This window comes from Bacteroides sp. An279 (genome assembly GCF_002159615.1).
Taxonomy (GTDB): Bacteria; Bacteroidota; Bacteroidia; order Bacteroidales; family Bacteroidaceae; genus Phocaeicola; species Phocaeicola intestinalis.
Genome location: NZ_NFJA01000025.1, coordinates 1 through 42,383, shown reverse-complemented (window position 1 = coordinate 42,383; position 42,383 = coordinate 1). Strand labels below are relative to the sequence as shown.

Genomic DNA, 42,383 nt, shown 5'->3' with positions numbered 1-42,383 from the left:
CGCTCCTGTTCTTCGTCAGATAGCCCGCTATCTTCCTCATCACAGAAGCGAAAATGCCTCAAAAACTCATCCCAAATCATCGCACGATAAATTCAAAACAGCTTCTAACAAATATTTCGGTTCCCTAAAGCATTTGAAGCCTTTTTCATCACGACTTTAACCACATTATGTTAAAGGATTTAGCAGTTAACAAAAGGAGGGACTATCAAATTAACACAAAAACATTTCCTCCAGTCCAAGTGGGAAAGCCCCAGAAGGCTCACAACTACATCTGCCACCAAATTTTCAACACCGGACTTTCAATTTAACACATGAAATAAAAATGTAATGCATGCCAATCAGGAATTAAAAGCTGTTATGTTTCACAGGAGTTACCACTTCGTTCAGGAGGTAAAGGTCAATAGTCCTGCTTCTGAAACCGATACCCAAAGCCCGGCGGACAATAACTTCTTCTAACTCCCCTTTAACTCCTGATTGGCATGATTAATTTACGCACATTGATTATCAACTGTCTGCTATCATCTGACTGACTATCAACTATCTGCGTCCGTCACCGCATGTACTTGCGCGCACCGATGCATATAGATGAAAAAGCTTTGCCAAGTACTGTGACATGCCAAAAACTATATTCCCACATAACAGCGTTACTGATTATCAACACACCCGGCTCAACAACGTAACAAACCGCTTCCTGAGCCTGACGCACAAAACCGTATGAAAATGCAGCTTTACTGTGCTAATGAATAATATGAGAGCACATTAACACATTAGCAAATTGCCACATTAACAAATTGCCACATTGCCATTATACCGTTCAACGTTTCTCTATCAGTTCTATATAACCAGCATCCGGATGATGAAAATAACAAATCCGAATGCCCTGCAATGCCCCTACCTGTACCGGGGCAAACAACCGTTCATAGCCTTGGGCAAGCAACTCCTCACAAGCTTTATCAAAGCCCAAAGCTTCGTAAGCCAGATGATACGGCATAACACCATTGGCATGAAGCAGACTGGCTTCAAGCGAACCAGACTGCAACTGATGTACAAGCTCAACAAGAGGTGCCCCCTCCTTAGTCAGGTAACAAAGTTCAACCTGCAAGCCTTCATCGTAAAGTATCTCTCCAGCTACATACCCCAATTGGGCAAACTGAGCAGCAGAAAGACGGATATCGGCTACCACATAACCGACATGATGGAATAAGATTTCGTTCAACATACAAGTGTTCAGAATTTATCGTAATGTATTTTTGTTTTGTTCCATTTATTCTTCGGTTGAGGAATGTTGACCGGATGCCCCACCAATATCAAGTTCAAAGGTACAATATGGACAGGCACAGACAGCAAATCACGCAATTTATCCACACGGCTTTCCAGTGGATAAATTCCCGTCCATACAGCTCCCAGCCCGATAGAATGGGCTGCCAGCAACAGATTCTCGGATGCAGCCGAACAATCTTGCACCCAATAAAGTGTGTTGTCTTCCTTATCCATCTTATTGATGGATTCGTAAAGAGACACATCGCCACAAACCACAATCCCCGTACATCCCTTATTTATCATCTTTGCATAAGGCAAACAATCCTTGAGTTTTTGCATGACTGCCTCATCACGCACCACGATGAAATGCCAAGGCTGAAAATTCATCGAACTGGGTGCGGCCATGGCTGCCTGTAGCAAGATGTGCAACGCCTCATCGCTTACCGGCTCGTCTGTAAACCTCCTGACCGTAACTCGTGTCAGGATATTGGTTATTGTTTCGTTCTGTATCATATCAATCCCACTCCTTATAAATTCTTTAATATATCCCAATGGATAGCATTACGCCATTCAATAGAACTTTGAGGATAAAGCCTTTTCCATTCAACAGGATTTTCCTCAAACTGACGACGGGCAGCGACAAGTGCCTCATCATTCAGTTGCATACGCTCTGTTGTAAAACGATTTGCCAATATTATACATATATCACCTTCATAAGAGGAGAGTTTTTGCGTCTGTAAAAGCCTATTTGTTTCCTCCTGTCGCCGTGCATTTACAATTTCTGACGTTCCGGGATAATCCATTGCTATAGGCAAACCTTTATCCCGATTAACAAAACTATCAATCAACAGCAAATCAGGCCGTATGCTTTGTTTCTCAAGAAGAGAAGCCATACCGAGTGCCATTTCTCCTCCTAAACAAAAACCGGATAAAAGCTGAGGTGCCCGACCATCCAACGCTTTTTGCATAATAGAGAGATATGCCTCCAACACTTGTTCCCAATCTGTTGTTGCATTACCTAATAGATATTCATGATATGATTCAAGCACCAAAACCGAATATTTATCCGACAATTTATCAGCTAATTGAATGTAATCAGGGGCGAAATAAGTATCTCCACATACAATAACGGCTATAGGCTTATCGTTGTCTTCGTGATGCCAAAAACAGATAGAAGCATCCTTATGTTTGGCAATTTCACGTATTGTGCGATAACGGTAAAAAGCCGAAGCCGACAATTCCAGACCTAACGAAGAAGCACCAGAAACAATCATCATTACTTGAATGGAAGTAAGTCCTAAATCAAACAAATCTGTAGTAACACTTATTTGTTTCATCCGAAGAACTTCACTGGCAATCGACTCAAGAAGACGTTCTTCAACCGATGTAGCCTTTACAACGTCCACCTCTACAAATTCCTCATTCAAAGAAGGAGCAGGCAAAGATTTCAAATCAATTTTTCCATTAACAGTCATAGGAAAACCTGTAACAAACACCCACTTTGTTGGTATCATATAAGAAGGCAGATAATCCAACAAATACGCCTTCAATTCTAATTCGGATAAATTTGCACTCTCTTCTTTTGGTAAAATATATGCAACCAAAACTTTATCATTTGATATAGTCTGTACTTGTACCACACATTGAAGGATCATAGGATGTTGATTCAAAATACTTTCTATCTCACCTGATTCAATGCGAAAGCCATGAATTTTTACTTGAAAATCAGTTCTCCCATGGAATAATAAATGACCATTAGGAAGCCGTGAAACGATGTCTCCTGAACGATACAGGAAAAGATTTCTTTTCAAACGATAATCTTTTTCTGTAGCAAAAGGATTGGGAATAAATTTAACAGAATTCTGCTCAGGCCGATTTATATAACCAGAAGCAACTTGCGGACCGCCTATATAAAGTTCTCCACAAACGAAATCCGGCACCATATTTTGATTTTCATCCAACACATAACAAGTTACGGCAGGTAAAGGCAAACCAATGTCATTAGAAGGAGTTTCCAAATCAAACTGACATGCAGATGCGCATACAGTAGTTTCAGTTGGCCCATAACCATTAAAAACAGAGCATTGAGTCTGCCAATAATCGATTTCCTTTCTCGAAGCAGTTTCACCCGCCACCCATATTTTCTTCAAAGATGGAATTGCAATATGAGGAAAATTCGGCAAAATAGCAGGAGGAAATAGAGCAATGGTAACTTGCTGTTCTATCAATAAATCTTGAAGTTTATTCATGTCAAGCCTTTGTTCCTCTGTTGCAATAACCAATGTTGAGCCATGTAAAAGTGTGAAAAAAATCTCCCATACAGAAGCATCAAAACAAAGACTAGCAAACTGTAAAACACATTGATCTGCATCTGAAACAAAAACGCCTGATTGAACCAACTCCAATACTTGTTCATGACGAATTGGAACCCCTTTAGGGTGTCCTGTAGTTCCCGAAGTCGAAATTATATAAGCCAATGAAGATGGATGTATTCTAGGACAATTATTCTCTGCTTTTTCTGTATTATAAATATCTATATAAAAAAGATCCTTAGGCAATTTTTCCCCAATCGCACATTTATCATCGGTTAAAACACAATGTATTCCATAATCTTGTACCAAGAAAGCGATTCTTTCCAATGGATAAGAACTATCTAAAATAACATAAGCACCTCCCGCTTTTAAAATACTTAGCATCCAGATTATAGCCAGACATTTATTATTTGTATAAATACCTATCGGTTCGCCCAAGGGCAATTCATAATGGAAATGAGATTGGTACACCAAACGTAAACAATTAGCGTTTCGATTTACTTGAATAGATAACGTCAGATAGGTCATTTTACTTCCATCATAGACAATAGCTATCTTATTAGGATTTAATGCTGCTAGCCGCTCAAATCTGTCATTAATAGACTCTTTAACGGAAGGCAAAGAATCTAATTTATTTTCATACGATTGCATTATTTGCTTCTGTTTTTCTTCAGGCATCATTGAAATAGAAGATAAAGGTCTTTCGATATCCGAAACAAACACTTCTAAAACAGTACGCAATGACTCTATTAGCATTTGAATTTGTTCAATGGAAAAGATAGGATGATAATTAATCCGAGAGAAGCCAGTTTTTGTTGGTTCAACATCCAAAAAAAGATCTAAAGAAGAACTATGATCCAGACGACGAAAAAAACGACAATCAACATTAGATAAAGAAAGATTAAAGGAATTACTCCAACCTGCAAAATTAATGCCAACATTTACTCGACCTAAATCATTTAACGGATTTTCCCTTTTTAAAAAAGATAGTAATTCAGGCCACGTATAATGTCGCAACGTCCTCAAAGTTTTCCACTGCTGTGCCAATACAGAAAATACATCTTTCACCATAACCAAATTAGAAAAATCAACAGACAGAGGAATATTATTCACAAAAAAACCAACAAGATTTTTTGATTTTGTAGTACGCATATTAATGGAATTTTCAACAAAAATCCCTTTACGACCTGTAAATCTACTCAAAACAATCATCCAAGCTGCCAAGATGACAATAAAAGCAGTTACACCATTTTGACGAGCTATATGATTAATTCGAGACATTAATGATTCCCCTAATTCAAACATCTCAAAATTGACTGTATAAGATGTTGAATTATTTACATCTGGGAAAAATAACTCTAATGGTTCATTACTCAATGTCTTTCGCCAATTATTTAAATCTATAAGACTTAAAGCACGTTGTCCATTTTCCATTCGATGAATCGAATCTTCCCATGAAGGTATTTCCAAATTCGGATAATTTCCATCTGCATCCAATTGATTATAAACAGACTCCAACATTGAAAAAAAATCTAAACCTGTCACTCCATCAATACAGATATGATGAAAAACAATCAAAAGAATAAAAGAATCATCCGAAAGATGATACAAACGCGCACGAATTGGCCATTCATGAGACAAATCAAACGGTCGTTTTGTAAAACGTTCCATATCTTGCTGACACTCGTCAAAGGAACAAGAAATCACCTCAAATACAGATTGATTTTCATCTGTTTCTTCAAAATAAAAACCAGACTTTGCATCACCCAATAAAACACTATGCATAAGTTCTACTGTATGAACTACATAATTAAAAGCTTTAGCAAATAAATCAATCCTCAAATTTGCCGATAAACGAGCACTCCAACCTAAATTATAATAATCTTCAGGAAATAAATTTGCATATCTCCATAAATTATCCTGATAACGATTCAACTGCAATTTCATAAACACCTCCACTTATTTTTTTTTCTTTAAAATATATCGTACCGTTCCTAATATACTAAATCCTTGTTGAATGTAAGGAACCAAAGTGCTTCCTCCTTGATAATATGTTTTGTCAAACAGATTATAAGTAGTTAATTCTAATTCAACATTATGAAAATAATAACGTGCGCCCAAATTCATTGTAAAAACAATAGGTAATTGATAATTCATATCTACAACAGTATTACCTCCTATTTGAATATTATCAATAGGAGATAACTGTTTACCGATTAATCTTCCATTAGCATAAAGCCAAAACTTATGATCGGTTTTATGAACTAAATTTCCACTTAACGTTGCATTCATAAACCAATTTGGAACATTATAAATTTGATGCCCTGATAAATTATAATTTTCCCCACTCAACGCTGATTGATAGGTCATATTAAAATTAGCTCTAAAACGAGGACGCTGATATTCTAATACATTCTCAATACCAAAAACTTTCAATTTACCTCCATTTATATAATGAGGTTCATCACTTTTTGCCGCATTATCTCGATAAATTAAGCCTTCTAAATTATTATAAAAAAGTACCCCATTATAACTTAATCCAGGAATTGGCTGATAATTAAAACTTACCTGAATTGCTTCCATATATTCAGGTTCCATATCTTCAGGACCTTGATATGAAGGAGATTGATTATATCTATAGAAATAAGGAGCATCCACAAACGAACGTCCATAATTCAATTTCAAATTAATTTTCTTATTCGGTAAATAAATAAAAGAGACGCGAGGAGATATAGAACTTTTCATTTTCTTATTTACTCTACGCTTAATATCATAACGAACACCTGAATTCAAAATCAACTTTTCATTAAAATAATGTTTTAACTGTATAAAAGGAGAATAAGTAGATTCTCCCCCTAAACGAAACGCATCCGTTGGCCAATACGTCGTAATATTAGTATAATCTGAACCTAATAAGCCCTCCGTTCCATATAAACGCATATATTCCATTTGTAAACCAGCTAAAATATTACCTTTCCCTAAATGCCCTATCTGCGGATAACTATAATTAAGTGTGGCAGTGCCACCTATAGAGAACTCTGACCATTTCATAATTTGCAAAGCTGAATAATATACAGAACCATCTGTTGCATTACCTTCAACTTCATCTCCAATAATAGAATAAAGATTGCTTTTATTTAAATCAAAATAAGCCTCAATATTAAATGAACAATTATTAAATTTGTCTGAATATAAAAGCCCTGCATGAGTAAAAGACATACCATGTCCTGGTCCCTCTCCATCTATTACACGATATTTATTATAATCATAAAGTGAGCCCATTGAAGTATACACATCAGCATAAACAGGAACTTTTTTCCCATAACGCTGATTAAAACTCAATGAAAGTTTCCACCATTTAAAATTAAAGCCAAAATCATAAGATGGCAAACGATTATAAGCCTCCGTCCACGCATATCCGTCATGTGGATTAGGCCCCACGGATTTCTCTGCTGCCACAAAACGTTTTTGTCCATCTGAAGCATAAATAGTTCCCCATGCCATAAAATCCATATTTATAAAACGTGTTCCAAACAATATACTTCCCTTTTTCTGTTTAAAATTACCGAATCCTACAGAAGCCTCAACTCCATTTATTTCCGATCCATCTTTTGTAATCAAATTCACAACAGCCATAAGTGCCACATTTCCATAAAGAGAAGAAGCAGGTCCTCTTAAGACCTCTATTTGTTTCACTTTTTCCAAACTTATACTATAATCAGGAGCAGCTTTATTCGTTACACGCGCATTCATACGTTGCCCATTCAACATAATCAATATTTTTTCCTGACCTCCAGAATATACGCCATGCATTGCTACATTTACTTCATTGGAACTTTCAACAGAAGTTATACCTGGGACATACGCTAAAAGTACATCCTTTAACGTACGTGCACCTATCGCTTTAATCATCTCTTCCGTTATCAATGTAACCGGTACCGGAGCTTCTTCTATGGATTCGGCCTGTTGTGAAGCTGTGGTAATAGTAGCTTCTTCACCTCGTTTCAGACGTTCTATCATATCTGCAAAGCGCAAGGGGTCATGGATGGATGTGCTATAATACGGGTCTTCTTTCAAAAGGAGAGAAGCATACTTTTCAGCATCCTGTACATGGTCTTTTCCTAAATAGCACAACGAAAGCAAGCGGTAGGCACTGGTCTTCAATGCCCCGTCAAACCCTGCGATATTCTCATTCAACAAACGAATGGAAGCATCAAAATGTCCTATGGTATATTCTTCTTCTGCCTGCATATAAATCTGGCGCAGCTCACTATCGTCTTGCGCCCATGCCATGGATGCCGCCAGCAAAAAGAAAGTAACAATCCATTTTCTCATGCTTTAATCGGTATTATTAATGAAAATGTAGTAAACCGGCCTTCTTCTGAATCAAACTCAATGCGTCCGTGATGTTTCTCCTCAATGATACTACGGGTGATAAACATTCCCAGCCCCGTACCTTGCCCTGTAGGCTTGGTCGTAAAGAAAGTCTCGAACAGCCGTTGTTTCACTTCAGGGCTCATCCCTACCCCATTGTCGGTGATTGAAATGACCAACTCTTCCGCCTGCCGTGCCACCTTGACCGAGACCGTCGGCTTATAGTCGGCATCCCCGTTCTGCGCCTTATCCCACACAGCATAACAAGCATTGTTCATCACATTCAATACGGCACGGCTTAAATCCTGAGGCACTACAGACATCATCGGAATATCCTTTCCATAATCTTCCAAGATAGAGATATTAAAATTCTTCAGATTTGCCCGCATCGCATGATACGAAAGCCATACATATTCCTTTACCAGCTTGCATACATCCGTCGGAATAAACTCATCTTCTTTCCCACGCGAATACAATAATATATTCTGAATGATGCTGATAGCCCGGTCGCCATGTTCCTTTATCTTTTGCAGGTTCTCTTTCAGGCTTTCCATTATATCCCGGATATCCTCTACGTCATCCCCGTCAATATCTGCCGTATTGGCTTCGATATCTTCTTCCAAATCTTTTATCAAGTCTCCAGAAAGCTTGCTGAAATTGATGACAAAGTTCAACGGATTACGTATCTCGTGTACGATTCCTGCCGTAAGCAAACCCAATGTAGCCATTTTTTCCTGCTGCCTTAACTGGTCTTGCAAACTTTCTACCTGCCTCTTCAATTGTTCTATCGTTTCCATATCTTGAGATTTTTGAGTTAATCTTTTTGTTTTCTTAATTATTCTCTTCCCCTTTCTCATCCGCATCATTCTTTTTCCCATTTTCCGGATGGTGGACAGGTACAGAAATAACAAATTCGGTATATTCATTCTTAACCGATTGTATAGTTATGTCCCCGCCATGATTGAGTATGATTTCCCGGCTAAGATACATACCTACTCCCACCGCTTCTGCCGTAGTTTTCGTGGTAAAGAACGGATCAAATACCTTGTTTATAATAGAGGACTCAATGCCAACACCATTATCATAAATACTTACTTTCGCCTGGCTTGAATCGGCATCAATGAAAACCCGCAACCGTATCAAGGGTTCGAAAGCCTTACCTTGCTGACGTTTTTTCCGAAGCGCATACATGCTATTTGCCAGCATACTCATCACGACCTTGCTGAACTGTTCTGCATCCACTTCCGCTACAACCATCGCTTCCTTATCCGGTGATTCTATCCGGATATGACACTCAGCTATATCTTCAGCATAATACGCATGAAGCATCTCTATATTCTTACGGCAAATCGATGCCAGATTAATCAGCGTCGGATTCACACTCCGGTCTTTCAGCATTTCCTCCATTGCTTTCAATATACGCGTCGTGTTCAATCCATGCTCTTCAATCTTCTTCAGGTTCGTATTCAGCATATCAAGTGCGTCAACGGAATCTTCGTAAATGTCCGAAGTCATATTCTTCTGGTCATCGTCCAGGTTATCCTTAATGTCTTTTACCAACCCGATACTCATGTGCGAGAAATTGTTCACATAATTCATCGGGTTCAAGATACGGTCTACAAGCCCTTTGGTCAACGTACCCACCGTAGCCATCTTCTCTTGACGGATAAGCTGGTATTGAGCTTTGCTTAAATCATCGAGGGCAATCTCCAGCTTTTTGGATTTTTCTTCAATCTCGTCCTTCTGATTACGTATTTGCGAGGTCCGTTCTTCCACGATATGCTCCAGACGCATCTTCTCCGCCAAAAGCCGGCGCATACGCCACCTTATCAAAAACAGGATGAGCAATGAAAGCGCAACGATATACAATACGATGCTATACCAACGTACATAAACAGGATAACGCACGGTTAAAGGCAATGTCAATGATTCCGTTGTACGCCCGTACCGGTCGCGTGCCATAACCTGAAATGTATAACGTCCCGAACGTGGATTGGCAAAACGTGCCGAAGTCTCCGTACTCCAATCCGACCATTCGTCACCGGCATCCAACCGGTAACGGTATTCCGTTGCCCCCAGAACCGAGAACAAGTCCGAAGAGAAATACACCTTGATATCACGGATGCCACTATTAAATGTAAGCTCTTTAAAAGGAAGCGTAACCCCCAGGCGGTCTCCCTCATCAAATCCGCCCCATACCACCGAATCATTATCAATCACAATGCGCCGGATGTATACATGAGATTTCTTTGCATAATCCGGTTCTTTCACCGCCATATTCCAATGAATCAGTCCGAAATTTCCTCCCAACCATACATCATCACCGTCGGTCTCCATTGTTCCTATTGTCAAATCATGTATGGGACGCAAAAGGGCATTTATCTCCTCCATCCCTTGTTTTTTGGTGTATATATGCAGGTTTTTCCCGTCATTATTTGTTCCCCAGACACGCCGGCCCGGCTCGGGATAAACAAACTGGGGATATTGGATATCCGAAGACCACAAAGAGCGGTCCGCCACTTCTACCAGCTTTTTCCCTGCCTTATCCCACTTAAACAACCCTACATGGCTCAACACAAATATGATTCCATTCTGGACGAAAAGCGTATTGTTAAAACTGTCTTTCTCCCCTTTGGCATTTTCGGGAGCCAGAATAACATACCCGGAATAGTCTCCTTCGCAACGGAACACCTGTCCATAAATATTCCTTACCCACAACGTCTTATCGTCATCTACATAAAAATAGGTAGCCTTCTCGATAATGTTCAGCTGTTTCCTTTCACCCTGCCGGACCTGATAAACACCGTCCACTTCACCCGTATAATACGTTCCATCTCCGCAAACATAGGCAGAAAGCGTATGGCTGTCCGTTATTTGCCGTGCTTGCCTGCCATATACGGCATACAAGCCGCCAGCCGTAGAAGCATAGACATTCCCTGCCGCATCTTGCTGGAGCTGCCAACAGGCATGCTGGATTGCCCGAATCGGTTCAAAAACATCACCTTCCTTGTAGAACAAGCCCTGCAAAGTGCCTACGTAAAGCCCGTCGGCGGTATGGCAAATGGACTGCACTTCACCCGATAAGCCCTCGTTAGAGCGGAAATAAGTATATGCTGTATGTATATTTACTAAAAAAAGACCATTATCGGTAGCTCCCCACACATAACCAGACGAGTCTGCATAAATGCCATTCACATTGTTATTGCACAACCCGTTTTGCTCTGTCAGCGCATACACTTCATTCCCCTCTTTATCCAACATCACAAAACCGTTTCCAGCCGTAGCCAACAAGACCGAGCCATCCTCCAGCGTCAACCGCTTGTTTACCAATGCCTCTTTATAATACCGGATATCATCGGATTTGTCCTGATTAACAATGAAACCGTCCATGGAATCATCCTGAATATCCGCATCACCCAGCGAAGTCGTAACATAAATCTTCCCATCCTTCTCCCCGATATCCGTCACTTCGCCCAAAAAACCTTTATTGTTTTTAGAGAATACCATCTGCAATTCCAGTTCTCCATTCCCGCCTGAGGTCAGATATCCGAACAGATTGTATCCGCCTACCCAGATTCGTCCCCGGTTATCCTTAAATAATTTCGTAATCCGGAATACCCCCGGAGCATGAATCGTATGCCACTCCGTCTGGTCGTAATACAATACCCCTTCGAAATTGGCAACATACACCCGGCCGCTATCATCACTCACAATATCAAAATTACGGTTGTGCGCATGATAAACCGCAGGAGAATAATTGACAAAGAAAGGAATCCCGTCCTTTGCCTCTATTTGCCCTATACCGGCAAGCAGCAAAAACACCAGACACAGAAGATATCGTTTCATCGTCTTCAATCTTTAATTTTATTTACTAATTTAAGCCGTATGCGGGGAACATTACGCCCTACATAATACGACCATTCATCATCGGTAAAATCCCGCTTCAGTTTGCTTTGGATAAGAGCAGCCATCTCGTCGGGAGAAATCATGATACGCGACACTGCTCCACTCTCATCTCCTGTCCATATCGTATTATCTTCCGCCATGCAAATGCAATGCACCCATCCGGATAAAATCTTCAACGATACCGCCTCCTGCTTGCTGGCACTGATGTCCCACAAGCTTACGGTGCAATCATAACTGGAAGAGAACAAGTATTGCCCTTTAAATTCAAGTTGAGTTATACGGGAACGATGCCCCACAAGCGATTTTACCACATTCCCCGTCTCATCTATCAGATAAATATTTCCATTCTCTACTCCGACCGCTCCCATTTTCAAGTCAGACGACCAGGAAAAAGCCGTAACTTGCTCTTTAATAAAATGTTCCTGAGGAACCAGTTCCCCTTCACGCCCTATCCTCCATAAGCCGTTTTCCTTACCGAATGCCAACCATTGGTTTTCTTTACATCCCAAAGCGGCAAGAGGTTCTGATAGAGAAATGGTTTTCTTTATCCGGTCCTCCTTCTTATCATATATATAAAGGTGCATAGCCGAAGCCAAAAGCAGCTGTCCGTTGCCGAAAGGAACAATCCTCATCCACCCGTTATCTTCCGGCAAGAGAAAGGTCTCTGCCGATTTCCCGTTTATGACAAGCATCCTCCCATCGTATGACAAGGCATACACCACATTATTTTCATCCCAATAAACATCTCTGAAACTATACTCCGGATTGCTGAACAACACTTCATTCCCAACAAATCCCTCATCATAACGCCATCGGTTCACCTCTCCATAGTTACTCACCGAGACATAACTGTTTTTACCGTCCGAAGACTGAACTATCTTCGTGACACCTCCCTTATGGAGATTCCTGGACACAAAACTTTCACTGGTCTGTCCCAAGGCATTAAAAATAACAGGCTGATACACATTCCCTTTATATTCGGATGTATATTTCCACGAAGCATACGCAAGCAAAGCCGCCACATCTTTATTGCCAGCCCTATATTGCACATTGGAAAGCAAAGCCAAAGCACGTCCCAATGCCACATTGCTCAACGTATCAGCCACATTCCTTGCATATTCGGCACGAAGTTGCTGTTGTACGGCAAGCTCACGCTGGTTCTCCGCCATATTTCTAGCTTCAACCGCATTGCGGGAAAAAGCTTCCGCCTTTTTCTGCTCTTCTTCGGCACGTATGCGCATCTGCTCGGCCACTCCCATCTGGAATACCGCTTCTTCGCGTTGCTTCTCGGAAATATCTTTTTGCTGATAAGCTATGTCTTCCATCTGTTTGCTGATACGTTCCACCACATACGACTTACCTTCTTTTTCCTTATACTCATCCAGCTGAGCCCGTAAAGCATCCACCCGCCGGGATAAGCCGATATTGAAATATCCCAATATCACCACCACAACGAGAAGAAAAACACTCAAGATATGCCAACCATGCTTTTTCACTTCGAATTTCAGTATATATCATTTAACAAAGAAAACGAAACTGGCTCCGATGGCTTATGAAGCCAGTTCCGCCGTCCGATGGAACTATCTCCGTCCGCCCATGCAAGTATATGCGTTTTTACCAGCAACAAGCCGGCCTTACGACATACCCACACTTGCGGACAAAAGAAACGTCCCCTTTTAATAGGTTTTATTTGCTTGCCAACGCTTTCAATATCTCGGAAGCCAGCAAATAACAATGCCCTCCGGTGCGCGCCGAAACCAAGTCTCCGTCGATCACAACATCTGCATCAACATACTCTACACCATAGTTCTTGGCATCGCCCAACAGATTATTATGCACGGTCATCTTTCTTCCTTTCACCAGTTCGGCTACAGGAGAGAACAACCACAAGCCGTGGCAAATCACTCCCTTAACGATGTCCTTGCGCGCAAATACTTTTTGCAAGAACACACATGCAGGAGGAAGCTTCGTCACATCTTCGGTATACCGAAGACGGTCTGACACCATACCTGCAGGCACGATAATAGCTGCATAATCATTAAGAGCCTCATCATCAAGCGCCTCAAAGCTCTCATTACAATAAAACGGTGCCCTGAATTCATGCCCGCTAAACGTAATGCCCTCGTTGCCCCAAAGGCGGGACAGAAAATGAACCTCATACCCGGCTTCCTTGAAACGGAACTGATAATAGAAGATTTCATTTTCATAGAAATCGCTTTCTATAAGTATTCCTATCTTATTTTTCATCATCAATCTTTTTCTTGATAGTCAATATATTTTCATTACCTACATGTTCATACGACACTTTATCCATCATCTGAACCGTAAGGAAGATTCCAAGTCCCCCTATCTGGCGTTCTTCCAGCGGAAGAGAAACATCCGGCATATCCCTTTCCAACGGATTGAACGGCACACCTCCATCAATAAACTTCAGCGTGATGCATCCGTCGGCCTTCTCTATCTGAATCTTCAGATAACCTTCCACGCCTTCAGGGTAAGCATAACTTACCACATTGACCACCAGTTCCTCGCAAACCAGATGAATGGCATACAATTCCTTGGTGCATGATGCCACCTCCCCGGTCTGGAGGATGGCATCAATGATTTCTTCCGTTCTGCCTGCAATAGGCTTGAAAACCAATTCTTTCATAGCATTACCTGCTTACTTGCTTACGAAAGAAATGTAGTTCTGCAGACCTGTCATTTCAAACACGCTACGGATATCAGCAGCGCAATTCACAAACTCAATTACAGGGTTTCCGCCCAATTTCTGCTTGGCAAAAATAATGGTACGTATACCGCTACTGGCAATATAAGCCAGCTTGGTGGCATCAAAGACAACTTTTTCTATGCCCTTGCCTTTGTATCCGTTCAATTCTTCCATAAGGGCAGGAGCATTGCCTGTAGTAAGCTGGTCACCTAAAACGATAGTCAAGGTATTACCTTCCTGACTGATTACAAATTGATTATCCATATCTTTTTAATTTATAATTTTACAATTTACTATTTACAGTTTTCTATTTCCCAACCAAAATCATGATAGAACGCGGCCCTACCAGGATTTCCTGCTGGTTTTCAATCATACACTCTTCTCCCGGTTCGCAAATATCGTCCGGAGCAGCCATTTCCGTATTGGCAAATACATGCCATGCCATGCCTTCGGGCAATTGTGGGAGTTCGAACCCATGCATGTCCCAATGCATATTCATGGCTACATAAATAAAATCATCAGGCACCCCGTCTGTCTCCGCATACCGCCCGTTCAGCATAAAGGCTGCGGTCAGATTGTTATATCCGGTATCAGGACGCCATGCTTTTACACCGTGCCATGAGAAATCGGGATATCCCAGATTACGGTAATCACAATGCCCGAAATGATATTCGAAACGCAATGCTTTATGAGCCTGACGGAAGCGGATAATCTTACGGAAGTAATTATAAATGTCCTCATTCTTCTGCAGATTCGTCCAGTCGATCCATCCGATTTCATTATCCTGACAATAAGCATTGTTATTTCCATATTGGGTATTCCCCATTTCGTCACCCGATAATATCATCGGAATACCCTGGCTTACCATCAACAAGGATATTGCATTCTTTATCTGTTTATGACGCAGGTAATTGATTCCCGCATCTTCACATTCGCCTTCCCAGCCGCAATTCCAGCTATTGTTATTGTCTTCTCCATCCCGGTTGTCCTCGCCATTCGCTTCATTGTGCTTGCCATTATACGATACAAGATCCATCAATGTAAATCCGTCATGGGCTGTAATAAAGTTCACACTTGCCTTAATGCCCCGGTTTTGAGAGGCATACAAGTCGGCTGAACCTGCGATACGTTCTTTCACATCGCCCAATACATGCTCGTCACCTTTCAGGAACCTGCGGATGCTATCCCGGTATTTCCCGTTCCATTCCGCCCAGCGCCCCCAAGAAGGAAATGCACCTACCTGATACAAGCCTCCGGCATCCCATGCCTCAGCTATCAATTTGGTTTTACCCAAAATAGGGTCATGAGCCAATGACTCCAGCAAAGGCGGATTAGGCATCGGACATCCATTCTGGTCACGTCCCAAGATAGCCGCCAAATCGAAACGGAATCCATCCACGTGATAATCGGTTACCCAATAACGCAAGCTTTCTACAATCATATCCCGCACATTGGGGTTATTGCAATTCAACGTATTTCCGCACCCGCTGAAATTGAAATAATATCCATCCGGTGTCAGCATATAATAAGTCTTATTATCAATACCCCGATACGAGATATAAGGACCATTCTCATTCCCTTCTGCCGTATGGTTGAAAACCACATCCAGGATAACTTCAATGCCATTCGCATGAAGTTGCTTGATAAGATTTTTCAATTCATCCACCTGCATACCGAAACGCCCGGTAGATGCGTATGCGGCTTTAGGGGCAAAGAAGCCTACATTGCTATATCCCCATACGTTGTAAAGCATATGCCCGTCAACCGGAGAAGGCTTGCTGTTCTCAAATTCGTCAAACTCATGAATCGGCATCAATTCCACGCAATTCACGCCTAACTCCTTCAAATAAGGAATCTTTTCGGCTATGCCGGCAAAGGTTCCGGGATGCTTTACATTCGCATCCGCACCGCATGTAAAATTACGGACGTGCATTTCATAGATGACCAGTTCATTTACCGGAGTTTCCAACGGAAGGTCGTCTTCCCAATCAAAGTCATCACAAACCACACGGGCACGGTATTGATATACATTGTCCCAATCGGGCTGGGCACCCCATACGTCACGTCCTGCAATCAGCTTGGCATACGGGTCCATCAAGATTTTCGTCTTATCAAAACGATGCCCTTCTTCCGGATTCCATGGACCATCCATCCGATAGCCGTATTCAATGTTCTCGAAATCCAAATCAAAAACCATCATCGAGAATACATTTCCCATCTTGAATTCCTTCAGGAAAGGTATTTCGACAAACGGTTCCGGTTCATGATTATGGAAAAGAACCAACGTACAAGCCGTAGCGTAACGGGAATAGACCGAAAAATTGACGGCATTTCCCATTACCGTAGCTCCAAAAGGATAAGGACGCCCTGTACGCAATTTCAATCCTTTATATTCATGCGTCGGAAATAAATCTACTCGCTGCATACTTACCCTATTTGAGTTTGACACTCTTCTACTGTATCGAAGTATTTAAAGAAATGTTCGAAGCCTGTAATAGCCATTACTTCCCTCACCTCTTTAGATACACCTACCAAGTACACATTCAAGCCATTGGATGCAGCTACTTTATAAGCATAAAGCATGACACGCAATCCGGCACTCGATACATACTTACATTCAGACAAGTCCAAAATCACACTTTTGTTTTCATCCAAAATAGACAATATGACTTGCTGTTCTTCTTTGCTGGATGAAGCGTCCAACACAGAACCTACTTTATGAACTTCCGCACTCATCTTTTTTCAATCTTTAGGAACAATAACGACTTTGACTTTCGGACGATATTCTACGGCAGGCAGCTGTATGGTCAACTTATCTGCATCGAAATTCTTCCATTCCCGTCCGTCAATCCATACTTCCTGCAATTTCACGCTTCCTACAGGCAAGATATCGGGTTGTACACGCAATACATTATCCTTGAAACCATTTACCATAGGTTTGAAATATAAGGTCAACGGTTTCTTGGTATTCAGCAAATTGGTATAAGTAGCTGCCAGATAAGCTAATTCTACTGAATGGTAAGCACTCATCGAGTGGCTTCCCTTCTTACGTTCCGTACCCAGCAGGTAAGGCAAGCCATTAGCCAATACATTGAAATAAACGGCTCCGTCTTCATGGTCAAGGAAATAAGTATTATAGAAGGCAGCTGATTCACGTGCATATTTCAAATATTCCTCTTTGCCATAGATACCATACAGAATCTCGTATGCCAAAATCGCCTGCTCCTGTTGCCACCATGCCTTACGGTCGTGCCATGCGAAACGATAATATTCTTGATTGCCATGCAAACGGCGTTCCATCACATCATACCAACCGCCACGCTGTACGTCCAAACCTACTTGAGGCATGACCTCTGCAATATGCTGGGCAAATTCTTCATACGATTTCTTCGGGCAGATGCTATTGATACGCATCAAGTTCCATGCAATCTTCAGATTATGCCCCACTACCGCACGGTCTTGTTGCCATCCCCATGTCAGGTCATGACTCCAATCGTCCATAAAGCGCTCATTTACAAACGGGCTATTCTCATAATCCGGGAAATGTGTAGTGATAGTATCGGCTGTATATTCCAAGAAATCCTTGTATTTCTTTTCCTCAGTAGCCAGATACAAGTTAATCAAATAAGCAGGAGCATGATCACCTACAGAGTTCCAGTTCTTACGCATCCGGTTCGGGCCAAGGCTTGAACTGTCCGGACTCAACAATACCGGGTCTATATGCGAATAATATCCTTCTCCTTTCTTATCCTTGAAGAAACGTTCGAAAAGGTCGATAGTCAATTCAGCATCGCGCAAAATAGAAGGGTCACCGTTCACACGGTAAGTCTGAATCGGACCAGCCAATGCATAAATCTGCTCATACATCGGGATGGCATCGTAATCATCGCCAAACTCAGAAGTAAAGATTTTCTTTTCTTTGTCCCCATCAATGTCAATGCCATGATACCAATAAACCACATTCTCATCTACATCGTAGAAACGCATGTGTTTTTTCAAGTATTCCACACCTTTTTCAGCTGTTTCCAAGAAAATGTCTTCACCTGTCAGCATAAAAGCGGAAGCCATACCGTAAATCATACGTGAAATCGTATCGGTTTCCTGGCGGAAAGAGTTCACTTCCCGTTTGCCGCCCAGGCTTACCGCCGTACGGTATTTTTCATAATCGATTTCACCATCACCGAACTGCGCACGGACAAAAAAGTTACAGATACTCTTTGCCTGATTAGCCCACCAGTTGGATTCTTCAAAACGGAACTTACCTAATTCTCTTTCCGGAAAATCTATCTGTTTTGCTTCAAATGTATACTGCCCGTCATGTTGGGGATAGAAAATACCAAAGACAAAAGCCATACGGCCATTTTGAGACAAAAGCTGATAAAGATTACCAGTAGCATCCTGGTAAGGTTCGTCCAAATTACGCATCAAACGCGCAAATGTAGTATCTGTTAACAATACAGGGAAAGAACGTTTATCTGTTGTTGTCAACGTAAAACATTTCTCACTTTCATTAAAATCGCTTACATATCCGGCAATCAGATCTGTAAATTCAAACTGCATCTTATCGGCAGGTTTGAATACTTTAAAATTGTCTTTCATAAAAAAAGGTCTTTTATTGTACTACATGTGTTATTTCAATCGTTTCAATATCAACATCGTAATGTCATCGCTTTGAGGTTCGTTCCCGACAAAATCCTTCAAGTCTTCCAAAATAGCTTCCGCTATTTCTTCGCTCCCTGCACCCGGTACACTCTTCAAGGTTTTCTCTAATCCGCTTTCCGAAAACATTTCCCGGTTTTCATTAAAGGCTTCTGTCACGCCATCGGTGTAGAGAATCAACGTGTCTCCCGGCTCCAAAGTCAAGCTCGAATTTGTATAGACAAAATCATCAAATACGCCTACGATGAAATTCTTGGAAAGCGGTAATGGTTCTACGGTATTATTCTTACGCAATAAATACGGAGGATTGTGCCCTGCATTCGTATAGTCCACCTCGCCGGTCTTGATATTGTAAATACCATAAAAGACCGTTACAAACATCGAGTCAAGACTTTCGTTACACAACAATTTATTAGCATAATTGATGCATTCATGAGAAGGGACTCCCCTGATGCCTGTAGCACGAATCAATGTCCGGCTTACTGCCATAAACAAGGATGCCGGGACACCTTTCCCCGATACATCGGCTATTACAAAGCCGATTCGTTCTTCGTCTATCTGGAAAAAGTCGTAGAAATCTCCACCCACATCTTTCGCCGGAGTCATTGAGGCATAAATGTCAACAACATCAGCCAACTTAGGGAATGGCGGAAATTTACGAGGCAATATAGCCTGCTGAATCTCACCAGCCACCGCTAAATCATTTTTAATAGACTCCAACTGATCATGTTCATTCTGCGATTCTCTGACAAAATTTATTTGCTCAATCGCCTTTTCTATCGTGCGTGACAAATCATCCAAATCAATCGGTTTAGTAGCGAAATCAAATGCACCGTTGTTCATCGCCGAACGGATGTTGTCCATATCGCCGTATGCCGACACCATAATGCATTTCAATGCCGGATTCCTCATCTCGTTGATGCGGGTCAACAAAGTAAGCCCATCCATTTCGGGCATATTGATATCACTCAAAATAATATCAAAGTCTTTCTTTTCCAACACCAATTGCAAGGCTTCCAAACCATTATGCGCAAAGGTGAACTCGTATTCACCCTTGCGGATTTTCCGACGAAAATACTGGGTCAACAGTATTTCCAAGTCCTGTTCATCGTCTACGCTTAAAATTTTAATTGCCATATCTTATTCATTCTAATAATTTATACCTTTAAATTTTTTCTACCTCACTTCGTAAATATTCAATTTTCTAATGGTTTTTTCGGCAAAGTATGAGCAAATGCCACCACCAAAAAACCGATTATCACAGAAGTAACGGCACACACAATAAAACGCATTCTACCAGAACCATCCATCGAATTATCTACAAACAAGTCCGTATAAAGCGGAGACACAAATTGTCCCACTTGAGCCACCGACATGATAATAGCTACTCCTAAAGTCCGCTGGCGCGGAGTGACAATGCGCGGCAAGAAAAGAGAAATGGGAGGCAAAGCGAAGCCGCCGCCAAGCCCCACGACCAAACATCCTGCCATCAAGACGCCATACGAATGAGAGCAAGCGATAATGACATATCCTGCCGCCATTATCACCGTGGCAAAAGGCATGGTCCAGTCCTTCAGATTCCGCATAATCCAAGCCAACAACACACCGGCAATAATCGCCGGGATACGCATCAGAGAAAGCGCATAGCCACACTCTTTCGCATTGCCGATACCCTCCACGTCCATAAACAACGCCAAGTCGGTATTTATCACAAAGTAACAAGCAAATATCATCATGGCAAAAAACGCTAAAACAAATATCTTCTTATTCATTCCCGTTTTCTTGCCTGCACCACCTGCTGCATTTTTTGGGGAAGCCAACGGTGGAATAGAAGGCATAAACAAAGTGGTCAATACGATTGATATAACCACAAAGGCGTAACACAAGAACGAATAACGCCACGAAATACTTGCCAACACACCCGACAAACTCATAAAAAGCAAACCGCCCAACTGGTTAAAAGAGCCTTGTAAGCCCAAAAGCTTGCTACGTTTATTGGTATCCGGAGCAAAATCAAATATCAGTGAAGTGGATAAAGGAGTCATAATGCCTAGACCTATTCCGAAAAACAAACGCATTAACAACAAAAGCCGGAAATCGTTCACAAAACCTCCAGCCACACCAAATACAAGAAAAAGTATCATCCCGGTAAGCAAAAGCTTTTTCTTGTCTATCTTAGCGGTAAGACGCGCGGAAAACAATCCTATCGGCATCATTATCAACGTAGGCAAGGTTAAAACCAACTTGGCTTGTGTTTCCGAAATATGCGGGAATGCATCCCGTATAGCAGCCAAGGCAGGAGATACCGCCGTAGGTGCCATAATAGTAAGCACAGATACCGATAAAATAGACGGTATCAACATTTTCGAATATTTCTTTGTCTCTTCCATTTTTATATTCAATTATCCTCCCATTTTTTATAAGAACATGCGGACAGGCTTGCCTACAGTCACACTCAAGCGCAGATAATTCACCACGCCTCCTATATACGAAGGCTTATCCGCATTGTAACGACAAAGCATCATTGATAAACAACTTTCTGCCAAACACATGTGCCGATGATGAACCGGCATTATCATTCAGGAAAGATATGGTAGAATAAATATTTGTCCGATCCGGCAAAAGAATTTTCCGTGCCATGAATGTCCGTATTCAACCTGATTAATATGTCCGGAAAATGAATATATACTTCATAAGCAATTCCAGTTAACTGCTACAGCCCACGAAAATAACTGACTTGGCAAAGTCAGTATATATTCATTTTGCACATCATTGCTCCGGTTCATTACGGACATGCATTTTTTATTTATACCCTTCCCAAACTGAAAGGCGGATACACTTCACTATCTACCAACACATCAATAATGCAAGGCTTGTTCAACGCGATGGCATCCTGCAACGCCGGCAAGAATTCTACCAATTTTTCTACCCTATATCCTTTCGCTCCACATGCTTCGGCATACTTCACAAAATCCGGATTCTCAAACTGCATATATGCCTCGTCATTATACATATTCAGCAAGAACTTCTTGATGATATTAAATTCACTGTTATTGAATATAATCCAAATAACAGGAATGTTATATTGCACTGCAGTCATCAATTCGAATCCTGCCATCTGATAGCATCCATCACCCACGCCTGCAATCACCACTTTATCCGGATTAGCGCATTTCACTCCCAAACAGCCGTTCGTATGGCTTGCCATAGGTCCGAAACTTCCCGGATTCTGATAGCGCTGATTCTTATTCAACTGCAAATAACAGCTCAACCACAACATGTGCGAACCGGCATCACCCATCACAATGGCATTGTCTGGCAGATTCTGAGACAAGACACGGACGATATCTCCCGGAAAAATCCGTTGGGCATCTGTATGCACCGGTTCCTCATAATAATGTCCGTTGGGCAATGTACCGATTTGCAAAGAGGGCAAATCACGTTTCTCCAACAAAGGCAATAACTCCTGAAGTGCCAGTTTGATATCGCTTACCACCGCTACATCAGCTTTATACACTTTATTGATTTCAGCCGGATCAATATTCACATGAATCAACTGTTTATTCGCATATAAATCCGGTTGGAATGAGAATGTAGCATTTTGAGCGAACGAATTTCCCATCGCGAGCACGACTTCCGCCTCCTGAAAATACGTATTAGCCGCCTTGTCACCCGATGTTCCATACATGCCTAAACACAATGGATGATTCTCCGGCAATAATCCTTTGGCATCCATTGTCTGGACAAACGGTATTTGATACCTTTCTATTAATTGGAGCAATTCGCCGGATGCCTCACTACGCACGCAACCATAACCAATCATCGCCAGCACTTTCTTATTCTTACTGATTGCATCAGCCAATGCATCCGCCGCTTTTTGCAGAGCTTCTTCCGTTGCCTTAACCGCTTTTACACGGATGTTAATCGGGCGGAAATTGGTTACTTCTGCCGTAGTCACATCTTTCGGTATATGGATATGCACCGGTCCCGGACGCCCGTCGAATGCTGTATTTATAGCGTCTTCCAAAATATCACACGTATCTTCTGCCCGCTCCAATACATACGATTTTTTGGTCGTAGCCGAAAACATCACCTGCGAATCAGGCGTACGGCTCAATCCTGTAGATTCGTTCAACGCACCTTTTCCCCGTTGTCCCATTGAAGTATATCCTGTTATAGCCAATATGGGCAACGAATCGGATAATGCTACCGCCATGCCTGAGAACAAATTAAACGCACCCGGACCTCCCGTCGCAAAGCACACACCCAAATTATTCGGGTTAAACATAGTGTAGCCACATGCCATGAACGACGCCGCCTGCTCATTGCGGATAATAACGGTCTTTATTTTTTTCGAATCGCGCAGAGCCAACAACATAGAGGCGTTTACCTGTCCGCTCCCTCCAAATACATAGCTCACGCCGATATCTTCCAGTGCTTTTACGATGGTTTGGTTTACATCCATAATAAATCCTTTTTAATGTTAGTTTTACTTCTGTTTATCAGCCCACTCATCCTCGTTAAACTTTGCTTTCGCACTTTTAGGAGGATTCTCAGAAAATAATTTTCCGCCTGTAGCTGCCTCGTTCAAACCGTATCCGTTAAAAAAAAGATAAATACGGTCTTTAGGCACTCCGCTTACTTCGGAAAAGGTAGAGATGAACTTATCGGCTACAATCTTCTTTTGCTCGTCGGTCATCTCAATGCTATGAATTATTATTGCCGGCATTTTGCTTTTTGATTAAAAAAGGAATAAGTCATGTGCGGAATTAACCCCACACATGACTCTCCTTATAATTATTATTTAAGAGAATTCAACACTTTCACAATCATATCACCGTATGCGATAGATGATTCTACCGAAGTACCGGTAATAAACGGATGATCGTAATAAACTTGCGGGTCTTCACGACTTGCATTGATACGTGCTATACAAGCGCCGTTAGGACCTACTGCGTCACGAACCAAATCTTCGATAGGCCACAAGAATCCCGGAGTAATCACATTCGTACCGCAGTTATCAGGAGTTGCACCATACAATTCGTATGACATAGCCATACCCGGACCATAGAAATCCCATGCACGAGGATGAGCACAAATCTTCTTGCCATACACAATCGACTTATAATCATTTTCCGGGTCGCGGAGGAATACCAATGTAGAAACGGCATAGCACAATGCAGCCACAATCTTACCGCTCTTATAAGCATCCATAATCAGCTTATGCAATTCCCAGCAATTACACATATCCAACATAGCACCCGGACCGCCAGTCAAAGCAATCGCATCATAATCAGCCATGTTTACTTCTGAGAATTTCAACGGATGTGCCCATTCTTCACCATCTACCAATTCCTTGCAGCGGTCGCAAACTTCTTTCGGATTAGTCTTGATATTCTGTACACCGTCTACAAAATCAGGGTCTACACTGATTTGGAAAGGAAGCGGCTTCTTTCCTTGCGGAGTAGCCAAAGTCACTTCAAAACCTGCTTTCTTACATGCATCCCACGGAGCCTGCAATTCCTCACCCCATGAACCATAATTCGTTGCAATAATTAAAACTTTCTTTGCCATAATCTCAATAGGTATTTAAAATTAAACATACAGGGGAAAAACCTGCTTTTTTAACACTCTTACTTTGTAATAACCAATTTATCCGCATTCAACACCTGGAAGGTATCGCCACGTTGCATCGCCTCGTCACGCTGATAAACCAAACTTTCAGCTTTTACATCCGACACGGCATTATCTCCCGTCAGTGTCAAACGAGTATGCGCGAAATCAAAGATTCCGCTATTGCAGACAAACAAATCTTTCGTTTCTGTAAAATTCCGGGCTTCCGTATGCCATTCGCCTATCTCTACATGATACGGAAAATCTTTTGCCGACTGAGCGTTTACGCCCACTTCCGCTACCAGAAAATCATAGGGACCCGACTTTGACACCGTAATCGAGCCGGTATTTTCCATGCGATGAATATGTTCTTCCTTGCCTACCATCTCGCTATAGATACCGAACGCAACCGCCTTCGGAGTAGAAGCCTCGCTTCCTTCCAAATGAATCTTCACCGTACCCTTATTGACCAAAGGAGGAACAAACTGGGTATTCGGCAATGAATGTTCATAAAAAGCACATGCCAAAGGATAAGATTGGTACAAGAACGACACCTTATTAACAATGAAATGCGCACGCGAAACAATATCAATATCTCCGGCATTAATCAAATGCGTATTGGCAAAACGGGCTATCGTCATGATTCTTCCTGTCGAATTGATTCGGATAGAACCATAATTGGCAATCGTTCCGCCAATACCTGTTGTAGCCAACACACGGACGGTAGAAGCCTTCTCGACATCCACATTGATTTTCCCGTTATTGATGATGGTCACATTATTGACCGGAAGAGCGATGACACGAGTCTGTGTATCGAATGAACCGTTACCCAACAATTCGATAGTCCCATTATTGATAACCGTCGAATTCTCACCCGCCAACAACGTTTCTCCATATACAGCCGTTTCCAAATCCTTCTCCTGATCGAAATAAATCCGGATAATTCCCTCGTTGATAATGGTCGAATCCTTACCGGCAGCCATGGCAAAACATTTCACGAAACGATATGTTCCGTTCGGGTCATCAGGCGTAGCTTTTACTTGCGCCTTATAAGCGTCAACAATGTCATGCATATGTATCTCGATGACGCCTTCATTTATCAAAGTCGCATTCGAAGCCAAACGCTGCTGTCCCGGATTTTCTTCATCATCCATCAATGCCGCCAAAGCATACAGAACAATATTACGCCCCTTAAGCACTTTACCGGCGGCAATCGCCTGCTCAGTAATATCCGCTACATTACCTGCCTCTGGCTTAGTGATAACCAGATGTTCACGGTTGACATAATACCCTGCGCTCCCTACACGAACACTTTTTTCTACTATATTTTCCATATTCTATTTTCTGTTTTATTTGTCAGACAAAGACACTTGATTATTTTCTTTATCCCATGTCAGATTAACATTACTTTCATCAGCTGCTTTTATGTCAAAGTTTTCATATCCGGAATATTCATAACGGAACATCGTTTTTCCTCCATTATAAAGCAATGCTTCCGGAGCTACACTGTAAGAAGTTCCGTCCACATAATCTTCTCCTTTCTTCAGCAGCAATTCTCCTCCGCCAAAATCCATATTGACACCTTGACCGTAAAACAAATCCCGAGTTTGGGAAAAATCGCGTAACGTCGTATTCCAACGTCCCAGCTTAATGCAGCAAGCTGCTTCTCTTACCGCAGGACGAGTAATGAATCCAGCCTCTGCCATTCTGAAATCTACCGGACCGCTTTGCGACACTTCGATGCTTCCATCATTGATGACATTCACCTGCAAATCTTCCCCTCCGGCACCCATCAAGTCACAATACATGCCATAACCTTGACTTACCGAATTAGAGCGTTCACTTCCTTCAATGGCAATGCTGATACAGCCCCGGTTCACCAAAGAAGGCATCTGCGTACGTCCGCCCGACAAAGGGTCGTACATCGCACAAACGACAGGATTCTCTGCGTTGCCCACAGCGGTATATCCTTCAGGAAGGTCAACCATGGTCAAGTCAACCACACCATTGTTTATCAAATTAGAATCCTCGTAACGGGTCATGCAAAGTATATAACCAGGCAACCGCATCTGCATCGTACCATCGTTTATCACATTCGATTTAGTACCGCCCGTAGTAATCATACGCGCGTCTTCGCATATATCCAATTCTGCGGTCATGACACCGTTATTGAATGCGGAAATGCTATTGCCGAATGTTGCCATACCACGCAAACGGGTAGCTACAGAACCGTTTCCATAAAAATGAATTTCGCCGTTATTAATCATCGATGAGTTTCCGCCTCCGTTCATTCCCATGACATAAATCGTAGAAGTCACAGACGGATCATGGTCAAAATACACATTGATGACCCCTTCATTAATAATCGTACTATTCGTTCCGACAAACATGGCGATCAAACGAAGATAAGTATAAGGACGTTCCGGGTCATCCGGAGTCTGAATCTGGTCCTTATACCGTTCCACTAAGTCTTTGGTATGAATGGTAATGGTTCCCCGATTGATAAGCACTACATCCTCTACCGTATTCAACGTATCCATTGCAAGCATCCCGCCATTATCCGTAAAGTTAATGCCAGCCATAGCGCAACAATTAAGCGTTGTCTCCGTCACACGGCCACTTGTCGTCAGAATAGTGGAAGTCATTTCGAATACCACATCGTCCTCGCTCACCCCCAAGACAATATCTTTCGTATTGACCACCGTAGCACCCGACTCGCCCGTTATCAATATTTCTTCCTCTTCTTCCGGAACGAATGCAGGCTCTTCATCCTCCGAGCAAGACGATATGGCAAACAACAATATGCCCCAAAACCATAATCCAATAAATTTTTTCATCGAGAATCAACTGTTTTGGTCCGATACTCATGCTTATTTATCCCACGGAAAAACCGTCTTGACTGGAGCGAACACATCAATGGCTTCTGTCTCACCGATAGCTACAAAACCATGAGGCACATCTGCGGGAACCAAATAAGCATCACCTTCTTTCAGTTCGTATTCCTTATCGCCAATCGTAAGGCGGAAACCACCCTTGATGACATATCCGAATTGTTCCTGCGGATGCGTATGCATACCTACCACACTTTGGTCAGACATATTCCAGTGCAATACATTCAGATTCTTGCCCATGGCGAAATCTTGACGGATTACACCTTTACCCATATCTACTTTTTCTACTTCTTTGTGATTAATCACCATCTTGTTGTCCATAATTTTCTGCATTTTAATTGTATAACATAAATTCTTACTTACTGATTATACATGTGTCACCCCGATGCAAAGCAACAGGAAGCTGATAAACCAATTCAGATACATCAGGCAGTACACCTCCATCCTCCAATATTAAGTTTAGCTCCGATAAGTCAAAACACGCACTTTGGCACACGAACAAGTCGTGTGTCTGCGAGAAGTCACGGCTGTGCGTTTTCCACGTACCGATTTTCAACTTCACCGGATTGTCTTCTTTCAACTGCATGTTCACGCCCAATTCTCCCGTTACATAATTCACAGGCCCTTCTTGAGTTACTTCCACTATCCCTTCATTGGAAACGAAACGAACCGGAGTTTCCCCATTATCTTTATTTTCCATCTGATAATAAAATCCGAAAGCAATCGCATCAGGACCAGAAGCTTTGCTACCTATCAAATGCACCTTAATCACTCCCCTATTGACTATCGGACTCGGCAATAAAGCACCCGGACGGAAATGCTCATACATACCCGTGGCCATTGGCGGGAAATTAAATAAATAAGGAATCTTCCCTTCAATCAAAGTGGCCAATGAAGTAACATAAATTTCACCGTCATTAAGCATTTGTGTACCTGTCACGCTTCCCATCGTCATCACACGTCCGGCCACACGCACTTCAATACGCCCTTTATTCCAAAGCGAACCATACATACCGGCTGTATGTAACACACGGGTTTGGAAAGCACGTTCCACATCTACCGTAATCAGTCCTTCATTCACCACATGCAAATGGTCGGCTACACCTCCTACACCACGCACCAATGCTTGCCAGGAACCATTGCCATAGAAATGAATTTCGCCTTTATTAACCAACATCGAATCAGCTTCCGCCCACATGGCACAACAATACATCGTAGTCTCGGCATCGGCGTCATGATCCATATAGACATTAATGACACCTTCGTTTATCAATACCGAATTTGCACCTGCAGCCATTGCATACCCACGCAAGGCATCTACCTGATAAGCATCCCCACACCGCTGTGCATTCCGAATATGAGCAGCATACAATTCTTTGAAATGAATGTCAATGACACCTTTATTTATAAGAGTAGCATTCGGAGCCAACATCATATCTCCTGGCGAAGAAGGATCTTCCGTCAATGCCACCAATCCACAAATCACATTATTCTGCAGCTTCCGGCTGACATTGAATTGTGCTCCGGCGGCATAACGGTAAATAAACAGATTCTGTTCCGAGGCATCTTCTATGCTTAAATGAAGTTCATTGACAGCATAAGCTCCTTCTCCAACTATCATCGCCTGAGGTGATACGATATTTTGTTTCATATCCGATTCCTGTTTTATTCAATTCATAAAATTATTTTTAGCAATAAGCCCACATTACTCAAATGCATTTCAAAACTAGCACAAATCAAAAACTTAACCAATCTCCGACTTCTATATCTTATATCAAAAAGTCCGGAAAGATGTATCAAAAGCCTATTAGCACAGTATCAAAATATCCTAAATGAATATCAAAAAGTCTATTTACCACTACTTGCCAGTGATTTACAACAGCCGGCAACATGCAATATATAATGCATCACTTTTTCAGATTACATTTTAAACCTATTTTGTCTGAACACAAAATTCACCCATTAAATAAGAAATAAAATGTATCTTATGGGCGTAAATATACTTATTATTTTATCAAAATGCAATCTTTTTAATGTATATTCATCATATTAAGAACAAAGTTAGTCAGTACAAGTTAACATGCCCTACAAAGCAGGCTAGAAAAGTTTCATGAAAATCACCACTATGTCTCACGAAAATCACATCAGGCAAGCAATAAACTGATTATCAAAAGATCTCTCCTTTCAGAAACTGTTTTGAATTAATCAAAGAATCAAAACAGTTAAAGTTGCTGATTGGTCATATTATCAATCCAAACGGTATCTTTTTATAGTTTCCATCTCAAAACCGTACGTTCTCCAATTGAAAACCGTACGTTCTCGATATGAAAACCGTACGGTTTCCATATGGAGAACGTAAAAAGAAGACAGTTTGAAACAGATACTGAACCTTTCAATCATACATTGATTTGTATCTGCCAAACAAACATAGGAACTTATTTTTCCTCGTCCAACGAAAGTTCTCTGCTTCTAAATTCAGAAGGCTTCATGCCATACCGCTTATGGAACTGGATATTAAAAGCCCCTTTAGACATTTGAGCTTCTTTGGCGATTGCATCCAACGTCCACTGTGGTTGCTCACGCATTAAGCGGACAGCATAATCAAGGCGGCAATTTTGTATGTACTGGGAAAAGCTTCAACAGGCAAACACCTTAAACAAAACCGCAAACTTATTGGCTGGGACATGAATCTCTTTCAACAATTCCTTCTTGTTAAATCCCGGACACAGATACAGCCGACGGCTCATGATTTCATAACTCACACGATCGTATAATGCACGGTCTCTTTCCCTTTACTCACTCCGGAATATACGGCACCACTTCCAGACGCGCCTCCGGATATTTCTCCTTCAGCAAATGCCGGATATACTCCTCCGTGTCTTGGCGAATCAGTGCATCATCTTCTTCGGGGAAAAGGTTATAAACCAGCGTATGCAGACGGATACCCCGCCGGTCTGCCGCCTCCAGGCTCAGCAACAAATGGTTGATGCTCCCCAGCCTGCCCGAGGTAACAAACACCAACGGATAATGATGCCGGGCAATGTAATCAATGGTCAGCAAATCGCGGGTCAAGGGCACCATCAGCCCTCCCGCTCCTTCCAGCAACACGGCGTCATAGCGTCCGCTCAGCGTTTGCGTAGCCCGCTCTATCTTATCGAAATCAATCGGGCGGCGGTCTATCTCCGCCGCCAAGTGCGGCGAACAGGGATAACTGAATATCTCGGGCATCGTCAGCCGCTCGTCGTCTTCGCGGAGCCAGCCCGTGCCCATCAGCCGGCGGTGCAGCGCGATGTCTTCCGATACGTCTTCATTACCCGTCTGTACAAGCTTTTGCGTAATGGTGCGGATGCCTGCTTCGTTCCACTTCCGCGCCAGATAACCCGTGGCATAACTCTTGCCGATATTGGTGTCAATGCCACTTACAAAATACACATTGTCTTTCATCTTTCGTTCTTTTAGTTCATTTTACATACTATATAAATGGGATGATACGTCAGCGTAACACCTCCGTCGGGAGCGGCATAACGTCCGGCATAACGCATACTGAAGTCTGCCAGCTTCTTCCGTGTCCAATGGCAGGGACGGATGCCTGTCACACCCGTATCTTTCAGGTGCCTCAGCACGTCCAGCGGAGTCGGGAAAGAAAGCTGCACACATGCTTCTGAAGCATGGACGATGTGATATGCCTCGGATAGTGCCACCTTCAGTTCGTCCAACGGACGGTAAGGAAGCCCGGCATCCGTCAGCGCACGGATTTCTTCGGCATTGTGTGGACCGAAGGTGCTAAAGGCAAGATAACCACGGCCGGACAACAGCTTGCGGCATCCCAACAAGAAACGTTCGGGCGCATCGAACCACTGCAACGCCGAGCACGACACAATCAAATCCTGGCCGGAAGGGAAATCAAGCGCCTCGGCATCCTTTGCCACAAAACTTACCTGCCCGCCCAGCAAGTCGGCGAAATAAGGTTCCACTTCAGGACAAAGGTCGTTCAGCACCAGCCGCTCCGGACACCAACGGTGCAAATAGGCACGGGTGAACAATCCGGTTCCGCACCCGATTTCGAGTACCCGGCGATGCGAGTCCGGCGACACATACCGCCCTATCAGGTCTGCCATACGCAAAGCAATGTCGCGTTGCACAAATGCCTGACGCGGATAACTGCCCGAAGCCTTGGCAAAACGATGACGGATCAGTGCCTTGTCCATACAGCCTCCTCTCCCGAAAGCAGGCGGTCGAACAATGCGCCGCCGTAATGCGCCACGTCTTTTTCAATGACCGCAGTCCCCCTCCACGCCTCGCGCTGGTTGGCAGGAGGAAAGATTTTATCGCCCGTCCCGACGATTGCCTTGTCCCATACGAAAGGAGCGGACGGACGGCGCACGTACTGCTCTAACGCCTGCAGCTCTTCGTGCAGTTCCGGTACCGGACGGTAAGGCGCGTGCGACAGAAATTCTTTCACCTGCTCCGCCGTCCCGCAAATGCGCCGGCGGAAACGTACCAACGCCGCATCCGAAAAATTCTCCAGCGTAGCGCGGAAGATAGCTTCGGGGATTCCCTTCCGGTCATCTATCGGGAAGGGCGTACCGCCTATGGCAAGCCTCATCTGCCACGGATAATCCTTGCCTGTCAAGACTTGTCCGGCAACCCACACGCCCATCGACCAAGCCAGCAGGCGGATTTCGCGATAACCGTCCAGCAGCGAATAGTCGAAATCCAACGTGCGGTAATCGAAACACAACAGATAATCGTACCCGTCTTCCACCGGACGGCTGAACAGGTGTTCGTCACTTCCCCACCCTGCAAAGAAAAGCAGCAGCCGGGGATTGTTTTCTTTCTTTATAAATCGTTGTTCCATATTGTTTTTATAAATATCCGCATTTCACCCAATGAGCTGTAGGGGCGTATCGCATACGCCCTGAAAGCATACGTGTGGATAGGTTGACGCATTCGGGCGTATGCGATACGCCCCTACATGGGATGATTGCGGATATTCATTTTGTTTTTTCACAAACCATTTTGTTACATTCTAATGGGAATCCGTCCTGCATTGTGCAGCAAGCTTTCCGGCGTGACATATATATTTAAGTCCCCCCTTCGGAGGGAATTGAGGGGGCTTCAATGGCTTCTACCAACCGTTCCACCTCTGCTTCGGGCAATGCCGCCGTGAGCGACAGGCGCAGGCGTGAGGTGCCTTCGGGAACCGTGGGCGGACGGACGGGGAGGACATAAAACCCGTTCCGTTGCATCTCCGCCGCCTTGAGGACAGTCTTTTCGCTCTCACCCACCACCAACGGAACAATGTGGCTCTCCGAAAGACAAGGATAACCCGCCCGGCGGACTGCTCCGCGCACCTTCTCCGCCATCGAAGCCAGCCGGATGCGACGGTCTTCCCACCCGTCCAGCCGCGAAAAAACGAATTTGGTCCACGCCACGTTGAGCGGCGGAAGCGCCGTGGTAAAGATAAGCGTCCGCATCCGGTTGACCAAATAATCGTGCATCAAACGGCTGCACACTACGTATGCCCCAACCGAAGCCAGCGCCTTGCCGAACGTGCCGCACAAGAAATCAATGTCCGCCAGACAGCCCTGCTCTTCGGCTATGCCCAGCCCCCGTTTTCCCCGCACGCCGACGGCATGTGCCTCATCGACATAAAGCATCACATTCGGATAAGCCTTCTTCAGTTCCGCCAGTGCGGCAAGCGGAGCCACATCGCCATCCATGCTGAACACGCTTTCGGTCACGATGATAAGCCTATCGAAAGCGGCATGATGTTTCTCCACCAGGCTCTGCAACTGCCTGTAATCCTGATGGCGGTAGCGGATGCACCGCGCCGCCGACAAGCGGATGCCGTCTATCAGGCTGGCGTGCACCAGCTTGTCGGCAAGTATCAGCGTATGCCCATCCGCCACAGCGGGCAGGATGCCCATGTTCAGGTGATAACCGCTGCTGAACGTCAAGGCACTTTCACGCCCGAACCGTCCGGCAAGCAATGCTTCCAATTCGCGGTGCACCGCAAAATTGCCCGTCAGCAGACGGGAAGAGGAAGCCGAAAGCAGGCGGTCTCTCTCCGGCACACTGCGGAGAAACTCCTTCTGCAAGTCTCTGTCGGAAGCCAGCCCCAAATAATCGTTCGACGCAACGTTCAGCATCCGCCGTCCGTCTTGCCCAATCCATACCCCGTCGTGTTCCGCTTCGGGCAAGGTGCGCAGGTTGCCTTCCCGCGCCAATGCGTGTAAAGTCTGTTCTTCTTTCATATTGCTTTGTTTTTTCACCACAGATTACACAGATTAATTAAATAAAAAATTTTTATTAATCTGTGTAATCTGTGGTGAATTATATCTCGCCCACTATCTTCACCAGCCCCGAAGTGAGCTTCGTCAGTTCATCGGGACGGATGACAAACGGCGGCATTATATAAACCAATTTACCGAAAGGACGAACCCAGATGCCTTCCTCCACAAAGCGTCGTTGCATCCATGCCATGTCCACCTCCCGCTTCGTTTCAATCACTCCGATGGCTCCCAAGACCCGCACATCCGCCACTTGCGGAAGCATACGGGCAGGCTCCAGCTCCCTGCGCAGTTGCGCCTCGATGCGCTCCACTTTCTCCTGCCAGCCATACGACAACAACAGGTCAATCGAAGCGCACGCCACCGAGCAAGCCAACGGATTGCCCATAAACGTAGGACCGTGCATAAACACACGAGGCTCGCACGATGAAATGCCTTCCGCCACTTTTGCATTGGCAAGCACCGCCGAGAATGTCATATACCCTCCGGTCAGCGCCTTTCCGATGCACATAATGTCCGGCTCTACACCGGCATGTTCCCAGGCGAACAGCTTTCCGGTACGCCCGAAACCGGTGGCTATCTCGTCGAAAAGCAACAGGACACCGTATTCACGGCACAGCTTCGCCGCCTCGCGCAGGTATTGCGGATGATAGAAACGCATGCCGCCCGCACCCTGTACGATGGGTTCCAGTATCAGTCCTGCCAGTTCTTCGTGATGCTTTTCCATAATCTCCCGCAACGGAAGGATATCGCTTTCGTCCCACTCGCCTCCGAAACGGCTTTCGGGAGCCGGCGCGAACCAGCGTACCGGCAATGCCGGACCAAACAGGCTGTGCATCCCCGTCACCGGGTCGCACACCGACATGGCATTCCACGTATCTCCATGATATCCCGAACGGATGGTCACAAAATTACTCTTTCCGGGATGTCCCATCGCATATTGGTATTGCACCGCCATTTTCAGCGCAACCTCTACAGCCACCGAACCGCTGTCGGCATAAAAGATGTGCCGCATCGAGGGCGGGACTATCTGCAACAGCTTCTTGCCTAAGGCAATGGCTGGCTCATGAGTCAGTCCGCCGAACATTACGTGTGCCATATCTTTCAATTGCCTTTCGATAGCCTCGTTCAGTTCGGGACGGTTGTATCCGTGCACGGCGCACCACCACGAAGACATGCCGTCTATCAGCCGAGTACCGTCCGCCAATGTTATCACGCACCCTTCCGCCCGTTTTACCTTGTACGTAGGCAACGGGTCGACCGCCGATGTGTAAGGATGCCACAAATGGTCGCGGTCGAACTTATCAACAAGTTTATCAACATTCATAACCTGCATTTTTTATCCGTTCTACATCTTCTTGTACCTTCGAACCCAGCGTGGTAAGCAAATCGCCCACAATCGCCGAATTAATCCCGGCATACAACGCACGGCGCACGCATGCCTCACTTAACCTTGAACGCCCTCCGGCAAAGCGCAGATAAGCTTCGGGATTTACCAGCCGGAACATTGCCACCGTGCGCAATACCTCTTCCTTCGATAAAGGAGCGACTTTTTCCAACGGCGTCCCTTTTATCGGCTGCAACAGGTTAAGTGGAATAGACTGTATATCCAACCCGTGCAACGTAAAAGCCAATTCCACCCGATGACGCATCGTCTCGCCCATCCCGATGATGCCTCCGCTGCACACTTCCATCCCTATGCGGCGCGCCGCCCGGATGGTCTCTATTTTCTCTGCCTGCGTATGGGTGGTGCAGAGATTCCCGAAATAAGAAGGCGCCGTCTCCAGGTTGCAATGATAACGGGTAACGCCCGCCTCATGTAAGGCACGCAACTGAGCCTCATCGGCAAGCCCCAACGAAGCGCATAAATGTATCCCACTATGCATACGCAAATAAGCGAAACGCTCGCACAAAACCTTTATCTCCTTATCCGAAGGACGCTTGCCGCTGGTCACCAGCGAGAAACGGTTCACGCCTTGCGCTTCATTCAACCGGGCATGACGAAGGCATTCTTCTTCCGACACCAGACCATATACCTGCACGCCCGTATCATAATACGCAGACTGGGCACACCATTTGCAATTCTCCGGACACCGTCCCGATTTCGCATTGATAATGGAACACATATCAAACTTCTGCGAGGCACACCTCACCGTAATCCGATGTGCCGCCTCACACAACACGCCCAACGGGGTTTCTTCGGCAACCCTCAGCACCTCATCGGGCTGAAGCGGCTTCCCTTCGTAAACAGCTTTCTCAATTCTTTCTATCATTTGAGCTTATAAGTCTTTAGGTTGAAACGCAGATTAGCGCAGATTAGCGCAGATTTTCGCAAATAAAAAATAATTATATCTGCGCTAATCTGCGTTTCAAAAAACATTAAAAGCGGAATGAGAGAAACCCGCTTGCGAGCCTTTCCCATTCCGCTTCCTATATTATATAAAGGTATATAACGCTCCGGACAAACAACAGATTTACCCGAAACCGATACCACTCTCTGCATCAAGAACAGAAGCAATACGGCATTCACTACCTGAGATGCGGACACTAAGATTCCTCCGCCCCCGTCATCTACAGCATCTTCCGCCATTCTCTCGTCAACGGACGTTCTCTGTTCCCGGTTCTCAGAAAAAGATTTGTTCTTGCTCAATGCCGCATCGGCAATGCTCCGGCATACATGCCCGATTGTCACAACAATGCGCAGACTCACGAACACGGCATACCCTTTCCGGCTCCACCGACGGAACCGGATACTGCCTGCCTTATGTGAACAAACCTTCTTCATGTTTTTACGTTCACCACAGATTACACAGATTAATTAAATTATTATTCTTAAATTTCATCTAATTAATCTGTGTAATCTGTGGTGAAAAACAAATATCAATATTCCACTTTAATATTCCGTTTCATTTCGTCTTCCACTACAGCCATCATGCCTTCTACCTGTGCCAAAGCCAACATACGGCCGTGGAACGAATAACCGGCATTGTAGCCTTTGTCTTCATCGCCCAACATCGTGCGCCCATGATCTACACGCATCGGAAGCCCCGGCTTTATTTGTTCGAAAATACGAATCAAGTCGATTACATGACCACGACCTTCCAAGTGCGAACTTTCGATAAAATTGCCGCCCGGCATAGCCGCCGTACTGCGCAGATGTACAAAATGCGTACGCGAAGCAAACTTCTTCGCCAATTCACGCGTATCGTTATGCTCGCCTGCGCTGAGCGAACCGGCACAGAAAGTCAAGCCATTGTGCGGATTGTCTACAGCATTCAAGAACCAAGCAATATCCTCTTCATTGGTCACAATACGTGGCAAGCCCAGAATCTGGAAAGGAGGGTCATCGGGATGCACACACATATTCACTCCGTATTCTTCGCATACCGGCATAATGGCAGCCAGAAAATAACGCATGTTCTCACGCAACGCAGCACGGTCGATTCCGTCATACAAAGCCAACAGGTTGCGGAAAATAGCCACCGGATTCTTGTCGCCTTCCTTGATATTTCCGTTTACGAATCCCTGTGTCTTCACGATAATCGAATCAATCAGTTCGTCTTTCTCGGCTTCGGTAATCACTTTGTCCAGTTCAGCCACCTTGCGCAGTTCTTCTTCCGTATAGTCCGCCTCGGCACCTTTGCGTTTCAGAATCATCGTATCGAAATAAGCGAAACGTACGCGGTCGAAATACAACGAACTGGAACCGTCTGCCCACGGATGCTGCAAGTCGGTACGCACCCAGTCGATGACCGGCATAAAATTATAACATACCGTCTTTACACCGCATTTGCCCAGATTGGCAAGGCTCACCTTATAGTTTTCAATCAGTTGGTCGCGTTCCGGACCGGCATATTTGATAGCCTCGCACACCGGCAAGCTTTCCACTACCGACCATCTCAACCCGTACGATTCGATGTACGACTTCAAGTCATTAATAGCCTCCTCGGTCCATATATCACCGTTGGGCACTTCATGAAGTGCTGTCACAATACCTTCTACGCCGATTTGGCGCAACATGGGAAGCGTAATCTTATCTTTCTTCCCAAACCATCTCCAAGTTTTTTCCATCATATATACGAGTTCTTGAGTTTTTAAGTTCGTAAGTTTTATCAGTTCTTTGAAAAAAAACAGCGAAAGTTATCAAGAATATTCCAAATTGACAAATTTCTGAAGTAATATTTAAAAAGTATCAGCCTGTGCTTCTGTTTATGCATACAGGCATTGTCTGTTTCATACAGGATAAATGAGCTTTACCAATATAATTTGACCACCCTTGTGTTGTGCCGCGAGAATATATATACATTGGCAATTGCAGATACATGAACTGCTATTGAAACCTATCTTCGTTCTGCAATCATACTGGCTAAAAGAAAACCTTCACTGACGAGCCGGGCCAATACCGGGAATGTAGCTTAACAAAAAAAATCAGGATGTCAAACAAGAAACATTCATTATAAATTAAGTTTTCCAATAAATAGCGATACAAGCCACTAAATCGGCATTTTTATTTTCAGAAGTTATTCAATTTAGACAACCTCAGCAAAAGTACATTTTGAAAAATGTGCCAAATCACTACCTTTGCAAATGTTTTTCTTATGGTAACAAAAAAGTTTCAATAGGGAATGCCGCGCACATCGGCAACAGTACCCGCTGCTGTGATTTCCAAAACTCGGGACATGCAAATGCAGCCACTGCCTCGAACAGGTGGGAAGGCGTCTGCAGAGAGGAATCAGTCAGAAGACCTGCCATGGAAAAACAGAATTTATGTTTCACTTAAAAACACAAGACGTATGAATACTGCAGACATTTGCATTATCAAACGGGACGGAAAGCGGGAAGACTTTTCGGCATCCAAAATCTCGAATGCCATCGGGAAAGCATTCCAAGCTACAGGCTTGGAACGCCAAGAAGCATTGATTGATGAAATCACCCAGCGGGTCATTTCCCATTTCGAACATCTAACATTAAATGTAGAGGAAATCCAAGACCTCGTAGAAAACGAACTGATGAAAGTGCAGCCCGAAGTAGCGAAGAAATACATCATCTACCGCCAGTGGCGCAATACCGAACGCGAGCGCAAGACACAGATGAAACACATCATGGACGGCATCGTGGCAATAGACAAGAACGACGTGAACCTGAGCAACGCCAACATGTCGAGCCATACACCTGCCGGACAGATGATGACCTTCGCCTCGGAAGTCACCAAAGACTACACGTATAAATACCTGCTGCCCAAACCATATGCCGAAGCGCACCGCATGGGGGATATCCATATTCATGACCTGGATTATTATCCCACCAAAACCACCACGTGTATCCAATATGACTTGGATGACCTGTTCGAACGGGGATTCCATACCAAGAACGGAAGCATCCGCACGCCCCAGTCTATCCAAAGCTATGCCACACTGGCTACCATTATCTTCCAGACCAACCAGAACGAGCAGCACGGAGGGCAAGCGATTCCGGCATTCGACTTCTTCATGGCAAAAGGCGTATTGAAAAGCTATCAGAAAGCGATTGTAACGGACATTGCTTTCTATGTGGAAATGAAAGGTACGCCGATAGACGAAAAAGCCCTGACGGAACACGTACGCAAACACCTGACTTCGATAGAACCGGACACAAAAGCCCAAAAGGCTTTCCTTACAGCACTGGCAAACGAAGGCTGCTTCCTCACCGAAGAAGAATCGGCGCACATCCTGCACTCCGCCCACAAGCAAGTGCGGAAAGACACGCATCAGGCTATGGAAGGATTTATCCACAACCTGAACACCATGCACTCGCGAGGCGGGAACCAAGTGGTATTCAGTTCCATCAATTACGGGACGGACACTTCTCCCGAAGGACGGATGGTCATCGAAGAACTGCTCCAAGCCACCGTTGAAGGACTGGGCACGCAAGGCGAAGTGCCGGTATTCCCCATCCAGATATTCAAGATAAAAGACGGGGTATCCTACTCGGATGCCGATTATCAGAAAGCAATGACCGACTTTGAAGCAGCACTGAACGGCGGAATGACTTTCGAGGCACCCAACTTTGACTTGTTCCTGAAAGCATGCCGCACTACGGCGAAAGCCCTTTTCCCGAACTTCATGTTCTTAGACACCCCGTTCAACCAAAACGAGAAATGGAATCCGAACGACCCGAAGCGGTACCGCTACGAGCTTGCCACCATGGGATGCCGCACCCGTGTATTCGAAAACCTGAACGGCGAAAAGACCAGTCTGGGACGGGGAAACCTTTCGTTTACCACAATGAACCTGCCCCGCCTTGCCATCGAAGCACGCCGGGAAGCAGAGCGCACATCGGGAAGCCAAAGCCAGGAGGCCATCGAACAACACGCCAAAGAGCTGTTCCTGCAATCGGTGCACCGCATGTCGGAATTTATCGGAGAACAACTGTATGTCCGCTACCAATACCAGCGGACCGCCCTTGCCCGCCAGTTCCCGTTCATGATGAGCAACGATGTATGGAAAGGAGGAGGCAAACTGAATCCGAACGATGAAGTGGGCGACGTATTGAAACAAGGCACGTTGGGCATCGGCTTTATCGGCGGACACAATGCCATGACCGCACTTTACGGCACAGGGCACGGGCATAACCGCAAAGCATGGAACACCTTATACGAGGCAATAGAGGAAATGAACCGGGTAGCAGACGAATTCAAACAGAAATATGGACTGAACTACTCGATACTCGCCACGCCTGCCGAAGGGCTTTCCGGACGTTTCACCCGTATCGACCGCAAGAAATACGGCATTATTCCCGGTGTGACAGACCGTGATTATTACGTCAACTCGTTCCACGTAGACGTGAAAGAACCCATCAGCATCGTTGAGAAAATCAAATGCGAGTCACCGTTTCACGCCTTGACACGGGGTGGACACATCACGTATGTGGAACTGGACGGCGAAGCGCAAAAGAATGTGCGCGCCATTGCCAAGATTGTCAAAGTGATGCACGATGAAGGCATCGGCTACGGTTCTATCAACCATCCGGTAGACACATGCCATAACTGCGGATACCGAGGTGTAATCTACGACAAATGCCCCATCTGCAACAGCGAGAACATCCTCCGCATGCGCCGCATCACAGGTTATCTGACCGGGGACTTAAACAGTTGGAATTCTGCCAAACGTGCCGAAGAACGCGACCGTGTAAAACATCATTAAAAAAGTGCTCCATTACCTCTACACATATCCCGAAACCATTGTCGACGGTGAAGGCATCCGCTTTTCCATCTACCTTGCCGGATGCAGCCACCGTTGCAAAGGATGCCACAATCCTGAATCGTGGAATCCGTCAGCTGGGTTTCCTTTGACAGAAACGGCAATCAAAACAATGATTGACCAGATTAACGCCAATCCGCTGCTGGACGGCATCACATTCTCTGGAGGAGACCCTTTCTACAATCCCAAAGAATTTCTGCCGGTTATCCGGAAATTCCATGAATATACCAAACTAAATATCTGGTGTTACACCGGATACACCTACGAAACATTACTTGCCGACCCTCTCCGCCGACCAATCCTCGACTATATCGACGTATTGGTAGACGGGAAATTCGAACAGGCATTATATTCTCCCTATCTGGAATTCCGCGGCAGCAGTAACCAACGTATCTTAAAACTGAAAGATAAATTTAACATTTCACCCTAAAAAGCAACATTGAAGTTACGTTTTCATCAGGTTCATTCATCAAGGATAAATCTATCATTTCAGCTATAAAAAACAATCGTTATCGCGCACACTATTGCCGTTTCCGTACACGAATATGCTATTTACGGCATATCAGAATAAATACGAGATGATTTACATCAAGAAATATTGCATTTTTTATAATAAATCCTTTCTGTCTATTGCAGAAACACAAAAAAGCTATACCTTTGCATCGTGGTTGTGAAACCAATAAGCATTAACTAATAGGTATTAGATGACATATACAAAAACTAAAGGTATTAGATTAAGGTAAACAATTCAAAGCAAAAAGGTATTAGATTTAAGGTATTAGATGTTTTTGTTTTTTAGGTATTAGTAATAAGGTAAGTTTTCAGGAATTAGATTCAATAGGAATTAGATGAATTGCTTTGAGGTAAAAAGAGAAAGAAAGGATAACAGAAACACAAACAACTGAATGATGATGAAACAAGAACCCTATTATGGGGGTTCTTTCGGAAGTCGGCGGTATTCATAAAAAGATGAATATCGTTTTTTTTGTGTCTATTTCCGCCATACACCTGCCAGACAAATCGAGTAGGAGGTAAACACTAATCATAGGTGTTTATCTCCTATTTTCATGTTTACCGACCTCTCACACCACCGTACGTGCCGTTCGGCATACGGCGGTTCCTATTTT

The 42,383-nt window shown here is 44.1% G+C and carries 32 protein-coding genes, 1 pseudogene and 1 riboswitch; of the genes and pseudogenes, 2 read left to right on the top strand and 31 right to left on the bottom strand.

Annotated features, from left to right (window positions below):
* Positions 1 to 814: 814 nt before the first annotated feature.
* The 31 genes and pseudogenes from B5F78_RS06415 to uxuA all read right to left on the bottom strand — a co-directional run bounded on the left by B5F78_RS06415 (position 815) and on the right by uxuA (position 38,092).
* Positions 815 to 1,219, bottom strand: coding sequence for a VOC family protein (locus tag B5F78_RS06415; protein ID WP_022039543.1), 405 nt, complete (start codon positions 1,217 to 1,219; stop codon positions 815 to 817).
* A gap of 8 nt (positions 1,220 to 1,227) precedes the next feature.
* The gene (locus B5F78_RS06410; RefSeq protein WP_022039544.1) at positions 1,228 to 1,773 is read right to left on the bottom strand and encodes a nitroreductase family protein; all 546 of its coding nucleotides are present in this window, start codon (positions 1,771 to 1,773) and stop codon (positions 1,228 to 1,230) included.
* A 14-nt stretch (positions 1,774 to 1,787) separates the two neighbouring features.
* Positions 1,788 to 5,519 (bottom strand): non-ribosomal peptide synthetase, encoded by a 3,732-nt coding sequence (locus B5F78_RS06405; RefSeq protein WP_087406324.1) that lies wholly within the window; start codon positions 5,517 to 5,519, stop codon positions 1,788 to 1,790.
* A gap of 12 nt (positions 5,520 to 5,531) precedes the next feature.
* Entirely contained in the window at positions 5,532 to 7,907 is a 2,376-nt protein-coding gene (locus B5F78_RS06400; RefSeq protein ID WP_087406323.1) for a TonB-dependent receptor, read from the bottom strand.
* Positions 7,904 to 8,743 (bottom strand): sensor histidine kinase, encoded by an 840-nt coding sequence (locus tag B5F78_RS06395; RefSeq protein WP_013617817.1) that lies wholly within the window; start codon positions 8,741 to 8,743, stop codon positions 7,904 to 7,906. The genes B5F78_RS06400 and B5F78_RS06395 overlap by 4 nt, the downstream gene beginning before the upstream one ends.
* A gap of 34 nt (positions 8,744 to 8,777) precedes the next feature.
* Complete coding sequence (locus B5F78_RS06390) at positions 8,778 to 11,792, bottom strand: sensor histidine kinase (RefSeq protein WP_087406322.1); 3,015 nt, start codon at positions 11,790 to 11,792, stop codon at positions 8,778 to 8,780.
* A 5-nt stretch (positions 11,793 to 11,797) separates the two neighbouring features.
* On the bottom strand, positions 11,798 to 13,348 hold the full coding sequence (locus tag B5F78_RS06385) for a WD40 repeat domain-containing protein (protein ID WP_206421922.1): 1,551 nt from the start codon (positions 13,346 to 13,348) through the stop codon (positions 11,798 to 11,800).
* Positions 13,349 to 13,538: 190 nt separating this feature from the next.
* Positions 13,539 to 14,099 (bottom strand): DJ-1/PfpI family protein, encoded by a 561-nt coding sequence (locus tag B5F78_RS06380; RefSeq protein WP_239473396.1) that lies wholly within the window; start codon positions 14,097 to 14,099, stop codon positions 13,539 to 13,541.
* Complete coding sequence (locus tag B5F78_RS06375) at positions 14,089 to 14,502, bottom strand: ATP-binding protein (protein WP_087207884.1); 414 nt, start codon at positions 14,500 to 14,502, stop codon at positions 14,089 to 14,091. Before B5F78_RS06375 ends, B5F78_RS06380 begins: the two co-directional genes overlap by 11 nt.
* 12 nt (positions 14,503 to 14,514) lie before the next feature.
* A complete protein-coding gene (locus B5F78_RS06370) occupies positions 14,515 to 14,826 on the bottom strand; it encodes an STAS domain-containing protein (protein WP_087406320.1) in 312 nt (103 codons plus the stop codon).
* A 43-nt stretch (positions 14,827 to 14,869) separates the two neighbouring features.
* Positions 14,870 to 16,987, bottom strand: coding sequence for a glycogen debranching protein GlgX (gene glgX, locus B5F78_RS06365; RefSeq protein ID WP_022039551.1), 2,118 nt, complete (start codon positions 16,985 to 16,987; stop codon positions 14,870 to 14,872).
* 2 nt (positions 16,988 to 16,989) lie between these two features.
* The gene (locus B5F78_RS06360) at positions 16,990 to 17,298 is read right to left on the bottom strand and encodes an STAS domain-containing protein (protein WP_022039552.1); all 309 of its coding nucleotides are present in this window, start codon (positions 17,296 to 17,298) and stop codon (positions 16,990 to 16,992) included.
* A gap of 6 nt (positions 17,299 to 17,304) precedes the next feature.
* Positions 17,305 to 19,161: an AGE family epimerase/isomerase gene (locus tag B5F78_RS06355; RefSeq protein ID WP_013617825.1), complete on the bottom strand. Its 1,857-nt coding sequence runs from the start codon at positions 19,159 to 19,161 to the stop codon at positions 17,305 to 17,307.
* Positions 19,162 to 19,191: 30 nt separating this feature from the next.
* On the bottom strand, positions 19,192 to 20,358 hold the full coding sequence (locus B5F78_RS06350; RefSeq protein ID WP_013617826.1) for a PP2C family protein-serine/threonine phosphatase: 1,167 nt from the start codon (positions 20,356 to 20,358) through the stop codon (positions 19,192 to 19,194).
* A gap of 59 nt (positions 20,359 to 20,417) precedes the next feature.
* On the bottom strand, positions 20,418 to 21,611 hold the full coding sequence (locus B5F78_RS06345) for an MFS transporter (protein ID WP_022039554.1): 1,194 nt from the start codon (positions 21,609 to 21,611) through the stop codon (positions 20,418 to 20,420).
* Between the two features lie 416 nt (positions 21,612 to 22,027).
* A complete protein-coding gene (locus B5F78_RS06340) occupies positions 22,028 to 23,686 on the bottom strand; it encodes a thiamine pyrophosphate-binding protein (protein ID WP_087406319.1) in 1,659 nt (552 codons plus the stop codon).
* Between the two features lie 24 nt (positions 23,687 to 23,710).
* Positions 23,711 to 23,950, bottom strand: coding sequence for a hypothetical protein (locus tag B5F78_RS06335; RefSeq protein ID WP_013617830.1), 240 nt, complete (start codon positions 23,948 to 23,950; stop codon positions 23,711 to 23,713).
* Between the two features lie 71 nt (positions 23,951 to 24,021).
* The gene (locus B5F78_RS06330) at positions 24,022 to 24,795 is read right to left on the bottom strand and encodes a type 1 glutamine amidotransferase domain-containing protein (protein ID WP_013617831.1); all 774 of its coding nucleotides are present in this window, start codon (positions 24,793 to 24,795) and stop codon (positions 24,022 to 24,024) included.
* A gap of 59 nt (positions 24,796 to 24,854) precedes the next feature.
* Positions 24,855 to 26,168, bottom strand: a complete 1,314-nt coding sequence (locus tag B5F78_RS06325) for a hypothetical protein (protein ID WP_087406318.1) — start codon at positions 26,166 to 26,168, stop codon at positions 24,855 to 24,857.
* 15 nt (positions 26,169 to 26,183) lie between these two features.
* Positions 26,184 to 27,671: a hypothetical protein gene (locus B5F78_RS06320; RefSeq protein WP_087406317.1), complete on the bottom strand. Its 1,488-nt coding sequence runs from the start codon at positions 27,669 to 27,671 to the stop codon at positions 26,184 to 26,186.
* Between the two features lie 33 nt (positions 27,672 to 27,704).
* On the bottom strand, positions 27,705 to 28,046 hold the full coding sequence (locus B5F78_RS06315) for a cupin domain-containing protein (RefSeq protein ID WP_013617834.1): 342 nt from the start codon (positions 28,044 to 28,046) through the stop codon (positions 27,705 to 27,707).
* A 34-nt stretch (positions 28,047 to 28,080) separates the two neighbouring features.
* Positions 28,081 to 29,376 carry a hypothetical protein gene (locus B5F78_RS06310; RefSeq protein ID WP_087406316.1) on the bottom strand — a complete coding sequence of 432 codons (1,296 nt, stop codon included), beginning with the start codon at positions 29,374 to 29,376 and terminating at the stop codon, positions 28,081 to 28,083.
* A gap of 784 nt (positions 29,377 to 30,160) precedes the next feature.
* Positions 30,161 to 30,349, bottom strand: a pseudogene (locus B5F78_RS06305) (helix-turn-helix domain-containing protein); the annotation flags it as partial.
* 172 nt (positions 30,350 to 30,521) lie between these two features.
* The gene (gene bioD, locus B5F78_RS06300) at positions 30,522 to 31,169 is read right to left on the bottom strand and encodes a dethiobiotin synthase (protein WP_087207867.1); all 648 of its coding nucleotides are present in this window, start codon (positions 31,167 to 31,169) and stop codon (positions 30,522 to 30,524) included.
* Between the two features lie 11 nt (positions 31,170 to 31,180).
* Positions 31,181 to 31,933 carry a malonyl-ACP O-methyltransferase BioC gene (bioC, locus tag B5F78_RS06295; RefSeq protein WP_087406314.1) on the bottom strand — a complete coding sequence of 251 codons (753 nt, stop codon included), beginning with the start codon at positions 31,931 to 31,933 and terminating at the stop codon, positions 31,181 to 31,183.
* The gene (locus B5F78_RS06290) at positions 31,918 to 32,583 is read right to left on the bottom strand and encodes a DUF452 family protein (protein WP_087207863.1); all 666 of its coding nucleotides are present in this window, start codon (positions 32,581 to 32,583) and stop codon (positions 31,918 to 31,920) included. The genes bioC and B5F78_RS06290 overlap by 16 nt, the downstream gene beginning before the upstream one ends.
* A gap of 226 nt (positions 32,584 to 32,809) precedes the next feature.
* The gene (locus B5F78_RS06285; protein WP_087406313.1) at positions 32,810 to 33,982 is read right to left on the bottom strand and encodes an 8-amino-7-oxononanoate synthase; all 1,173 of its coding nucleotides are present in this window, start codon (positions 33,980 to 33,982) and stop codon (positions 32,810 to 32,812) included.
* A 79-nt stretch (positions 33,983 to 34,061) separates the two neighbouring features.
* Entirely contained in the window at positions 34,062 to 35,345 is a 1,284-nt protein-coding gene (gene bioA, locus B5F78_RS06280) for an adenosylmethionine--8-amino-7-oxononanoate transaminase (RefSeq protein ID WP_087406312.1), read from the bottom strand.
* The gene (gene bioB / locus B5F78_RS06275) at positions 35,335 to 36,291 is read right to left on the bottom strand and encodes a biotin synthase BioB (protein ID WP_087406311.1); all 957 of its coding nucleotides are present in this window, start codon (positions 36,289 to 36,291) and stop codon (positions 35,335 to 35,337) included. Before bioB ends, bioA begins: the two co-directional genes overlap by 11 nt.
* Complete coding sequence (locus tag B5F78_RS06270; RefSeq protein WP_087406310.1) at positions 36,288 to 36,803, bottom strand: hypothetical protein; 516 nt, start codon at positions 36,801 to 36,803, stop codon at positions 36,288 to 36,290. Before B5F78_RS06270 ends, bioB begins: the two co-directional genes overlap by 4 nt.
* Positions 36,804 to 36,898: 95 nt before the next feature.
* Entirely contained in the window at positions 36,899 to 38,092 is a 1,194-nt protein-coding gene (uxuA, locus tag B5F78_RS06265; protein ID WP_204246979.1) for a mannonate dehydratase, read from the bottom strand.
* Positions 38,093 to 38,600: 508 nt separating this feature from the next.
* Positions 38,601 to 38,785: riboswitch (cobalamin riboswitch) on the top strand.
* A gap of 26 nt (positions 38,786 to 38,811) precedes the next feature.
* Between uxuA and B5F78_RS06260 the strand changes: the two genes are divergently transcribed.
* Both B5F78_RS06260 and nrdG read left to right on the top strand, forming a co-directional pair.
* Positions 38,812 to 41,199 (top strand): anaerobic ribonucleoside triphosphate reductase, encoded by a 2,388-nt coding sequence (locus tag B5F78_RS06260; protein ID WP_087406309.1) that lies wholly within the window; start codon positions 38,812 to 38,814, stop codon positions 41,197 to 41,199.
* 4 nt (positions 41,200 to 41,203) lie between these two features.
* Positions 41,204 to 41,686: an anaerobic ribonucleoside-triphosphate reductase activating protein gene (gene nrdG, locus B5F78_RS06255; protein WP_022039569.1), complete on the top strand. Its 483-nt coding sequence runs from the start codon at positions 41,204 to 41,206 to the stop codon at positions 41,684 to 41,686.
* The last annotated feature ends 697 nt before the right edge of the window (positions 41,687 to 42,383 follow it).

Excerpts from the sequence above, each read along its gene's own strand:
- B5F78_RS06285 (WP_087406313.1), bottom strand. The coding sequence starts at position 33,982 with ATGAAAGAAGAACAGACTTTACACGCATTGGCGCGGGAAGGCAACCTG.
- B5F78_RS06370 (WP_087406320.1), bottom strand. The coding sequence starts at position 14,826 with ATGGATAATCAATTTGTAATCAGTCAGGAAGGTAATACCTTGACTATC.
- B5F78_RS06355 (WP_013617825.1), bottom strand. The coding sequence starts at position 19,161 with ATGAAAGACAATTTTAAAGTATTCAAACCTGCCGATAAGATGCAGTTT.
- bioA (WP_087406312.1), bottom strand. The coding sequence starts at position 35,345 with ATGAATGTTGATAAACTTGTTGATAAGTTCGACCGCGACCATTTGTGG.
- B5F78_RS06335 (WP_013617830.1), bottom strand. The coding sequence starts at position 23,950 with ATGCCGGCAATAATAATTCATAGCATTGAGATGACCGACGAGCAAAAG.
- bioB (WP_087406311.1), bottom strand. The coding sequence starts at position 36,291 with ATGATAGAAAGAATTGAGAAAGCTGTTTACGAAGGGAAGCCGCTTCAG.
- B5F78_RS06415 (WP_022039543.1), bottom strand. The coding sequence starts at position 1,219 with ATGTTGAACGAAATCTTATTCCATCATGTCGGTTATGTGGTAGCCGAT.
- glgX (WP_022039551.1), bottom strand. The coding sequence starts at position 16,987 with ATGCAGCGAGTAGATTTATTTCCGACGCATGAATATAAAGGATTGAAA.
- B5F78_RS06290 (WP_087207863.1), bottom strand. The coding sequence starts at position 32,583 with ATGGAACAACGATTTATAAAGAAAGAAAACAATCCCCGGCTGCTGCTT.
- B5F78_RS06310 (WP_087406316.1), bottom strand. The coding sequence starts at position 29,376 with ATGAAACAAAATATCGTATCACCTCAGGCGATGATAGTTGGAGAAGGA.
- B5F78_RS06345 (WP_022039554.1), bottom strand. The coding sequence starts at position 21,611 with ATGGAAGAGACAAAGAAATATTCGAAAATGTTGATACCGTCTATTTTA.
- B5F78_RS06340 (WP_087406319.1), bottom strand. The coding sequence starts at position 23,686 with ATGGATGTAAACCAAACCATCGTAAAAGCACTGGAAGATATCGGCGTG.
- uxuA (WP_204246979.1), bottom strand. The coding sequence starts at position 38,092 with ATGATGGAAAAAACTTGGAGATGGTTTGGGAAGAAAGATAAGATTACG.
- B5F78_RS06380 (WP_239473396.1), bottom strand. The coding sequence starts at position 14,099 with ATGAAAAATAAGATAGGAATACTTATAGAAAGCGATTTCTATGAAAAT.
- B5F78_RS06400 (WP_087406323.1), bottom strand. The coding sequence starts at position 7,907 with ATGAGAAAATGGATTGTTACTTTCTTTTTGCTGGCGGCATCCATGGCA.
- B5F78_RS06350 (WP_013617826.1), bottom strand. The coding sequence starts at position 20,358 with ATGGCAATTAAAATTTTAAGCGTAGACGATGAACAGGACTTGGAAATA.
- B5F78_RS06330 (WP_013617831.1), bottom strand. The coding sequence starts at position 24,795 with ATGGCAAAGAAAGTTTTAATTATTGCAACGAATTATGGTTCATGGGGT.
- bioC (WP_087406314.1), bottom strand. The coding sequence starts at position 31,933 with ATGGACAAGGCACTGATCCGTCATCGTTTTGCCAAGGCTTCGGGCAGT.
- B5F78_RS06405 (WP_087406324.1), bottom strand. The coding sequence starts at position 5,519 with ATGAAATTGCAGTTGAATCGTTATCAGGATAATTTATGGAGATATGCA.
- B5F78_RS06360 (WP_022039552.1), bottom strand. The coding sequence starts at position 17,298 with ATGAGTGCGGAAGTTCATAAAGTAGGTTCTGTGTTGGACGCTTCATCC.
- B5F78_RS06270 (WP_087406310.1), bottom strand. The coding sequence starts at position 36,803 with ATGAAGAAGGTTTGTTCACATAAGGCAGGCAGTATCCGGTTCCGTCGG.
- B5F78_RS06375 (WP_087207884.1), bottom strand. The coding sequence starts at position 14,502 with ATGAAAGAATTGGTTTTCAAGCCTATTGCAGGCAGAACGGAAGAAATC.
- B5F78_RS06325 (WP_087406318.1), bottom strand. The coding sequence starts at position 26,168 with ATGGAAAATATAGTAGAAAAAAGTGTTCGTGTAGGGAGCGCAGGGTAT.
- B5F78_RS06260 (WP_087406309.1), top strand. The coding sequence starts at position 38,812 with ATGAATACTGCAGACATTTGCATTATCAAACGGGACGGAAAGCGGGAA.
- B5F78_RS06315 (WP_013617834.1), bottom strand. The coding sequence starts at position 28,046 with ATGGACAACAAGATGGTGATTAATCACAAAGAAGTAGAAAAAGTAGAT.
- B5F78_RS06395 (WP_013617817.1), bottom strand. The coding sequence starts at position 8,743 with ATGGAAACGATAGAACAATTGAAGAGGCAGGTAGAAAGTTTGCAAGAC.
- B5F78_RS06320 (WP_087406317.1), bottom strand. The coding sequence starts at position 27,671 with ATGAAAAAATTTATTGGATTATGGTTTTGGGGCATATTGTTGTTTGCC.
- B5F78_RS06390 (WP_087406322.1), bottom strand. The coding sequence starts at position 11,792 with ATGAAACGATATCTTCTGTGTCTGGTGTTTTTGCTGCTTGCCGGTATA.
- B5F78_RS06410 (WP_022039544.1), bottom strand. The coding sequence starts at position 1,773 with ATGATACAGAACGAAACAATAACCAATATCCTGACACGAGTTACGGTC.
- bioD (WP_087207867.1), bottom strand. The coding sequence starts at position 31,169 with ATGAAAGACAATGTGTATTTTGTAAGTGGCATTGACACCAATATCGGC.